Source organism: Sphaerisporangium melleum (genome assembly GCF_014646695.1).
Taxonomy (GTDB): domain Bacteria; phylum Actinomycetota; class Actinomycetes; order Streptosporangiales; family Streptosporangiaceae; genus Sphaerisporangium; species Sphaerisporangium melleum.
In genome coordinates this window covers 294,650-340,272 of record NZ_BMNT01000001.1, presented here as the reverse complement: position 1 = coordinate 340,272, position 45,623 = coordinate 294,650, and the positions used below count along the sequence as shown (strand labels likewise).

The following is a 45,623-nucleotide window of genomic DNA, read 5'->3' as shown; positions in this document are numbered from 1 at the left end:
GGCGGCGGAGGCGGGCCAGGCTCGGCCGGAGGTCGGGCAGGTCGGCGGGGTTCAGCCGGGCCCCCGAGGGAGTAGGGAGGGCGAAGGCGACGGCCTTGGCCAGGGAGCCGGTGGTGGTCGTGGTCGTCCAGTACGCCTGGCAGTGGCCCTCGGACAGTTCGTAGGCCAGGAGCAGGCCGCGGCCGTTCTCGGTGAGTGCGGGCAGGTCCGGCTCGGGCAGCGTTGCGAGCCGCTGGAAGGTGTCGCGGATCTTCTCCGGGAACGGGTCGCCGTCCACGACCTCGCACCACGCCGGGACGCCGTCGATCCGGAAGACCCGCAGCTCATGCGGGCGGCGGCCGTGCCGCTCGGCGTTCGCGGCCAGCTCGCCGACGACGATCTCCGCGTCGGTGACCGCGTCGCGGCCCACCCCGGCACGCTGGAGGACCTCGCGGACGACGGCACGCGCCCGCCGAGCCGCAGACCCGAACGGCAGCACCTTCACGAGCACCCGGATGTCCGGCCCCCGCTCCACAGGGCCCGGGTTCTGGGGAGCGGGGGCGGGCGGGGGCGCAGGCGGGCACTGGGGCCCGGGCGTGGTGGTGCCCGGTGCCATGGAGGGGACGCCGGTCAGGGTCTCGTCGGGGGAGGACATGGCGGTGCTCCGTTCGCGGTCGGTGACGGTGCACAGCAGGAAAGTCCGCCCGCCGGGCCCCGTGAACGGCGCGGCATGCGCGTTGATCGTGAGCTTCGGAGCCGGGACGTCGACGGCCGGTCGATCTCTGGTCGTTTGACCGGAACGGCTTGGCGCGCGGGCTCGGGGGGTGTAATCGTCGTCACGTTCAGTGGTCGGTCGATTACCAAGGGGGCTCACCGTGGAGGCACAAGGACTGAAGACCGGGCGTCCTGAGCTGGTCCGGGCTCGGCTGCGCAGGGGCTTGAGCCAGGAGGCCGCGGCGGAGGCGGTGGGGGTGTCGGTGACGACCTGGGCGCGGTGGGAGCGGGGTGAGCAGGGGGTACGGGCCCGGCATCGGGCGCAGCTGGCGGCGGTGTTCCGGGTCGAGGCCGCCGACGTGGAACGGTGGGTAGACGGGTGGTCCTTCCCGGAGACATCTTCCTGGCCGCTCGCGGAGTGTGGTGATGGGTCGGTGGCGGCTACGGTGAGGTCGGCCGACCTGCTGTGGAGGTTCGAGATGGACGCGTCCCGCCGTCACCTGCTGGCCTCGCTGCCGTTCGTCCCGGCGGCGCTGGGGGAGTGGCTGACCTCCTGGACGTACGACATTCCGGCCGCGTCGGCCGCGCACGCGGGGTCCGGCCGCGCGGTGGGCATGGCGGACGTGCGGCGCATCAACGAGGCGCGGCAGGCGTTCGGCCAGATGGACCACCAGTTCGGCGCCGGCCTGGTCCGCCCGGTGGTGCTGCGCTACCTCAACGGCAACGTCGCCCCGCTGCTGCAAGGCCGCTATGACGACAAGGTCGGCTCGGAGCTGATGAGCGCGGCGGCGGGCATGAGCTGGATGGCGGGCTGGACGGCCTTCGACCTCACCCGCCACGGCCAGGCCCAGCAACACTTCGGCCAGGCCCTCAAGTTCGCCAAAGCAGGCAACGACCCTCTGACAGGGCTTTGGGTGCTCGCCGCACTCACCCGGCAGGCCATCCACATCGACCAGCCGGCCTGGGCGCTGAGGCTGTCACGGGCCGCGTCCGACAACGCGCGCCGTGTGGAAGCCCCGCCACGGGTGATGGCGGTGCTGCTGGTCAGGGAGGCGTGGGCGACAGCTCTGCAGGCCAATCCCGCTGAGTCGGGGGACAGGTACGCCGCCAAGCAGGTGGAGCAGTTGCTGGGGGAGGCTGAGCGGGCGTACGCGCACGGCGCCACGGACGCCGATCCGGCGTGGACGGCGAGGTACGACGAGGCGGAGATCGGCGCGGAAGCCGGCAACTGCTGGCGGCTCCTTGGCGACCACCAGCGAGCACTCGCCAACGCGGAAGCGGCCGTGGCAGAGTTCCAGGACCGTCTTCCTCGATCCGCCCAGATCAACCGAGTCCACGCCGCCGACGCGCATCTCAAGCTGGGCGATCTGGAACAGGCCCTGGAAGTGGCTCGTCCGGCCATCCTCGCGACCAAGGCCCTCACCTCTCCCCGCACGGTCGACTTCCTCAAGAGCTTCGACCGCAACCTCGACCCGTACGCCGACACCGTCGCCGTCCGCGAGTTCCGCGACCACCTCCGCACCGAACTGGCCGCCTGAGGCCTCTACCGCCTAAGCGATGGGACCCTCGCAGAAGGCCTGGTGGACCGGCTAAGTTCCTGACCATGACGTCGGCGGCGTTGGGAGGCCGCGCGCAGCGCAAGATCCTGCTTGATCTGTTCAGCGAGCAGTTCGAGTGCGCGGACATCCCGCGTTCCTCGGTCGCCGCGACGATGCTATTGCAGGTCGTCGACGGGATGCGTACAGGTTGCCCGCTCTTCGGCCCGGACGCTGTCCAGGTCGATGCAATTCTCGACCACCTCCTCCTGCGTTCATGACGCCCACGCCACGCCGTCTTCGGATTCACCCTCGTTCACCGGGATGCCGCATGAGAAGTGCCGAGTTCAGCACCACGACCACCCTGCCCGCCGCTGCCGAGGAGGTGTTCGAGCACCTGGCCGACCCGAACAACCACGTCGGCCTGTCCCCGCTGGTCGTCGAGGTCCGCGACATCCGCCACGGGCCGGACGCGGTGCGCTTCACGGCGGTCGAGCGATTCACCTTGGGGCCGTTGCGTCACGACAACGTCATCGAGGTCACCCTGCGTCTGGGGGAGGGCACCATCACCGGGGACGTGGTCAGCCCCGGCGGCGTCCGGGTGGCTTACGGCTACCGCGTCGACCCGGTGCCCGGAGGCACCCAGGTGATCGACCACTACCGGCTGTCAGCGCCCTTCGGGCTGCTGCGGTTCGCGATGGGCCAGGCGAAGAAAGTGCAGGCGGCACGGGGCCGGGAACTGGCACGTCGATTCACGGCCAAGCGCTCTCAGGCGTGACGAGTTCGCGGTTCACATGGGTGGCCACAGGGCGAGCATGGCGCGCCTGTCGAGATCCGGTCCGTGTCGGGGACAGCGAGTATCAGACCGTCGAAGACCAGCCGGGCTGCCGGGGCGGAACCGCACAGGCCCGCTCGGAGTCGTGATCACGTGGCTGAGAAAATGGTTGGACGGGATGGTGTTCGGGCTTGTAGTTTGCGGTTGACCGTGACACCGCCTGAGGAGGTGAGACCCATGAACGCTGTATCGACATGGGTGCTCCCCATTCCCGTCACGGCCGGCGATTGACGTAGGTGTCGCCGGGAGCGCCTCGCCAACAGGCACTCCCGAAAGGCAACACCTATGGAATCTCTGCAGGTCCCCGCCGAGTCGCCGTCGAACGGTACGGTCGAGCGCGACGTCTCTGGACTCCGGTCGGCGGCGTCTGGCGCCGACCACGCGCCCGTGTTCGATGTGATCATCGCCGGGTGCGGGCCGACCGGTGCGATGCTGGCAGCCGAACTGCGGCTGCACGACGTGCGGGTACTCGTCCTGGAGCAGGAGACCGAGCCCAAGTCGTTCGTCCGTATCGTCGGTCTGCACATGCGCAGTCTCGAACTGATGGCCATGCGCGGCCTGCTGGAGCGCGTTCTCCCGCAGGGAAGACGGCGTCCGGCCGGTGGTTTCTTCGCCGCCATTCCCAAGCCCGCGCCCGAGGGCCTGGATTCCGCGCACGCCTACCTGCTGGGGATCCCGCAGCCGGTCATCGAGCGCCTGCTCGAAGAGCATGCGCTCGAACTGGGCGCGCAGGTCCGGCGCGGTTGCGCGGTCGCCGGCCTGGAACAGGACGACGAGGGGGTGACCGTCGAGCTGGCCGGCGGGGAACGGCTGCGTTCGCGCTATCTCGTCGGTTGTGACGGCGCGCGCAGCACGGTGCGCAAACTGCTCGGCGTCGGCTTCCCCGGTGAGCCCTCACGGAACGACACGCTGATGGGCGAGATGGAAGCAGGCGTTCCGCAGGAGGAGATCGCCGCCAAGGTGGCCGAAATCCGGGAAACCCATCAGCGATTCTGGCTCCGGCCCTTCGGCGGAGGCGTCTACAGCGTCCTGGTCCCCGCCGCGGGAGTCGGCGACCGCGCGCAACCGCCCACCCTCGAAGATTTCCGGCAACAGTTGCGCGCCATCGCCGGAACCGATTTCGGCGTGCACTCCCCGCGCTGGATGTCCCGATTCGGGGATGCCACCCGGCTGGCCGAACGTTATCGCGTCGGCCGGGTGCTGCTGGCGGGCGATGCGGCGCACATCCATCCGCCCATCGGTGGCCAGGGCCTCAACCTGGGCGTTCAGGACGCGTTCAATCTCGGCTGGAAACTGGCCGCACAGATCCGCGGCTGGGCGCCGGAAACACTGCTGGACACCTACCAGGCCGAACGGCATCCGGTCGCCGAGGACGTGCTGGACAACACCCGCGCCCAGATGGAACTGCTGTCCACCGAACCGGGCCCGCAGGCCGTGCGCAGGCTGCTCACCGAGCTGATGGACTTCGACGAGGTGAACCGCCATCTGATCGAGAAGATCGCCGCGATCGGCATCCGCTACGACTTCGGCGAAGGGCCCGACCTGCTCGGCCGCCGCCTGCGCGACATCGACGTCAAATCGGGCCGCCTCTATGATCGGCTGCATCGCGGCCGTGGCCTGCTGCTGGACCGCACCGAACGCCTGACCGTCGGCGGCTGGTCGGACCGGGTCGATCACCTCGCCGACTCCAGCGCGGCACTGGACGTTCCGTGCGTCCTGCTCCGCCCCGACGGTCACGTCGCCTGGATCGGCGACGATCAGCAGGACCTGGACGACCACCTCTCCCGATGGTTCGGCGAGCCCACCGGCTGAGTTCGCTCGGCTGCTCGCCATCCGTCCGGCACGACCCACGAGCCCTGCTCGGACGTGAGCGGCAAAAGGACCCGTGACAGGCACAACGCCCGTCACGGGTTCCCTGCCGCACGACCCCTCGTCGCAACGCCGATCACTGACTGGAGCTGGGTGGCTGTAGCGTCATCGGAAACGTCGCGAGAGATGGCGTTGGAACATGCGTTATCAAGATCGGGCGCAGTGGCGAGGCGTTGTCGTACCCATTGGCTACACCGCTCAGGCGGCGGCGCGGCGGCGCAATTTGGCGGCGACACGGCGGCGATTGAGAATCAGGTGGCCGATCACCAGCGGTAGGAAGACCATTCCGGACGCCGCATGGACGCGCTCGACGAGGCCGCCCGCACCCGCCAGCCATACCGGGAAACCCGACACCATGGCGATGACGAAGGTCGAGGCCAGCACGGCGTTGTAGATCACGAGCTTGCGCTCGGGATGCCTCGTGCGCTTTCTGGCCGCGGACGTCACCCAGTGCCGCTGCGAGTACACGTGCCACGCGATGACACCGAGCGTGCCGATCCCGACGATCGAGTGCCACGTCGCCCCCCATTCATGCGACGCGAACGCGATGAATGCCGTGAACAGCAGGCCGACAGTGACCACGATCGTCTGCATCCGGCGGCTGCCGGCCCGCCGGCCGGGTACGGATCTGCCGGCGGGCTGAGCAACAGGTGCCGCGCGTTCCACGGGAAGGGACGAGTTCCTCGGTTCACCCGGGAATGACATGATCCACTTCTTTCTTCGAAGAGTGCCGGGCCGCGCAGGGGCGTGAGCTCTAAGGCTCACCGGCGTCAAAGGAGAAAACATCCGTCCTGAGAATGGTCTGGGCCTACCGCGGTCGCAGCAGGCGTCCGGACTACCGCATCTGCGGACAGGCCGGGCGCGGACACGACGAAGTCGCCGCGCGAAAACGCGCGTAGCAGCCCGGGCGAGTTCGGCCGGCGTCATCTACGCGACGTCGGGCCGGGTCATCAGCGGCGACCGCACGTGCAACGCCAGATCAGGGCCGGTCAGGGGCACGATGTGCCACGTCGCCACCGCCGTTCTGGTCTTCCCCTGGACGGACATGAGCTGCATACGGTCGGAGGGCCGGTATTGGGGCGGTCAGACGCGCCTCCTGTGTCGGGCTCAGCCGCCTGCTGCCGCTTCGATCGCCTGCTTCATCTCCACTGCGCCGCGTTCGATGCGAATCCGGATCTCGGCCGCGAGCGCGTGCGGCAGGACGTCAGTGGTCCAGATCAGCCGGCCCGCCCGGTCACCCTCCGAGCGGACTTCGAACGAGGCATGGTGGTACTCGATCGCAGGTCGCGCGCCCTCGACGACGGAGTAGGCCAGGCGGCGGGCGTCGTCATCCACCGCGACGATCAGCTCACGGATCACGTGCCCGTCGGGAAAGGTCAGCAACCGCTGGTCGCCCTCGAGCCGGGTGCCGGTGACGCGGCCGGGCAGCAGGCGCTCGTGGACGGCGCCGACGTCGCGCAGCACGTCCCAGATGTGCTCGGGGGAGGAGTCGATCACAATCTCGTGGCGGATGGAAGCCATGGCGCCTGGGGGTTCCTCTCAGGGCGAGACAGGTCGTGAGCACCCTAGCCGGAGCACGTCCGAGCAGGGCTTCGAGGATCTCGCCGCTGACCTCCCGCGGCGCTTCCGGTCCGGCAGCGGTCCGGGGTCACCTTGCCACCGGACGACCCCCGTCCTCACCGTGTGGCCGACCAGCAGGAACATGGCCTGGCGCGCAACGGGGTCGACTCAGAAACCGCTGCGGCGGGAGACTCCGGACCGGCGGTCACCTCGCGACGCGGAATCGCAGGTGTGTCACGTTCGGCGACTCCAGCGACCTGTCTCGCTCCAGCTCGATGTGATCGGTGCCGAGGTGGTCGAAGAGCCGGGCGCCTGAACCGAGCAGCACGGGCACCAGGTGAATCTGAATCTCGTCCACGAGCCCGGCCTTCACGAACTGCTGTGCGGTGCTCGCCCCACCCATGATGAGGACGCATCCGTCGCCCGCCGCCGCCCGGGCCTGCCGGAGCGCGCTTTCGATGCCGCCGGTGACGAAGGTGAACGCCGCGCTTTTCATCACCAGCCGTTCGCGGGCCTGATGACTGAGCACGAAGCAGGGCACAGGAAACGGCGTGTCCCCCCACAGCTCCACTCCCACGTCGAACGTGCGCCTGCCCAGCACAACGGCTCCGGTCGACGCGAGAATCTCCTGTGCGACCCGGGCGTCCACTCCATTCGGTGATGTGCCGCCGGCGGCCACGGCCCGATCCGAGCCGCTGGTGAACAGCCACTCGTGGAGCCGCTCGCCGCCCACTCCCATGGGGTGTTCGATGCTCACATCGGGCCCGGCGCTGAAGCCGTCCACCGACATACTCATGTTCAGCACGACGCTTTTCATGAGGTTCTCCTTTTCTCACGTTCCTTGCGATATCAACAGGGGCGCGGCCCAATCGGCCGTCAGGTGATGTCGCCTTTGGACGCGACCTTGGGGGCGAGCCACGCGGGGACCAGCGCGGTGCACAGCACGAGGGCGGTGACGGCGAATGCCACGGGGTAGCCCAGCGGCACGCTCAGGAGGCCGAACGCGACCGCCCCGACACCCATCCCGCCGTCGTAGGCGAGGTTCCACAGCGCACTCACCCGGCCGAAGTCGGACTCGGAGGCGCGGGCGAACATCTGGGCCAGCGTCACGTTCTGCGCCAGCCCGAAGCCGAGCCCGAACAGCCCCATGCCGGCCATCACGGCGACCGGGCTGCCGGTCCAGACGAGCACGGCCGTGCCGACGGCGGCCGCGAGCACCGCGGGGACGAGGAGGCGGGCAGTGCCATGCCGGTCGCCGTACCAGCCCGCGCCCCAGCGGGCGAGCGGAGCGGCGCAGGACTGCACGAGCAGAGCCCACGCGGCCACGTGATGTGACCCGGCAGGTACGGCCATGGGGAGGAAGGTCAGCAGAGCCCCGGCCGCCAGTGTCACGGTGGCGAAGACGACCGCCGGCCCGGCGAGCCCACGGATCCGAAGGACGCCGAGCACGCCGGCGCGCTCGATCCGAGCCGGGCGAGCCGGCCGGGCCGGCAGGCCGGGTACGGCGGCCAGCGCGAGCAACGACAGCGCCGCCCCGATGACGAACACCGGCCCGTACCCGACGTTCCCGGCCAGCCACAGCCCCAGCGGCAGGCACACGATGGACGGGACCGCGACGGCCACGCCGTACAACCCGAGCCCCTCGCCGCGGCGATCGGCCGGTACGAGCTCGGCGACGAGGGCTGAGCCGGCCACGACGACGATGCCGAGCCCCGCGCCGCGCACCACGCAGACCACGAGCACCAACGGCAGTGCGGAGGACGCCACCAGTGCCAGCGCGGGCGCCCCGAGCAGAAGCGGGCCCGCGGCCATCACGAGGCGGTACCCGTACCTGCGCAGCAGGCCCGGCACCGCGAACTCCATCAGCACGGTGCCCAGCATCAGTGCACCGGTGGACATGCCCGCGCCGACGCCGCCGAGCCCGGCGGTGGCCAGGTACAGGGGGACGACCGGCATCAGCAGATAGAAGCTCGCGGGAGAACACACCGAGGCGATCAGCAACAGGACCATCGGCCGGGTCAGGATCGGCCGCCGATCAACGACGTCCCCGAGACGAACCTCGACCCTGTCCACCGAGGCTTCCCTACCGGTGGCGACTCCCTGCTGATTCATGAGCCGACCGTAGGACGGGATCCGGTTCACCAGTAAGGTCCGGTTTCATGCTGATCGACTGGACCGGTTCCGGACCGCAGCTCCTGGTGCAGGTCGACCGAAACCGGCCCGAACCCCTGCGCGAGCAACTCGAACGCGCATTTCGGGAGGCCATCCGCGCCGGTCGGCTCGCTGCCGGGGAGCGGCTCCCCTCATCCCGCGCCCTGTCGCGCGACCTCGGCATCTCGCGCGGCCTGGTGACCGAGTGCTACGCGCAACTGCAGGCGGAGGGCTATCTGGTCACCCGCGGCGGCTCGGCCACCCGGGTCGCCGCCACCGCGCGTCCGTACCCGGCCGCGCCTCCGCAGCCCACGGCCGTCGAGCCGGCGCGAATCGACTTCCGGCCCGGGGTACCCGACCTGTCGAGCTTCCCGCGTGATGCCTGGAGCGGGGCCCTGCGCCGGGCCTGCCGCGATGCGCCCAGCGACCTGCTCGGCCGCCTCGACCCGCACGGTGATCCGACATTGCGGGAGGTGCTCGCCGCCTATCTGCGGCGCGTCCGCGGCGCCGGCACCGACCCGGGGCACATCGTCATCTGCGCGGGCTACGCCCAAGGGCTGCAGCTCGTCCTGCGGTCCCTGGCGGGCCAGGGCGTACGCGTCGTGGCCTTCGAGGACCCCGGCGACCCCGACCACCGCGCCATCGCCGCGATGCTGGGCCTCGACGTCATCGGCGTTCCGGTCGACGAGCGCGGCATCGACACCGACGCGCTGGCCGCCACCGACGCGCGCGCCGTCGTGCTCACCCCCGCCCACCAGTCACCCACCGGCGTCGTCCTCGCCCCGGACAGGCGGCAGGCCCTGATCGACTGGGCCACGACCCGGACCGCGACGATCATCGAGGACGACTACGACGCCGAGTTCCGGTACGACCGCGAACCCGTCGGCGCGCTCCAGGGCCTCGCCCCGGACCGGGTCGCGCTCCTCGGCTCGGTCAGCAAGTCACTCGCGCCGGCCCTGCGACTCGGCTGGATCGTCAGCCCACCGCACCTGACGCCTGATATCGCCCGCTACAAGCGGCTCGCCGACCGCGGCTCACCGGTCCTCGACCAGCTCGCGCTCGCCGACCTGCTGAAATCCGGCCGTTACGACCGGCACCTGCGCCACATGCGGCAGCGCTACGCCGCCCGCCGCGCCGCCCTCCTCGAAGCGGTCCAGCGACACGCACCCGGCATCGAACTGCACGGGCTGGCCGCAGGGTTCCACACCGTCGCCCGGCTACCGGCCGATGCCGACGAGCGTGCCATCGTCGCGGACGCGCGCCGCCGGTCCGTCGGACTGTACGGAATGAGTACGTACCGCATGGACCGGCACCCACGGCCTCCGCAGCTCGTCCTCGGATTCGGCAACCTGACCACGACCGCCATCTCCGAAGGCATCGAAACCATCGCCGACCTCCTCCACCCACACTGAGCAAGCCGGCAACCCGCCTCAGCCCCTTGAGCGGATGCGGGAAAGACCAGATTTGGGAAATCGTGTGCTGACACCGACACCGATGAAGTCATGCTGTCGCTCAGCGCGCTTGCCTCATCACGTTCGGTGAGTCATACTGGGGGCAGCCGCACCTCTGGGAGTGCGGAAGTGAGGCCGGGACTACCGAGGGATATCGGGTGCCCGGCCTTCGCGCTGTCAGGTCACTCCAGGCAGATCACGCGAATCTGATCGGCGAGGGCATTAAAGTATCGTGGCTCTCCATCCAGCCACCAGGTCGTGGCCCCAACAACGGCATCCGCCGCCCAGAGCAACGGCTCGTCGTTGGGTGACTCCCAGCTCACCTTCATGGTCAGCGAAACGCGACGCGACCGCCGCAGGCTGGTGAGGAGGCTCCGGTCGAACCGGTCGTCGGTGTAGCGACTCTCCAGGACGACCATTGCGACGCCTGCCGCGTCGAGTTCGTAGAGCAGACGTTCCATACAGAGTAGCCTCGCGCGCTCGTGCCGGACATTCTTGTCGTGGATGCGTACGGTCACGATGCTGTGCAAGGGGAGCTTGGCCACGGTCTCGGCGATATGAAGCCGGTGCGGCGGGGACTCGTCGCGCCAGTGCAGACGGTGGTTTGCTCAGACGGAGGGATTCGAGGGTCATCCGGATGTCGTCATGGTCGGCAGAGTCCATGATCACGGCAGCCATCGCATAGATGCTGTCGTCGTCCGGATGACGCCGCAGACTCTCGTCTACATAGGCGGTAAGCACTGCGTAAATATATCGTTGCTAAGAGTAATGGAAGCCGGGTTGTCCTATCGAGGAGATGAGCGCGATCAGGGGCGAGTGCAGGCCAGGCCCCGTCTATCGCTGGGTGGCGGTGTTGGAGTGGCGGAGGGCGGTCATGATGGGGGTGCGGAGGGCGGGGGAGAGGGCGATGGTGGCGGCCGAGGTGGCGGTGTGCGGGGTGTCGTCCTGGTCGAGGACCAGGCCGCCGGCCTCGCGGACCAGGAGGACGCCGGCCATCGTGTCCCAGGGCTGGTTGGCCAGGATGATGGACGCGTCGAGTCTGCCCTGCGCCACCCAGGCCAGGTCGATCGCCGCGGTGCCGATCATCCGGATGCGCTGCGCCTGGCCGCCGAGCCGGGCCAGCAGGGCCATCCGGACGCGGTTCTTCGGCTCGGCGTCCGGGCCGACCGCGAAGTCGCCGATCGAGATCATCGCCTCGGACAGATCCTGAGTTCGCGAGGCGCGGATGCGCTCGCCTCCCATGAACGCTCCGTGCCCGGCGGCGGCGGTGTAGTGGACGCCGAGGAACGGCAGGTCGATGGCCGCCAGCACGCTGTTGTCGCCTTTGACGAGGGCGAGCGACACCGCGCACAGCGGGATGCCACGGGCGAAGTTCGCCGTGCCGTCCACCGGGTCGAGGGCCCACCACAGCGCGTCGCCGCCAGCGCCGGTACGGCCGCGTTCCTCGCCGAGAATCCCGATCTCCGGGGTCTCGCGGGCCAGGAAGCCGCGCACGGCGTCCTCGACGGCGAGGTCGACGTCGGTCACCATGTCGCGGTCGCCCTTCGCCGCGACCGACTGCGGCGCCCGCGCTCGGATGATCCGGTGCGCCGTCGCGACGGCTTCCCTGGCGATGGGCAGCAGTTCGAGGTGGTCGGTCACCTCAGGCACCGGCGCTGTCGAGCCGGCCGTGGGTGAAGGTGTCGAGGTGTGGCAGGTGGTGCCCGAGCCGGTCGCGTTTCGCCACCAGGTAGCGCAGGTTGTGGTCGTTCGCCGGTACGAGGAGCGGGACCCGGGCCGCCACCGTGATCCCGTGTGATTCGAGGGCGTGGATCTTGTCGGAGTTGTTGGACATCAACCGGATCGACCGGACCCGCAGGTACTTCAGCACCCGGGCGGCCGGGCCGAAGTCCCGGGTGTCCACCGGCAGATCCAGCGCGGTGGCTGAGTCGACGGTGTCCAGGCCGTCGTGGTCCTGCAGCACGTGGGTGCGCACCTTGGCGACCAGGCCGATGCCGCGGCCCTCGTGCCCGCGCAGGTACACCAGGACCCCGCTTCCGGCCTGGACGATCGCGTCGAGCGCGGCGTTGAGCTGGTCGCCGCACTCGCAGCGCATCGCGTCGAAGATGTCGCCCGTCACGCACTCGGAGTGCACCCGGACCAGGACGTTCTCCCGCATCGTCGTCTCGCCGTAGACCAGGGCGAGGTGTTCGTGCCCGTCGAGTGGGTCGCGGAAGGCGACCGAGCGGAAGGTGCCGCGGCGCGTCACCAGATCGGCCTCGGCGACGTCGTCGCCCGAGATGCTGAGGTCACACATCTATCTCTCCTCGTTTCCCGACGTCCGGCGGCTGTCGGATGTTGCGAGATGGCGGGTGGTGCCCCAGGCTGGCGGCCTATGAACGACTCCGCCTACCTGCTGCCGCTGGCCACCACGACCGAAGTACGGGATCGGCGCGCCGAGGTCGCGCTGCTGCCCATCGGCAGTTTCGAGCAGCATGGGCCTTTTCTGCCGCTGGCCACCGACACGATCGTCGCCTGCACGATCGCGGGCGCGCTCGCGGACGCCCATCCCGTGCTGCTCCTGCCGCCGGTCACCGTCTCGTGTTCGCACGAGCACGAGACCCCGGCCTGGCCGGGGACGGTCAGCATCTCCGCCGCGACGCTGTACGCCGTGGTCCGCGACATCGCGGCCTCGCTCCAGCGGTCCGGTATCACCAGAATAGTGCTGGTCAACGGCCATGGCGGAAACTACGTGCTGGGCAACGTCGTCCAGGAGGCCGCCGGGTCCGGGCAGCGGATGGCGATCTTCCCCGGGAGCGCCGACTGGGAGGCGGCGTGGGCCGCGGCGGGCCTCGCGACCTCCGCGTGGAGCGACATGCACGCGGGCGAGCTGGAGACGTCCATCCTGCTGCACGCGCATCCCCGGCTGGTCCGGCCCGGTTACGAGTCGGGCGACCGGTTGTCGGACGATCGTCAGCATCTGCTCACCCTCGGCATGGCGGCGTACACGGAGTCGGGGATCATCGGCAGGCCGTCACTGGCTTCGGCGGGCAAGGGAAAGGCCGTTCTCGACAGCCTGGTCAGGTCGTTCGGCGACTATCTCGCGGTCCTCGGCGGGTAGTGCGTGGCCGGCGGGCCGGGTGCCGCGACGCAGCAGCAGGACGACGGCGCCCGGCAGGCTCGCCACGAAGGCGAGCACCCCGTACACCACCGCGGTGGTGAGCCCCTGCTGGGCGCCGAGCCCCACGGCGCCGAACGCCAGCGCCGAGAAGGCCTCGCGCGGCCCGAAGCCGCCGACGTTCACCGGCAGGGCCATCACGAGCAGCGCCAGCAGCGCCAGCGGAAGGAGCCGCCCGACCGGCGCGGCCGAGCCCGCGGTGCGCGCGGCGACGACGAACATCGCGACGTACCCGAGCAGCACCAGAGCGGACAGTCCGAGCACCCCGGGCCAGGCGTCCCGGGCCAGCAGGCCGCGACGCGCGTCCGCCACGGCGGCCGAGACCGCGCGGCGCCATCGCGGCACGTCTCTTCTGCGCCAGGCCCAGGCCGCGAGCGCGGCGGCGGCGGCGAGCCCGCCGAGCAGGACGATCGTGATCCCCAGGCCCGGCAGGACGGCGTGCGCCATCGTCGCGGCCAGCGAGGGCTCGATCAGCAGCGCGATCACTCCGGCGCCGATCAGGACCACCTGACCGGCGGTGCGTTCCAGCACCACGGCGCGGACGCCGCGGCCGACGTCACCGGCCGACCGGCCATGACGGAGCGCGCGGTGCGCGTCGCCGAGTACGCCGGCCGGCAGTACCGCGTTGAGGAACAGCGCCCGGTAGTAGTCCGCGACCGCGGTGAGCACCGGCAGCGGCAGGCCGAGCCGGCGGGCCAGCAGGCGCCACCGCCAGACGCCGAACACGGTGGTCAGCAGGCCGATCGCCAGCGCGGCCAGCACCGCCGGGCCGTCGACCAGCCGGAACCCGTCGACGAACGCGCCGGTGCCGAGCCGCCACACCAGCACCACCAGGATGACCACCGCGACGAGAACGCGCAGCCAGGGCCACATCCGGCTCATCAACGGCGTTCACCGTCGGGTGGGCCGCTCTGGTCCGCTTCTCGCACTGGGACCGGCTCGACGGGGCCGGCGGCGGGGAGGGCGAGCAGGTCGTCGTGGCCGACCACGACCCGCAGCGTGCCGGCCGCGCACGCGTCGAGCCTGCGCGTGAGATAGGCCTGGCCTGCCGCCGCGAGGTCGGGACGCTGCTCGCACGCGGCGCCGACCCAGCCGCGCAACCACTCCGCGGTCAGCTCGCGCCGGTCGGCGCCGAGCCGCCAGGGGCTGGGCCGGACGAGCACCGTGGCGCCCCGTCGCGTGAAGGCCGCCGTGGCCACGGCGGAGGCGTCCGGTCCGAGCAGGCGGCGGCCGCCGGTGACCCGGCGCTGGTGGGCGTTGAAGGCGGTGGCGAGCTCGGCGTCGAGCGGGTCGGCCGGGTCCAGCTCGACCCGGCCCACCACGGAAAGGCTCAGCAACGCGGGACACCGGGCCCGCGCGCAGGCGCCGGCGAGGGCGTCCACCTCGTCGGCGGTGAGCAGGTCCAGCAGCGCGGAGGCGGTCACCAGCGAGGTGCCGGCGAGGTCCTCGGGGCTGAGCCGGGTGATGTCACCCCGCGTCGTCTCCACCGTGACCGGGCTGCCGTCGCCGGCCGGGCCGCGGACGCCGGAGGCGGCGAGGGCGAGCAGGTCGGGGTCCCGGTCGTGCAGGATCCAGTGCTGCGGGCCGGGCAGCCGGGCGGCCAGCCAGCGGCCCATGGCGCCGGTGCCGCAGCCGAGATCACGGATGACCAGCCGGCCGGTGCGTGCGACCTCGCTAGCCAGATGGGCGCGCAGCGGGTCGAGCAGGCCGGTCGCGCGGGCCGCGGCGTCGGCGTCTTCGCGCAGCGCCAGCCATCGCGGGCTGTAGCGGGGCGCGGTCACGTCGCCGGCCAGGGCTGCCGCCGGACCCGTTCCAGCACCTCCGCCATGCGCCGTGATGTCACGTCCCATCCGTCCAGCATGTCACGTCTGTCACAGGCCGACCTCTTGATCCGTTGTCTTAGGCCGGGCTCGGCGAGCCAGCGGCGCAGCGCGTCCGCGAGCGCCACCGGGTCCTCCGGAGGCGTCAGCAACCCCGGGACGCCGCCGTCGCGGGCACGCCCCAGGGTCTCCGGCACCGCGTCCACGGCCGTCGCCAGCACCGGAATCCCGCGGGCCAGCGCCTCGGTCACCACCATGCCGTACGTCTCACCGCGTGAGGCCAGCACCACCAGGTCGGCGGCGGCATAGCTCGCCGCGAGCGCCTCGCCGGTGCGCGGACCGGCCAGCCGTACCCGATCCGCGAGACCGAGCGCGGCGATCAGCTCGCGCAGCCGCGTGACGTACCCGGGCTCGCGGCTCAGGCTTCCGACGAGGTCGCAGGTCCACGGCAGGCCGGTCAGTGTTCCGAGAGCCCGGACGAGCAGGTCCTGCCCCTTGCGGGGGGTGAGCGCGGCCACGCAGAGCAGCCGGGACGCGCCGTCGGTGCCGGGGGCGAGCGGCGCGGGGTCGGTGCCGGGGGCGACGACGTGCACCCGATCGGGGTCCAGGCCGTGGTGGGCGATCAACCGGCGCCCGGCCCACGGGCTGGTCACCACCACCGCGGCGGCCGCGTGCAGCGTCGCCCGCTCGGCGGCGTCCAGTTCCCCGGCCAGTGCGGGCGCGATGCCGGTCTCGGCGGCCAGCGGCAGGTGGACCAGCACCGCTAGGCGCAACCGGCGTGCCTGAGGGAGGACGACCTCGGGGACGCCGCAGGCCACCAGCCCGTCCATCAGCACCACGGCGCCGTCGGGGGCCGAGGCGAGCGCCCGCGCCAGCTCCGCCCGGGCATGCGCCTCGGGTGCCGGCCAGGCGCCCGGGACGGCGACCTCGCGGACCGGCCGGCCCGCCGCGGCCAGGCCCTGGCACACGCGCCGGTCATAGACGTTGCCGCCGCTCGGCACGGACGCGTCGTCCACGTCACCGGGCAGGACGAAGTACGCCGGAGGTGAGCTCAAAGGGCGCGCTCGTAGCTCGCCCAGGCGACGTGCGACTCGTGCAGGGTGACGGTGATCCCGGCCAGCCCGTGTGCCCCCTCGCCCAGCCGGCCCTCGCGTACCCGGTCGGCGAGCCGATCGGCGATGACCTTGGCGAGGAACTCGGTCGTGGTGTTGATCCCGGCGAAGGCCGGCTCCTCGTCCAGGTTGCGGAAGGTCAGCTCGCCGAGCACGGCCTTGAGCTCCTCGGTGGCCAGGGCGATGTCGACCACGATGTTGTCGCCGTCGAGCTCGGCCCGGCGGAACGTCGCGTCCACGACGAACGTCGCGCCGTGCAACCGCCGCGCCGGGCCGAAGACCTCACCCTGGAAGCTGTGCGCGACCATCATGTGATCGCGAACGGTGACGCTGAACAATGAGTTCATCCTCCGAGAGGTCGGCTGCCGATTCAGTCCTCCGCGGGACCATACACGACTCGGTGGCACAATCCGGGCAGGTCGCCGCCGGCGATGCGGGCCATCACCTCGGGAAGCTCGGCGAACGCGCACTCACCGGTGATCAACGCGTCGAACGCGGGATCGGTCAGGAAGCGCAGGGCGAGCGACAGCCGATCGGCGTACGAGCGCCGGGCACGCCGGGCCGGCGACACCGCGCCCACCTGGCTGGCGCGCAGCGTCAGGCGCCCGGAGTGGAAGGCTTCGCCGAGCGGCACGCTCACCCGCCGGTCGCCGTACCAGCTCAGTTCGATCACCGTGCCCTCGGCAGCCACGAGCTGCAACGACCGCGCCAGACCCGCCTCGGTGGCACTGGCGTGCACCACGATGTCGCAGTCGCCGGCGGCCTGTTCCGGGGTCACGAAGGCGACGCCGAGCGCCTCGGCCACGGCCGCCCGCGCCGGATCCACATCGACCAGCTCCACCCGCACCCCAGGGAAGGCGGCGAGCAGCCTGGCCACGGAGCAGCCCACCATCCCCGCCCCGACCACGGCGACCCGGTCACCGATGAGCGGCGCCGCGTCCCACAGCGCGTTCACCGCGGTCTCCACCGTGCCGGCCAGCACCGCCCGCGCCGCGGGCACCTCGTCCGGCACCAGGGTCACCGCGTCGACCGGGACCACGTAGCGGGTCTGGTGCGGATACAGGCAGAAGACCGTACGCCCCTGCCAGGCCGGCGGCCCCTCCTCGACCACTCCCACGTTGAGGTAGCCGTACTTGACCGGCCCGGGGAAGTCGCCCTCCTGGAACGGCGCCCGCATCAGCCGGTGCTGGCTCTCCGGCACTTCGCCACGGAACACCAGGCTCTCGGTGCCCCGGCTCACCCCCGAGTAGAGCGTGCGGACCAGCACCTCATCGGCACCGGGAGGCGGCACCGGCACCGGCCGGATCTCTCCCTCACCAGGAGATTTGAGCCAGAACGCATCTGAATTGAGCCGCATCGCCCTCCTCGTCGTACATCTTGCCAGGGGAGTCATTCCTACCCGGAGCGGGTCGGCTTGCATGCTATTGGACGCGCCGAATCCGGGGTTATGGAGCTGGAGGAGTAGTGACCACACTGGATCGACGCGTTACGGAGGTACCGGTCCTGGGACCGGCCGCCGGGATAGGGATGCAGGTCGTCCTGCTCGCCGTGCTCTGGGCCGACGCGGGCCTGAACCCCGCGGGCCTGCTGGCCGGCATCACCTGTGCCGTGATCCTCTCGGCCCTCCTCACCCGCTCCATGCGCCGATCCGGGATCCACGCGCTGGGACCGGCGGGCCTGGTCACCCTGGCCCGGGCCGAGCTGGCCGGAGGCGTCACGGCGCTGGTCACGACCGGCCTGACCGGTGGAGACGTCCCGGTTTCCTACCTTGTCGCGCTCGCCGCGGTCGGGCTGATCCTCGACGGGGTCGACGGTCACGTGGCGCGGCGCACCGGGACGGTCTCCGACCTCGGGGCGCGGTTCGACATGGAGACCGACGCCTTCCTGATCCTGGTGCTCAGCGTGCACGTGGCCGCGTCGACCGGCGCGTGGGTGCTCGCGATCGGCGCCATGCGGTACGTCTTCGTCGCGGCGGCCTGGGCGGCGCCCTGGCTGCGGGCGCCGCTGCGGCCGAGCTTCGCCCGCAAGACCGTGGCCGCGCTGCAGGGCGTCATCCTGGTGATCGTGAGCGCAGGCGTCGCTCCGCCTCCCGTCGCGACCGGCCTGGCCGGGCTGGCGCTGGCGTCGCTCGTGTGGTCGTTCGGCCGGGACATCGCATCGCTGTGGCGCGACCGGCAGCCCGCCCGGCCGCGGTCACACCGCGAGGTCCGGCCGACCATGCCGATGGCGGACGTGGACCAGCGCGCAGGCACCGGGGGAGAGCCGGCGGGTACCGGCTCGGCGGAGGTGGACCAGCGCGTGCGCGCTACGGTTACCGGCTCGGTGCCCGCCTGGGACCGTTCCGGGGCCCTCGACGAGCCGTGGCTGGTCCGTTCCGGCTGAACCGCCGGCGCCCGCCCGCCGTATCCGTACCCGGTGCCGCCCGGCCAGGCCGCGGTAACCGGTGTGACCAGGCTTGACAGGGAAGGACCTTCGGATTGTCGTCCATCACGCGCTCTCGCCCGCCGTCCCCTCCGGGAGAGACGACCGGGAAGGACGTCCCGGGCGATGCCGGCGCGCCCGGACGCCCGCGATGGCGCGTCGTCGCCGCGCGGGTGGCCACCGGCTTCGCCTGCCTGCTGGTGCTGTTCGCGCTCAACGCGCCGAACCAGATCGGTCACCTCACGCCCTGGGCGTTCGCCCGCGTCCCCCTCGAAGGGCTGCTCGGCGTCGCCCTCGTGCTCGTCCTGCCGCCCAGGCCGAGACGGGTGGTGGCGGCGCTCGCCGGAGCGGTCCTCGCCCTGCTGACCCTCGTGAAGATCGCCGACCTGGGCTTCGACGCGGTCCTGCGACGGCCCTTCGACGTGCTGCTCGACTGGGCCTTCCTCGGCAACGCCGTGGACTTCCTCACCGCGTCGTTCGGCCGGGCCGGCGGGATCGGCGCCATCGTCGCGTTCGCCGGCCTCGTCGCCGGTTTTCTCGTCCTCATCACGCTGTCGGTCACCCGCCTGGCCCGCGTCGCCGCCCGGCACCGCGCCCCGGCGACCGGCGCTCTCGGGACGCTCGGCACCGCCTGGGTCGCCTGCGTCCTGCTCGGCGTACAGATCGGCCCGGACGTGCCCGCCGCCGCCCTCGTCCACGACCACGCGCGGCAGGTGGCCGCCGGCCTGCGGGATCAGCGGGCCTTCGCCGCGCAGATCCGCGTCGACGCCTTCCGCGACACCCCCGGCCAGGACCTGCTCACCGCGCTGCGCGGCAAGGACGTCATCGTCTCCTTCATCGAGAGCTACGGCCGCGACGCCGTCGAGGACCCGGAGTTCGCGCCGCAGGTCGACGCGGTGCTCGACGCGGGCACCCGCCGGCTGCGCGCGGCCGGGTTCGGCTCGCGCAGCGCGTTCCTCACCTCACCGACGTACGGCGGCGGCAGCTGGCTCGCCCACGCCACGCTGCTGTCCGGCCTGTGGGTGAACAACCAGCAGCGGCACGGCACCCTGATCGAAAGCGACCGCCCGACCCTCCCCGGCCTGTTCCGGCGCGCGGGCTGGCAGACCGTCGCCGTCATGCCCGGCAACACCAAGGCCTGGCCGGAAGGGGCGTTCTACGGCTACGACCGGGTGTACGACTCCCACAACCTGGGATATCGCGGCCCCGGTTTCAACTGGGGCACCATGCCCGACCAGTACACCCTCTCGGCCTTCCAGCGGCTCGAACGCGGCAAGCCCGGCCACGCCCCGATGATGGCGGAGATCCCGCTCGTCTCCAGCCACGCGCCCTGGGCCCCCATCCCCAGCCTCACCGACTGGAAGACCATCGGCGACGGCACGGTCTTCGGCCCCATCGCCGCCGCCGGCGAATCACCGGACGCCGTGTGGCGCGACGCGTCGCGGGTGCGCACCGAGTACCGGCGGTCCATTGAGTACACGCTGAGCACCCTCATCTCCTACGTGGAGACCTACGGCGACGACGACCTCGTGCTCGTCTTCCTCGGCGACCACCAGCCCGCCCCGATCGTCACCGGCGAGGGCGCGAGCCGCGACGTGCCGATCACGATCATCGCCCGTGACCCGGCCGTACTGGACCGCATCTCCGGCTGGGGCTGGCAGGACGGCCTCAAGCCCGGCCCGAAGGCCCCCGTCTGGCGCATGGACACCTTCCGCGACCGCTTCCTCACCGCCTTCGGCCCCCACCCCGCGGAACCATCTCGGCCATGAAACAAGCCGGGGCCCGCACCTCGAAGGTGCGGGCCCCGGCCGTGTGGCGTGACGCGTCAGGCGGGAACGATGTTCTCGGCCTGCGGGCCCTTCTGGCCCTGGGTGACGTCGAAGGAGACCTTCTGGCCTTCCTGCAGCTCGCGGAAGCCCTGGGCGGCGATGTTCGAGTAGTGCGCGAAGACGTCAGCGCCGCCGCCGTCCTGCTCGATGAAGCCGAAGCCCTTTTCCGCGTTGAACCACTTCACGGTTCCAGTAGCCATGTCGATCTCCTTTGGTCAGAGAGGCTGAGCCGGAATCGGCACCGTGCCGATTCCGCGTTCGCCGTGATAAGCCCGTCCGGAGATGACCGGTACAACAAAAAAGCACCCAACGCTACAATTCTCGTTAGGTGCGTAAAAAGTTTACGGATACCACAACTGCAACTGCTGACCAGCCTAGCACACTTCCGCCGCCCTATCGAGCCGGGCCGTTGACGCGCGTCCTGACGCGGGCTCCGGCGGCGATGATGCCGCCGGGCGTGCCCGGTCAGGTACGCGTCTCCGCGGAGCGACGTAGGGGATCGAGAGAGCCTGGTGACCAGGCCGAGTACGCCGGCTCGGCCGGGATCAGAGGTGGACGAACAGGTGGCCGTCGGGGTCGATGTGCAGGGCGTAGGTCCGCAGTGGCGGCCGGCCGGTGGTCGAGCAACCGGTGGCCAGCTCGAACATGTGCTGGTGCAACGGGCAGATGACGATGTCGCCGTCGATCTGCCCGTCGGCCAGCGGGCCGCCGGCGTGCGTGCACAGGGCGGAGACGGCGCGCGCGTTCCCGTCCCGCAGCCGGAACACGGCGATCTGCTCGCCGCCCACCGTGTACGCCCGGCCCTCGCCGACCGGGATCTCGTCGAGCCGCCCGAGCAGGTGCGGTTCGGCGGTCATGGCTTCGGTACCACGAGCAGCGGCAGGGCCGGCCGGAACTGGCCGGGGGTGACGGGTTCTCTGCCCTCCTGCCAGGGGTCGCGGTAGGCGTCCACCGAGGCCTGGACCGCCTCGTCCAGGCGGGCGGCGATGCCGTCGGCGTCGTCGACCACGATCTCCCGGATCCGCTCGATGCCGACGCGCGGCACGAACGCGTAGGTGCGTTCCAGCCAGTTGGCGTTCTCCCGGTAGTACTGCAGGAAGCGCCCGGTCAGGGTGATGACCTCCTCGGCGGTGCCGACCGTGGCCAGCAGGTCGCCCTTGCGGATGTGCGCCCCCGCCGCGCCGCCCACGTAGATCTCCCAGCGGCCGCCCTCCACGGCCACCACGCCGAGGTCCTTGACGTAGGCCTCGGCGCAGTTGCGCGGGCAGCCGGTGACCGCCAGCTTCATCTTCGCGGGCGATTCGAGACCCTGGAACCTGGTCTCCAGGGCGATGCCCAGCGCGGTGGAGTCACCCAGGCCGTACCTGCAGAAGTCCAGGCCCACGCAGGTCTTGACCGTCCGGAAGCTCTTGCCGTACGCGTGGCCGGACGGCATGCCGAGGTCCGCCCACACCGCGGGCAGGTCCTCCTTGCGGATGCCGAGCAGGTCGATGCGCTGGCCCCCGGTGACCTTGACCAGCGGAACCTGGTACTTGTCGGCGACGTCGGCGATCCGGCGGAGCTGGTCGGGGGTGGTGCAGCCGCCCTTCATCTGCGGTACGACGGAGAACGTGCCGTCCTTCTGGATGTTGGCGTGCACCCGGTCGTTGATGAACCGTGCGTCGCGCTCGTCGACGTACTCGCCGGCCCACATCATGCGCAGCAGCGACGCCAGCCCCATCTTGCTCTTGGCGTCCTCCCTGCCCTCGGGAGCGAGCTCGGCGAAGACCGCGGACACCGACTTGAGGCCGCGTGCCCGGATCTCGGCCATGAGCTCCGGTTTGCCGAGCGGGATGCCCGGCACGTACCAGCCGGCCGAGGGGTCCTCCTCGGTCTCCCCGCCGGCCGCCCATTCGACGATCTGCGCGACGAGCGACCGGCAGGAGCCGCATCCCTTGCCGGCCCGGGTGGTGTCCATCACCCCGGTGACGGACCTGGTGCCGTCCTTGACCGCCGCGACGAGGTCGGCCTTGCTGACGCCGTTGCAGTTGCACACCTGCGCGTCGTCGGACAGCTCCGCGGCGCTGGTCTCGGCGGACGGCGCGCCCAGGTCGAACAGCAGCCGCACCCGCTCCTCGGGCAGCGGCAGCCCGCGGTCGAACGCCTGCATCAGGAAGGCCACCTTGCTCAGGTCGTCCACCAGGGTCGCCCCGACCAGCCGGCCGTCGCGGACCACGACGCATCTGTACATCCCCCGCGACGGCTCGGCCACCACCACGAACTCGTCGTCCTCCCGCTCGGGCCCCTTCAGGCCCATGGACGCCACGTTCACCCCGGCCACCTTGAGCTTGGTCGCGATGCGCGATCCGTGGTAGGCGGCGGTGGGATCGGCTCCGGTGATGTGGTCGGCCAGGACCTTGGCCTGCTCCCACAGCGGCGCCACCACGCCGTACACCTGGCCGCGGTGCTGGGCGCACTCGCCTACCGCGTAGATGCCGGGCTCGCCGACCGCCCGCATCTGGTCGTCGACGACGACGCCGCGCTCCACGACCAGGCCGCCCGCCTGCGCCACCTCGGTGTTCGGGCGGATCCCCGCCGCGATCACCACCATGTCGCAGCCGATGACCCGCCCGTCGGACAGCGCGATGCCGGTCACCTTCTCGGTGCCCCGGATCTCGGTGGTCCGGGCGTTCAGCTCGACGGTGATGCCCAGCCGCTCCACGCTGCGTTTCAGCACCGCGCCCGCCTGCGGGTCCAGCTGCTGGTTCATCAGGTGACCGCCCGCGTGGACCACGGTGGCATCGAGGCCGTGGCTCTGCAGCCCGCGCGCCGCCTCCAGCCCGAGAAGGCCGCCGCCGATCACCACCGCGCTGTGGTGGCCACGGGCGTACCGCAGCATGTTGCGGGTGTCGTCGATCGTCCGGAAGGTGAACACGCCCTGGTGGAAGCCCCGCTTGGCGTCCCGCACCCCGGGGATGTCCGGCACGAACGGCCGGCTGCCGGTGGCGATGATCAGCCGGTCGTACGACGTGGTCGTCCCGTCGTCCGCGTACACCTTCCGGGCGAAACGGTCGATGCGCCTGACCCGGGTGCCCGCGTGCAGCGTGATGCCGTTGGCCGTGTACCAGGACAGGCCGTTCAGGAAGATCTCGGCCTCGTCGTCGGTGCCGGCCAGGACGTTCGACAGCATGATCCGGTTGTAGTTGCCGTACGGCTCGTCGCCGAACATCGTGATGGAGAACTTCTCGCCTCCTCCCCGGGCGAGGATCTCCTCCACCGTGCGCGCCCCCGCCATCCCGTTGCCGATCACGACCAGTCGCTGCCGCATGGCGTTCCTCCTCACACCTCGACCAGACCGAGATCGACCACGACCGATCCGGCCACGCCGTCCGGGGCCGCCACGTACACCTCGATCGTGGTCCCCGCCATCAGGTCCTCCACGACGCGCAGGGAGACGTGCACGCCGTCCTTGGCGCCGATCGGCAGGTACCGCATGGGAACCCCGTCGCGCATCAGGATCAGGCACACCATTTCATCGCAGGAGTTGCCACCCCGCAGGTAGACGGGCTGGGTGACATATCCGTCCGGGACGACGTAGCGCAGCTCCGACGCCAGCAGGTAGGGGGCGTCCAGGCCTTTCCCGGTGAAGGGGAAGATCCCCTGCAGGAACCGGGGTGTCGAGTCCATATGCGTCCTTCCGCCGAGCTGTGGCTGTGGGCCTTCGACCTTCCTGACGGCGACCGCGCAGGCCTTGAACGCGGGCATGCGGGAGAGAGGATCCAGCGACGGATCGGTGAGGGCGTTCGCGCCGGACTCGCCGCCCCAGTGGAACGGAACGAAGATGGTGTCGGGACGGATGCCGTCGGCCGGCTCCGCCACGAAGAGGGCGCTGCCCCGGCGGGTGCGCAACTCGACCGCGTCCCCCGCGCGGATGCCGTGCCGTCTGGCCAGGTCAGGGTGCATCTCCGCGCGCGGGACCGTCTCGCCCCGGGTCAGCGCCGCGATCCGGCGCGTCTGGGTGCCGCTCTGGTACTGGCGCATGAGCCGCCCTGTGGTGAGGACGTACGGGAACTCCGCGTCGAGCCGTTCGGTGGCGTCCCGGTGCTCCACCCGGACGAACCGCGCCCGGCCGTCCGCGGTGGCGAACCGTTCGGTGAACATCCGCGCCGCCCCCGTCCCGCCCTCCGGGCACGGCCAGAACACCCCCTGCTCGGCCTCGATCCGCTCGTAGGTGACCCCGCCGTAGTCGGCGACCCCACCGGAACTGGCCCGCCGCAGCTCCTGGAACACCTCGCGCGCGTCGTCGGTGAAGTACGCGCCGCGCCCGAGCCGCCGGGCCAGCGCGGTGATGATCCGCAGATCGTCGCGCGCCTCGCCGGGCGGCACCCGCACCGGCCGCCGCCGCAGCACCCGGCCCTCCAGGTTGGTCATGGTGCCCTCCTCCTCCGCCCACTGGGCGGTGGGGAACACCACGTCGGCCTCCATCGCGGTCTCCGACAGGAACATGTCCGACACCGCGAGGAAGTCCAGCGCGCACAGGCGGTCGAGCACCCGGTCGCGATCAGGGGCGGACACCACCACGTTCGAGGCGAACACCAGCAGGGCGCGCACCCCGCCGTCCCGGCCCAGACCGCTGAGCATCTCCTGCGCCGACAACCCCGCACCGGGCAACTCCTCCGGGTCGACCCCCCAGACCGCGGCCACGTGAGCCCGGGCGGCCGGGTCGTCGATCCGCCGATACCCGGGGAGCTGGTCGGCCTTCTGGCCGTGCTCCCGGCCGCCCTGGCCGTTGCCCTGCCCGGTGATCGAGCCGTACCCACTGCCCGGCCGGCCGGGCAGCCCGAGCGCCAGCGCCAGATTGATGAACGCCTGCGCGGTGTCGCTGCCCTGGCTGTGCTGCTCGGCTCCCCGCGCCGTCAGGATCATCGCGGAGGCGGCGGTGCCGAGCATCCCGGCCACGCGTTGCAGGTCCTCCACCGGAACCCCGGTGATCCGCTCGACCCGGTCGGGCCAGTACGCCGCCAGGCCCGCGCGTACCTCGTCGAACCCCGTGGTGCGCGCGGCGATGTACTCAAGGTCGGCGTGCCCGGCACGCAGCACCAGATGGAGCAGGCCGTTGGCCAGCACGAGATCGGTCCCGGGCACCGGGCGCAGGTGCACCGTCGCCGTTTTGGCGGTCGCCGACGTGCGCGGATCGACCACGACCAGGCCGCCGCCGCGGTCGCGCGCCTCGTTCAGGTACTGCATCGCCGGCGGCATCGTGTCGGCGAGATTGCTGCCGACCAGGAGCAACGCCTGGGCCCTCGCCACATCGGCCAGCGGAAACGGCAGACCCCGGTCCACGCCGAACGCCCGGTTGGCCGCGGCCGCCGCCGACGACATGCAGAACCGGCCGTTGTAGTCGATCGAGGCCGTACGCAGCGCGACCCGCGCGAACTTGCCCAGCAGATACGCCTTCTCGTTGGTGAGGCCGCCACCCCCGAAACACCCGACGCTGTTCCTGCCGTACCGCTCCTGGGCGGCGGTGATCGCCGCCACGGTGCGATCGAGGGCCTCGTCCCAGCCCGCCGCGCGAAACGGGCTGCCGCGGTCGCCGGGGACCGTCCTGACCAGCGGCGTGAGCAGCCGGTCCGGATGGTCCAGCAGCTCGGCCGCGGTCCACCCCTTCACACAGAGGCCACCGCGATTGGTCGGGAAATCGGCAGGTGACAGGGAGACCTCGCCGCCCCTGACCTGCAGCGAGATCCCGCACTGCAGCGAGCAGTACGGGCAATGGGTCGTCGCGTTCGGCATCCCCACGGCAACAAGGCTCGGTCTCGGCGATTACACCGGCATTCGTACGACATGTAGCCGCCGTTAACCCCTCCTCACCGGCGATCCCCTCAGGGCGCGAGTGGCCACGCGTCTACCCAGCCAGAAGGCGATGCCGAGCGGTTCGCCCAGACCCGCCCGTCCCGCCGGTCGGACGGCCGCGGCCGGTGATCGCTCGCACGCGGGCATGGTGGCGAGCGTTCAGCGAACGAGGCGGCCAGGCGCAGGCAGGCTGGTCCGAGGCGGGACGGGGCGCCGCCCTGTCCGACCTCGCCACTTCAACGGTGAGCCTGGCGGCTGTGCGTCGACGCGTCCGTCCTGCCTTCGGCCAACAGCAGGGCGGCGACCGCCTCCGGGGCCTCGTGCATCGCGTCGTGGCCGGTCGGGAGGTCGTGCACCTGCCAGCCGGGGTCGGCTTGGAGCCGGGTACGGAGTGCGGCGAACGGCGTCCGGTCCTCCCACCCCGAGCAGTAGACGAACTCTTTTCGGGGAACCTGCGCGACCGCGCCGGTGAGCCGGATCGCCTGCAGGAACGAGGCCAGGGGATGGGGACGGCGGCGCGGATCACCGCCGTCCGGCGGCCGGACGGCGTACCCGGTGGCCGCGGCGCCGGCGGCGAACACCTCCCGGAAGCCCTCGCTCGTCGACGACCAGCACGACTCGCCATCGCGCGGTACGTAGGCGTCGAGATGCACCAGCCGCGAGATCCGGCCGCCGGCCCGATCGGCGGCGGCGGCGATCACCATCCCGCCGTAACTGTGGCCGACCAGCGTCGCGCCGGTGATGCGCGCGCGATCGAGCAATCGCAGCACGTCGCCGGCGTGCGTGTCGAGGTCGGCGCTCGCGACCGTCGCATCATCGTCGTCCGGCCGCAGACCGGTCAGGGTCAGGGCGTGCACGGCATGACCGGCACGCTCCAGCAGCGGAACCACCGCCTCGTACGCCCACCCGCCCTTCCAACCACCGGGCACCAGAATGAACGTCGCCATGCCTACTCCTTCTCTACCACGCCGCGTCATCGAGGGTTGGCCGCCTGGACGACACGTGATTCGGTCGGGCGCTCCGCGCGGCCGAAGGCCGCTACGTATGCAAGGAGTGTCACCAGAACAAGGCGTGGCCGACCACCGATAAACTGCCAACCGATGCCCGTTCGCCGCCAACCTGGCCCGACCGCCGGCCCGACATCCCACGTGTGGCCGTCCGGCGGGCGTCACCTGTGGCCGTCCGGCGGGACGAGCGCGGTGCAGTCACACGAACGGGGACACCTGGTGTACGCGGCCGGCGGCGTCCTGGCCGTGCACACCGAGCGCGGCACGTCGATCGTCCCCGCCAACCGGGCCGCCTGGACCCCCGCCGGGTTCACCCACCACCACCGCGCCCACGGCGACACCGACATGCGGATCGTCTTCCTCGCGCCATCCCTCGCCCGGCTACTCCCAGACCACCCCGCCGTGTTCCTGGCCTCCGGCCTCGCCCGCGAGGTCCTGCTCGCCCTGACCGGCCCCCGCGACCACGACGGCGCCGCCCCCGCCTACAGCCGCTCCGCGCGCTCGCGCCTGCTCCGCGTCCTCGTCGACGAACTCCGCGAAGCCCCCGAACAGCCACTCCACCTGCCGGAGCCACGAGACGACCGGCTGCGGGCCATCGCCCGGATGCTCCAGGAGAACCCAGCGAACAACACCCCGCTGGCCGAGCTCGGCACGACGATCGGAGCGAGCACCCGCACCCTCAGCCGGCTGTTCCGCAACGAGCTCGGCATGACCTTCTACGAGTGGCGCACGCAGCTCCGCGTCTACCACGCGCTCGTGCTCCTCGCCGACGGCCACGACACCACCCAGACCGCCTACGCCTGCGGCTGGTCCAACCCCAGCGGCTTCATCGCGGCCTTCACCGCCCTCATCGGCACAACCCCCGGCCGCCACCGCACCGGCCGCACTGGTTTCGATCTATCTGCCGGCGGGCGGGCATGGGGGAGGGCCGTGCCTCAGGGGTGAGCGTAGATCGAATGATCCCCGACTCGACGCCATTGCAGTATTGGCTCACCGTCGTCAGCGGTTTCGAAGCGGAAGGTGGCTCGGCCGTCTGGAGAGGCGAAGTTCCAGGTCAGAGAGTAGATGTCGGTGTCAGTGAGCTTGTGGACGCGCAGCCGTACCGGCCAAGGGACGCGGCCGGTGTGTGCCCCCTGCTCGATCGCAGGAAGAAGGTATTTGTAGACGGCGTCCTTAAACATGACGTAGTGCTCAGGAGGCAGCCGTGACGCGTCCCGGAGAAACGACGCCGAACGTTCGTACCTCACCTGGTGTCTTCACCGCGGACGGTGTCGATCTCGGCGAACATGTCGTCCATGCTGTCGAAGGTCCGGGTGCGGCCCTCACGGTAATCCGCGTCGGCCTCGCTTTCGGCGGACTGCCAGCCGGGAGCCCAGTACCAGGCCTCGTCGGCGGGCACGATGGCCGCGACGCGGCGGCCGTGGTCGGTGAGGTAGGCAATGGTGTTGCGCTCGGCTGCCGCGCTGATGACATCCGGCAGGTGGCCGTCTGCCTCGTCCAACGGAATTTCGAACGCGTCCTCGCCCATGTCGCGAGTGTAGGCGGTCGCCTGTGCGGGGGTCACTTAGCCGAGGGTAGCGAAACGACTGCTCTTGGTGATGTGTTTTCGCGGAGGATAGAGAGGGCGTCATGCTCTCGTCAGGCGTAGGTGAGCCGGACAGCGGGAGCTTCCCACACGGGATGGCCTCAAGTCGGTCAGTGGCGTATCCGGTCAGCCACCGGAGCCGGCCTCATTTTGGGGAGCGCCGTCGCCGCTGGTGGGCAGGTCGCCGCGCTCGACGGGACTGGGCAGTGGCGAGGGCGTACCGGTCCCGGTGGCCGGACGCGCTCCGGCCACGGCCGCTTTCAGGGCACCCCGGTCCACGTCCTCGAGCCCTCCTGCGAGGCGGATGTAGTGGTCGCCGCGGATCGCGGTGTACTCGTGGCGGCCTCCGCCTTGCCGGTACCAGCCGACCTCGTCGTGGTCACACCGTTCGGGGACGGTGAGCGGCTCGACCCCGGCGATGGGGGTGTCGACGCACAGGCCGTCGCTGAACGAGCCGCGGTCGACGCGGAGTTCCACTCGCCTGCCGTCGGGCGAGACGTAGAAGGCGCCGAAGCCCTCCTCACCGATCCCACCGACCGACTGTTCGGCGAGCTCGTAGCCGGGCAGGTCCACGACGTAGATCAGGTCCGGAGCCACACCGTGCGCCCGAGCCTGGTCGATGACCGGCTGACTGAGCACCCCCTCCGAGCCGCAGCCGGACAAAGCGGCGAGCATGACGAGGAACGTCACCAAAATCCGGCCCACCCCCACACCCTAGAAGGAACCGGCATCGCGCGCCGTGAAGCGCCCTGGTAATTCTGGGCCACTCGGACCGGAATGTTCGTCGGTAGGCGAGAGGAGGCGAACCAGCGCTCTTGTTGCGCAAAGTGACTTGACAGCGACGAAGGGGAGCCGGTTGACTCTTGTGAACTGCACCGCCCGTTTCGGCGGGTGGACATAGAGCCCCGTCCATCGTCTTGGAGTCCGCGAACAAGGGAGTGGCCTCCGTCAGCCTGGAGGACGAGCTCAAGATCGCCCATACCAAGATGCTGAGCGGCAAGTACTCACAGCTTGCCGTGATCGATGAGAATGGGACCTTGCGCGGGGCGCTGAGCTGGGAGTCCATCGGAAAAGCGTCCATGCGAGGGCAGAAACTCCGCGTTGTCGCCGATGCGGTGGACCGGACCGCCGGCTTGGTCGACCATCATGAAGACCTGCTCAGCCAAGTGAGTGAGATCTACAACAAAGGCTTCGTCTTCGTCTGTGACTCCGACAAGAGAGTCACCGGCATCATCACCGCAGCCGATCTGACACAACAGTTCGGTAATCTGGCCCGGCCCTTCGTCCTGGTGGAGGAGGCTGAGCGTCGGCTGAGAAGGCGAGCTGACGAGGTCTTCACCGTCGACGAACTCCGGCAGGCCGCGCCCAGGCACTTGGCAGCTCAGGTCAGCTCGGCGAACGACCTGATGCTGGGGGCGTACAAGCATCTGCTCGCCACCTCCGCGCACTGGAACCGCTTGGAATGGCCGCTCGATCACGTGCTCTTCCTCGAGTTGCTGGAACTCATTCGGACGGTTCGCAATGAGCTGATGCACTTTGCCCCCGACCCGTTGGATGAGGAAACCCTTACGAGAGTGGAGGGTTTCATCGAGATGCTCCGCATCGTAGATCCACGGCCCTGACAAGCTGGTTGTTGTATCCAACGGCGCACGGCCTTTCGAAGGTAGTGGTCCGGCCCGCGCGGCCGCGGAGGGTCCTGCGAATGGGTGGATGTCCATGTGAGGAATGCCGTCCTTTCCAGTCCTGGTCAGGGGCGAGAGTGGTCGAACTCTGGTCGTGTGGTGGCAAGGGCTTAAGAATTCGACCTGGATGGTGCCATCGTCGTCACATCATGTAGTCACGCGATAGCGGCCCATGCTGGGGCGGCCTCTTTGACGCCTGGGGCGTAAGCGCGGTCTGCCTCGCCGAGTAGGCGCTCGACCTGCCTTGCAGCGTTCTGGTCCGCAGACTTGAGCCAGGAGAGGGCGGCGGGCCGGATTCGCCGAGTGAAGGGGCGAAAAGACTCTCAGGCAGCAGAACGCTGTCCAGGTGGAGTTGGCCGAGGCCGCTGTCGAGCTCGACCGGGTGGAGGCGGCGGCGGACGAGGTACGTGCTCGGAGTCGAGCCGTCCGGCACCTGCTGGACGACGTGCGTGGAGCCCGCGTGACGAGGCTGCGGCTGCTGCGCCGGCTGCTGGAGGAAGAAGACGATTACGCCCACTTGACGCAGGAGCAGCGTGCCCAGGTGAGAGTCATGGTCTCGCTGGCCGCCACCGTGGTGACGGTGATGGGCACGCGCATCGTCGATGCCGAGGGCCGTGCACGGCTGCGAGAACGTGACTCGGCGTCCAGGTCGCGTTCGGCGTCGTGCGCTGCGAGAGCGGCGCAGAAGGCGTAATAGCGGACATAGCCCGAAATTGTGGAGACTTTCGATACGAGCACTTCTACAGGTCGCAGCACAAAGGATGGATGGGCGCTCGAAATCAGGCGTGATACCCCTGTCCCGCAGGCTTTATGGCAGGATCAGGCGGCGAGATGCGTAGTTTCCCCCGATCGTCGTTCGTGGGTTCATACTGCTTGAACTGGGCCCTCTCGGTCTCTAACGCATCGCCTGCCGGCAACTCCAATGCCGACCATGTCGGTGCCGTCGCGTCCACCGTCGCCTCGCCTAGCACTTCACCTGGCGCGATACCGCGCCGGGCGAGCTCGTCCCACAGGGGAAGCAGAGCGGCGTCAGGATCAAAGGAGAACTCGCTTTCCCGTACGCGCCAGAATCGCCAGCCTGCCCGCTTCAGCTCGCGTTCACGGTCGAGGTCCTGATCCCGCTGCTCCGGCGTTCCGTGCCAGAAGTCGCCGTCACACTCCACCGCGAGCCGGCCCTTGGCGCCGCTCACGACCAGGTCGATGCGGCGGCCGTTCACCTCGAACTGTGGGATCACGTGGTATCCGCGTTCGCGGATCCGCAGGAAGACCCGCTGCTCGAAGAGCGAGTCGAAGTCCGGGTGCCGGTCATCCGGCGTGACGTCGGCCAGTGTCCCCGACATCAGCGGTGCCGGAGGATTGGCCATGTACGTGAGCAGCGAGCGACGAAGGCATGCCGGCGACAGCAGGTCGGGGCTGACCGAATGGAACAGCCACATCTGGTCCTTGGCCCGGGAGGCCGCCACATTGAACCTGCGCCGCCACTCGGTGCTCGTCAGAGCGGACCGCCTCTCGGCGACCACCATCGAGAGGAAGACCACGTCACGCTCGTCCCCCTGGAAGTCCGGGGGCGTTCCCACGCGTAGCCGCCGTCTGCTCCACTCCTTGGTGTCCATCCGGTCGAGCAGCATGTTGTGGATGAGGTTCACCTGGCCCGACCCCTGTAGTACGACGACCCCGAACGTCCTGCCGTCATAGGCGGGATCTCCGGCGCACTCGACGATCCTGGCGACGATGGCCTCGGCTTCGACACGGTTGCGCAGACGGGCGTCCGAGCCTTCGGTGTACGCCTCGTGGACCCGGACGACCTTGAGTGGTGGCAGGCGGTCGGCGCCGAACTGGCGGAGGGGGATCAGTGGTTCATCCGAGTAGAACTGCCGTGACGAGAAGTCGATGATCTCGGGCATGCACCTGAAGTGCTCCTTGAGTGGTAGCACGGAGCCGAAACGAATCGCCAGCAGGTCGAACAGGCTCGAATTGGGAGTGAAGGCGTCTCGCAGATAGGCAGGCATGTCCGGCAGGTAGCTCGAGAGCTTGGCGAAGATCGGATCCAGCTCGCCGTGGGTGATGGCCGAGGGCGCGCACTGTTTGTCGTCGCCGACCACGATGACCCGGGGCGCCAGCCACAGCAGGAAGAGCGCTTCGATTCCCGCCTGGCTGGCCTCGTCCACGATGACCACGTCGAAGGAGTCACGGACCGGCGGGATGGTCTCCAGGACCTGCCGCAGCGGCATGATCCAAGCCGGGACCGCGTCCCGCGCGTCGGCCATGGCGTCGCGGGCGTACCCGAGGTACCTGCCGGCGTGCTTGCCGGTGCCCTTGCCCAGCTTGGCCATGTGGTCCTGGTACGCCTTCAGTGCCGTCGTCTGGCTCGAGTTCATCCTGCCGAGAGCCGCCTCCCAAGCCTGCTCGGCCGCGAGCTCCGCGGTGATGCGCATGCCCTGCGCGGTCGCGGCCTCCAGGTCGGCCTCCAGACGCTGCTCCAACCCGGGGCGGCGCTGTTCGGTGAAGAACGCCTGCGCCTTCGCCCATGCCCACGCACGGTCCCAGGTGGAGAACTCGGGCCGCCAGCCTCCTTGCCGCAACATTTCGAGCAGTGCGGGGTGGGTGGCGCGGAGGAGCCCGGCGAGCTCGTCGCACCGCCGCTGGTCGGCGAGTTCGCGATGCGCGCTGGCCAGCGCGTTGAGGCAGAGCTGGTAGGTCGTCGCATCGCGGGCCGCCAGCGCGCGGGCCGCCTCGGACAGCTCCGGTGCCGCGGGGCCGAGCCCGATCTCGTGACGCAGTCGGGTGTGGAGGGCGTCGAGCTCGGCTGTGGCCCGCTCGGCCTCGACGATCAGCCGGACCGCGCGCAGAGCAGAGGTGTAGTCGGTCCAGGCTCGGGGCGTGCGGAGCGGCAGGTGGACACCGGCCCGGACGAGTTGCGTCGACGTCTCGGCCACGGCCGTACCGAGCTGTCGAATGTGGCCCAGCTTGTCGTACGCGTCGGTGAGCCGGGCTACCGTACGCTGAAGCGGAAGATCGGCGGGGAACTCCACACCCACCAATGCCCAGCCGCGCGAGAGCTCTTCCACCGCGACCCGGCCCTCCAGGTCAGCGATGACCAACGTGAGCAGCTCGGGGTTCGACGGTACGACTCCGTCGACCAGCGTGCCGTTCAGCCATGGTTCGGCCTGTTTCTGCACAGCGGGCCGGAACGGGCCGCGCTTCAGCTGGTGGCCGGCGGCGAGGTGGTCGTGCAGGGCGCGGGCGGAGCGCAGAACGGCGGCGGCACCCCCTGCCACTTGGGGCGAGGGATAGTCGATTCTCCTGAAGCCGAGCGTCTCGACCGCGCGTCGCGCGTCGGCGAGCCGTGCGGCGTGCGCGGCGAGCTGATCCCAGATCGCGGTCTCCCGCCGGGCCAAGATGTCCATGAGCGCGCGGACGGTCCAGTCGTCCAGGTCCCAGGCTTCGGCGTCGTCCGGCAGCCCGAGCTCGCGCAGTAGCCGGGTGCCATCGGACGCCACCCGGTCGAGGTGGGCGAGTAACGAGATGTCGAGATGTTCCAGACGTGCCGAGATTTCCGTCCGGGCCTCACGAGCCGAAGCCTGCGCCGCCTGTTCGGCCGCGATGAGGCCCCGCACGGTCTCGACCGCGGGAAGGGCGGACACGTCAGGGATCCGCTGGGCCTGCCGCGCACGCCGTTGGGGCGTCTCCGTTGTCAGCAGTTCCACAAGTTCGGCCGCTTCGCCCACCGAGAAGGGAGGGACCACAGGCGCCGTGGCGGGCGGTAACGGCATCCACCCGCAGTGCGTCTCCTCCTTGTGGAGGCGCCCGACGATGGCCGTGAGCGTTCCGGAGTAGCCTGGCGCCACCTCTGGGTGCACATAGGTCTCCGACTCGCGCAGCGCGCGCACGCGCTCGGTGAGGTTCGCGATCCTGCGGCGCGCGGAGTCGAGCTGGTGCCGTTTCTCGGTGATGACCCGCGCCTGGTGTTCCGCGTCGAAGCCTGAGAAGCGGGCGGACAGTGCCTTGATCCCGCCTTCCAGTTCCGGGGAGCCGCCCCGCCCGAGGTCGGTCATCGACACGCACAACTTGGCGATCTCTTCGGGGAGCTTGTCCCGGAGCACTCGCAGGGCTTGGGCCTTCTGGCTGGTGACCAGCACACGCTGGCCTTGCGCGAGGAGCGCGGACAGCAGGTTGGCGATGCTGTGCGTCTTGCCCGTGCCTGGCGGCCCCTGGACCACCACGCCGTTGCTTCCACGCAGGCGCTCCATGATCTTGCGCTGTTCCGGGTTGGCCGGCAGGGGGAACAGCGGGTCTTCGCCGATCGCCCCACGGGACGTGGTGGCCCGCTCGCGTAAGAAGGCCATGCGCTCGGCGGGCTCGAGCGCGCTCACCAACTGGGCGAAGCCGAGAGGCGCCTGCGGATCCGGACCGGTCAACGTGTCCATCATGGCGTCGTAGTACGAGATGAGCGAGCCGCGGTCGCGCTTGCGCAACACCAGCGCGGGGGCGAACCGTACTTCCGCCGGACCGGTGGCAGCCGAAGGCGGCTCCCACGCGCTCTGGTAATCGGCGGTCGCTTCCAGTCCACGGTCGCACCAGGACTTCAGCACGTCGACGACTGAGTCCTGTAGTCCAACGCCCTCTCCTTCACGGACACGTTCACGGAGGCGCTCGCTTCGCTGGAAGGTCACTCCCGGGAGATCGGCCAGCAATTCCCGATCCTGGAGCACTGGGGACGTCTCGCCGAGCACCACGTCCATGCGCTCGGTGTCCGGGTCCACACGCAGATGGACACGCGTCCGGATGAGGTGATTCCGGACGCGGGTGCCGTCTGGAGCGATCCACGACAACAAGCCGACCGCGAGAACGAGTTCCATCTCGTCCTCCATCGGGCCGAGCTGGGTGTGGACCGAGTAGAGGTCCCGGTGCCAGTCCTGCCGACGCCGTCGCTCGCGCTCCTGTTCAGCCCACTCCTGCCATCGTGGCAGCCACCTCCTGTACCCCTCGACGACATCGGGCCGATCGTCCTGCCGCTCAGGGCGGAGCCGTAGCTCGCCATCCTCGCCGGTCTCCATTACCTTCTCTGGACCGTTCCCAGCCAAAGGAGGCGCTGTCAGACCGGGATCGGCGACCTCGTTCTGGCGGAGCCACCCGCTCAGCACATCCGGCGCGGCGGGCGGAAGCACGCTGCGCTCGCGCTGAACCGACAGCACCACCTCGCCGTGTCCGGCCGTCCGGTCGGCCTGGATGGCCGTAGGCAGATCGGCCAGCCACAGCACCCGGTCGTGGTCGCGCACATCTCGGAGGGGAGGGCGCCGGGCGGTGGCGAGGTTGCGGAGGAACTCCACCAGTCGCGCCGTGGCGCCGACGAGTTGCGGGTCGCGGGCGCGGGACTTCGCCCCGTTCATGCGGATCCTCCTTCAGGTCGGTGCGGCAGTGCCACCTTGGCCGAGATCACTTGGCAAGAGGGCCTCCGGGCCGGGTGCCAGGTGCAGGTGTCGCGTCCGAAAGCGCGGGAGTCGAGGTCGGGCCGGGATGTCGTGCTCCTGCAGTGGAGGCGGCTGCGGGACATCCCTTGGCATGGAATCTCGCTCACCGTCGGCCACAGGCATGTCACAAGGAGACAGATCGTAGCCCGCGAGCACTTGGTGATCTACTGGAACGGTGTAACGGTTGAATCTCGTAGCAAAGCTTCCTGCTCGGCCAGTGTGAAAAGCGACCACCGTTTCAGTGGATCTTCTCGTCGTGACACTCGAGCCTCAGGTAAACCTCCCGCCGCGAATGGCCGTCCTGCAACGACGGCAGAGCGCCACGAATTCGGTAGCCGCTTCGGTCGCGATGCTGTGACGTCCTGGTCCATGGCGAGGAGCGAAGCCGCATGGGTAGAGGTCTGGAGCGTAAGCTCGTCAAACTCTTGACCAAGGCCTTGTCGCAGGGGCCGGTGCGTCAGGAGGAACTCCTGGCCCTGCTGGAACGCTCCGGGGTGCGCGTCGAACCGGGCGTTTTATGGGAGATATGCAGAAACCACTCGATCGCCGAGCTTCACGGCGATACCTGGATACCTCGGGGGTTCGGTCAACCGGATCGAGAAGTCGTTCTGGATCCTGATCAGGCGGATCGCCGGACCATCGCCGACCACGACGATCGGCGGCCCGCCGAAGAGGTCGCGGCCGAGGCCGAGGTGTTACGGCTGACCACTCGGCTGGGAATTCCAGCGGTCGAGCCGGTGCCCTCATCAAAACCCGTGCCGGCTCTCTGGCCGGAGGTCGCGACGAACGCCGCCCGCGCCTTCGGTGACGAACTCGAAGCGGTTTCCAGACGCCGGACGCAGACGGATGTCCCGCTCACCCTGGGCGCGAAGGTCGGCCGGACGGGGACCCGTACGATCATTCGGTTCGAGGCCCAGGGCGAGCTAGGTGTCACCGAGGGGACGCCCGCCACTCTGGTCGTCAGGGATGCTCATTTCGACGTCGAAGTGGTCTCGATCTTCGGCAACGTCGTGACGTTGTCGATGCCGGCGGACGCGCCGGCCGCGACGGAGGCCACTCTACGGGTGGACCTTTCGTGGCTGCTCATCGCGCAGAGCCGACGGCTGCGGGAGCTCGAACGCGGTGGGCCGGGGTTCGACGCCGGTGCCGCTCTGGAGGTCGTGACGCGAACGCATCAGCACGATGGTGCATCCCGCGTGCAGCCGCACCCTGACATGTCCCGCGGTCTGAACGCAGGACAGCACGGTGCCGTCGAGCTGGCGTCGACGCCGGGCCTCACCTGGCTGTGGGGTCCACCTGGCACCGGTAAGACGACGACCATCTCCGCGTTGGTGACGGAGCTGCGGCGCCAGGGCAAGCGAGTGCTGCTCGCCGCCCCGACCAATGCGGCACTGGACGTGGCGATCGGCGCCGTCCTGCGACGTCTTCCCGATCTCGAGGAGGGCCAGGTGGTACGGCTCGGCCAGCCGGCGGACCTGTCGCTGGTCGACAGGGCGTGCGGTCGCGTTCTCGTCGACGAGATCGCCGCCGCACGCGGGGAGCCCATCGCCCGGCGCCGGGTGGATGTGGGCCGGGAGCTTCGGGAGACCCGGCGAATGCTCACCCCGTTGAAGCGCCCGGTCAAGGAGCTCTCCTCGAAGCAGGAGGCGACCCGTCTGGAGCTGGAGACCAGAATCGCCGAGTTGCAGGCTCTGCAGCGCGAGTTGGACAAAGGACTGCTCCGGGTACGGCGTCAGGTCTGCAGAGAGGCGGCCGTCGTCGCGGCCACGGCCCATCAGGTGGTCCTCGACACCCTCAAGGAGCTGACCTTCGACGTGGTCGTCCTCGACGAGGCCAGCATGACCACGGCGGCGCTGGCGATGCTCGTAGCGGGGGTCGGCAACGGGCACACGGTGATCGCGGGCGACTTCCGCCAGCTTCCCCCGATCGCGGTCGCGGACACTCCCGCCGCACAGGAATGGCTGAAGCGAAGCCCATTCGAGAAGGCGGGCATTTCGGCGGCGGTGGCCGAGGGGCGTCACCCCACTCGTCTGGCCGCTCTCACCGAGCAGTACCGTATGCGGCCGCCCATCGGCGATGTCGTCAGCACGGCCTTCTATCCCGAGAGTCCTCTGGTGACGGCTCCCGCCGTCGTGGGCAGAAGCCTGCGCAGCCGGGCGCCATGGGCGAGCAGCGACCTGGTCGTCATCGACACCTCTGGTCTGCAGGCCCGCACGGCACGCAGGCAGGGCATGTTCTCGCGGTACAACCTCGCGCATGCGCAACTCGCCGCGGCCATGATCGGCGGCGCGAGCAGCGACCTGCACGACCTGGCGCTGATCACTCCCTTCGCGCCGCAGGCACGACTCCTCGAGTCGCTGTTGCCGGAGGAACACACGGAGGACTGGGCGGCGTCCACGGTCCACCGCTTCCAGGGCGCTGAACGCGACATCGTCGTCTACGACACGGTGGACACCGGCCACGGGATCACGTCCCTGCATCCCTGGTTCACCCAAGGAATAGCAGGAAGCGAGGGCGCGAGACTGCTCAACGTCGCGGCGAGCCGTGCCCGCGACAATCTTGTGGTCATCGGTGCCCTCGACGTTCTGCACCGGACGAAGGCCACGCGAGACGCAGTGTGGACCTTCTTCGCTCACCTGCTCGACCGAGCCGAACATCTCCCATGGGAGAAGCTGCTCACCTACTCCGCAGGCCCTACCGAGCTTGTCGAGAGCCGGCTCGTCGATCGTCTCCAGGAGGACCTGGCGGGGGCCGAAACCGTGGAGATGTGGTTGCCGCGAGGGCCGCTCAACCACCTGCCCGCACTTATCCCGGCCCTCCGGTCCATCCGTGCCAAGGACTCGGAGATCGAGGCGGTGACTCTGTGGGTCGAGCCGGAACCGGACGGTTATCTGCCCGCCGAAGCCCTGCGGGCCCGACGGGAGGGAATCAACGTCCGGCCGCTGACGCCGATCCACGAGTCCGGCGCCGTGATCGGAGACGCGGTCTGGTCCTCCTCCTCGGCCCTGCTCAGCACCAGCCCCGGCGTCGTACTGCGCACCGAGCATCCCGCCTTCGCCGACGCCGTCCGACGCGCTCAGCGGCGCCGTCCGGGAGTGGCACCGGGCACGGGGCAATTGGGCGACGACTGCGGCCGGTGCCGCCACATGCTGATCCGCTACGAAGCCGGCGCCCGGGGAGGCGCCGACCTCCGGTACGAATGCCCTGCCTGCGACCGGCTGCCCCGCACCACCCGTGCCCGCCGTTCAGCGAGCTACGTCCGACGATGACCGGCCGATCCACGCCGCCTACCCTGTCGTTCCGCGTGGCCGTGGAAACCGCGGTCGTCGCCCCTCATAGCTTCGGCCCCTGGAGCTACTCCATCCATTCCTTCGGTGTCGGGTGACACTGCTGCCACGGGTGGAGGTGGCGAATCCCGGGCGGGAGTCACGGAAGGCGGAATAGGGCGCGTGCGCGCTCCTGAGGCGGCGGGGAGGGCGAAGCCGGGGGCCTTGCCGCGGAGCCGTTGTTCAGGGACGTGGCATGGCGTAGGCGGGAGGTGGTCGATCTCTGGTCGTTTGGTGGGAAGGGGTTGAGGGTTGGGCACGGGTGATGCCATCGTCATTGCGTTATGTAGTCGCGCGATCACCCAGGGGGTTCACCGTGGAGGCACAGGGAGAGCAGTTCCGCCGTCCAGAGCTGGTTCGGGCGCGGCTGCGGCGCGGGTTGAGCCAGGAGGCGGCGGCGGAGGCGGTGGGGGTGTCGGTGACGACGTGGGCGCGGTGGGAGCGGGGTGAGCAGGGAGTGCGGGCCCGGCACCGGGCGCGGCTGGCGGCGGTGTTCCGAGTCGAGACCGCCGATGTCGAACGGTGGGTAGACGGGTGGAGCCTCCCGGAGACACCTTCCTGGCCGCTCGCGGACTGTGGCGACGGTTCGCTGGTGGCTACCGTGAGGTCGGCCGATCTGCTGTGGAGGTTCGAGATGGATCCGTCCCGCCGTCACCTGCTCGCCACGCTGCCGTTCGTCCCGACCGCCCTGGGGGAGTGGCTGACCTCCTGGACCTACGACAGTCCCGCCGCCTCGACCGCGCAAGCGGGTGCGGGCCGTGCGGTCGGCATGGCCGATGTGCGGCGGATCAACGAGGCGCGCCAGGCGTTCTTCCAGATGGACCACCAGTTCGGTGCCGGCCTGGTCCGTCCGGTGGTACTGCGCTACCTCAACAGCAACGTCACTCCGTTGCTGCACGGGCGCTACGACGACAAGGTCGGCGCGGAGCTGATGACGGCGGCGGCCGGCATGAGCCGGATGGCCGGCTGGACCGCCTTCGACATGAGCATGCACGGCCCGGCCCAGCAGCACTTCGGTCAGGCCCTGCGATTCGCAAAGACGGCCGACGCGCCCTTGACGGCTGCCTGGATTCTCACGGCCATGACCCGGCAGGCCATCCACATCGACCAGCCGCTCTGGGCGCTTCGGCTCTCGCGTACTGCGGTGGACGCCGCCCGGAAGGCGGACGCGTCACCGCGCGTCATGGCGCTGATGACCGTGCGGGAGGCCTGGGCGACGGCGTTGCACACCAATCCGGGGGAGTCGGGCGACAGGCACGCCGCCAAGCAGGTCGAACGGCTGATCGGTGAGGCCGAGCGCGCGTTCGAGCAGGGTCCTAGCGACCGTGATCCGGCCTGGATCACTACGTACGAGTCGGCGGAGCTGACCGCCGAGGCCGGACAGTCCTGGCGGCTGCTCGGGCAGCACCAGCGTGCGGTCGTCTGTGCCGAGGCAGCGGTGCAGGCGTTCCAGGGGCACATGCCGCGCTCCGCGCAGTTCAACCAGGTACATGCGGCCGACGCCTACCTGAGCATGGGCGAGCTCGAACAGTCCCTCGACACCGCCCGCGCCGCCGTCCCCGCGGCCAAGTCGCTGAGCTCCACCCGTTCGATCGAGTTCGTCCAGGCCTTCGCCGCCCGCCTCGAACCGCATAGCACCACCATCGCCGTCCGCGAGTTCCGCGACCACCTACGCAGCGAACTGGCCGCCTGAAGCCGCTATCGGCCTATGCGTCAGGGTTCTTCACGCACTCGGTGTCACCGGAAATGTTGATGCCGACGGGGGAGTCGCCGACCCCTGCGCTGATTCCGCCGAAGCCTTCGCGCTTGGCTCCCGCCACGTACTCCTGCGTGTAGTTGATGGTCCATCCTCGCTGCTTGAGAGTCGCGACCACCTTGGTGAACACCGCGTCTGACGTCAGCGACTTGTCGGTTGCGTCGCTGTGGACGTTGATCATGCTCTCCACGTGGGAGTGGTCGGTGCCAACCGCTCCGCCGCAAGGGGCGTCCTTGGCCTGAACGACCACCAGAGGGTCGGCATCAGGGAAGACGGCCTGAATGATCGCTTTTGCTTCAGCGATCAAAGTCTGCCGTGATTGCTCGGGAGTCATCGTGGTATCCGATCCATTCGTACAGGCGGCGACTCCTGTCAGCAGCAAAAGGGCCAGGAGGGCCCTGCCGTAGAAAGCTCTGATCGTCATCGCGCGTTGGTCCCGATACGTGGTGAGAGACGGACGTGAGGAAGGGCAGCGCCTGACTCGCCAGGTTCCCTGGTCGTTCAGAGTAACCAGCCTTTCTTGATCCCGTCGTCCAGGACGGTGGCGGACTCCTTGGCTACCTCACCGATGGACTTGCCGATGATCTCGGCAACATCCTGAGCGGTGAAGTAACCGTCGAGCCCCGATTTATGCAGCGCGACCATTGTCGCGGCTACGAGAGACTCTTTGCTCAGAGTCGCTGTGGCGGCCAACGTCTTCGCATCCGGGCCACCCGCCTGCAGCCACTTGATGACGGGTTCGAGGGCGGCGCCGAGCTCGCCGGTCTTCCACTGCGGCACTCGGCTTTGCATCTCATGGACCAGCATCCGGGCGAAGCCGGCTCCCCTCTGTTCGTCGTCGAGCTTCGGTGAGCCGGTGAACGTCTGCAGGCGCCCGTCTCCCACGAGAACGGTCTGTAGATTGCTCAGCGCCGTGTTGTCGGCCATGTAGTACTGCGAGTGACCAGCGGACCGGCCCGTGGCGAGCCGTTGGATTCCGGTCATCTCGGCGGGATCCTTTCCGTGCGCCTCGGTGTAGGAGACCCAGTCGCCGGGCGCGCGCATGGCGAAAACCGGGGTACCGGGCGGAAGCTTCAAGCTCGCCACGCTCTTGACGTTCGGGCCGAGACCGGGGCTGCCCATGAAGACCACGGCGCTGAACGGGGTGCCCTGTTGAAGCGCTTTGCTCGACAGCAGGGTGCCGTAGCTGTGCGCGAAGAGGGAGACCTTGGCATCCTTGGCGATCTCCAGACCGGCGCGGAAGGAGTGCAGGTCTGACGCGCCCGCCTCCGCCTTGTTCGGCAAGGGGGCGTCACCGAACTCGGGGGTGTCGTAGCCCAGCCAGGTGATGACCGCCGTTCCGGGCAGATCCTTACCTGTCCGGCGGTCCTTGATGAGTGCCTGCGCGTCCTTGGCGATATCGCCATAGTTGTCCAGGCGGTTGGTGATGCCGGGGACCATGACGGCTACGTGGGTGGCCTTGCCGAGGTCGCCGAAGACCTCGGCTACCCGGCCGTCGTTGGCCGGGTCGAAGAGAAGGAACTGGCGGGGCTTGGACTGGCCGTCGCCGGTGATGCGTGGCTGCTGGAACTCGGTCAGGCGGGCCAGGCGCTTTTCGAGCAGGGGGATCTGGGGGTTCTTGGGGTCGGTGGCCTTGAGGGTGGCGAGTTCACGCTGTTCGTGGGCGAAGTCGCGTTCGATGAGCAGTTTGTTGGCGGCGAAGCGGACGTTGCTGGGGGCGCCGTCGAGGCCGCCGACCAGGGTCGGCTGGTTGGCGGCGAGCCAGGACCGTTCGTCGGCCTTGAGCTTCGCGAAGTGCGCCCGGACGGCGGCGGCCCGCTGCTCGGGGGTGGCGGCCTTGTTCGTGGCGAGAACGGCTTTCAGGTCGCTACTTAATCGTGTGCCCTCTTTGCCCGATATCGAGCCGATGGACGTGGTGAGGCCGAAGGTTTTGAGGGCGCCGAACGGGTCGCCGCCCTTCTCCGCCGTGCGTGCGATGGAGGCCCGGTTCAACAGCTCCGCGGGAGTGTCCGTGGCCCAGCGCAGCACGCTGACCAGCGGACCGGCCTGTGCCTGGCCGATGAGCTGTCCAGCGCGGGCGTAGTACTGCTCGGCGAGTTGCCGTCGGTCGGTGAGGAGTTTGGCGAGTTGTTCCAGTTCCTCCGGGTCGACCAGGCGCTCGGGCTCCACCGGCCGCAATCTACCTGCGCTTCGCCCCTTATGGAAGGATTCTCGGTGATTGCTATGGGCCGCGGGGGCGGGGGTGCGATGTCGCAATATGACGAATTCATACGTTTGGCGCACGAAGCGGATGATTTGGCGGAAGCGGTCGAAGAAGTCCTCAAGCCCGTCCACGACATGCTCGGCCGGATGCGCTGGAACGGTCCGCACCGCGACCGTGTACAGACCGAGATGGGTTCGATGGCCCAGGCGACCGGAACGGTCGCGAGCCGGCTGAGGGAGCGGGCCGAACTCTTTCGCCAGGCGGCCGAGGCGAGCAGGTCCGGCCTGGAACGCCTCCCCGAAGCGGTCCTCGAAGGGCTGCTCGGTCCTGCCGGAGGGCTGCTGCATGACCGCTACCTGCGTTGACAGTGGTGGCCGGTCGGGTAAACCATTTGCCAGGGCCGAGAGTCATCTGTGGTGAACGTGTCGGGATCAGGGGTGTCTCCGGCTTTCAGAGTGGCCGCATCGCGCCAGGCCACTCCTCTTCTGTGAATCGAGTCCACATCGTTGGATGTTCTGTGGACAGTTTCCCATCCCTTGCTCTACAGTGCTGTACACGCCGACAGGTTCACTGTTCGGAGTAAGAATGTTGTTTGTCCAGAAATGCCCCGTCGAGACTTATTCGGGGGATGTCTCGCTCGTGGCGGAAGTGCCGGCTTTCCATGGCCGGGTACTGGACCGTTGGCGAGGAGAAACAGTGACGATTGCGCCGTCGGAGCGGCCGGTGGCCGGCTCCCTGGTGGCGGTCCGCGGACAGCGGTGGGTGGTCGGCGAGTCCGAGCCCGCCGAGGCGAGCACGCTCGTCAGGCTGCAGAGCGTCGAGGACGGCCGGTACGGCGAGACGCTCGAGGTGATCTGGGAGTTAGAGCCCGGTCGCCGCTTATTACCGAGCGGTTCGTTACCGGACGTCACCCCCGACGGTTTCGACTCTCCCGAGAGGCTGGCCGCCTTCCTCGACGCCATCCGCTGGTCGGCGGTCACCAGCGCCGACGTGAAGACCCTGCAGGCCCCGTTCCGGTCGGGCGTGGCCATCGAGGACTACCAGCTCGAACCCGTGGCCCGCGCGCTCGACGCGCCCCGCGTGAACCTCCTCCTGGCCGACGACGTGGGACTCGGCAAGACCATCGAGGCCGGCCTGGTGGCCCAGGAACTGCTCCTGCGCAACAGGGCCCGCCGCATAATGATCGTCTGCCCGGCCGGTCTGGTGCTGAAGTGGCAGGACGAGATGGCCGACAAGTTCGGCCTGGACTTCACCATCGTCGACACCGAGCGCTGCGCCATCGTCCGCCGCACTCACGGCAGCGCCGCCAACCCCTTCTCGGTCTACCCGCTGACCATCGTCAGCCTGCCCTGGCTGCGCGGCCAGAAGGCCCAGCGGCTGCTCGGCGAGGTGCTCGACCCGGCCGGCCTGGAACGCCGTTTCGACCTGCTCATCCTGGACGAGGCCCACCACATCGCGCCCGCCGCGCCCAAGCAGGTGTACGCGGTGGACTCTCAGCAGACCAAGCTGATCCGCGGGCTCGCTCCGCACTTCACCCACCGGCTGTTCCTGTCGGCCACCCCGCACAACGGCTACCAGGCGTCGTTCACCGCCCTGCTGGAGATCCTCGACAACCAGCGGTTCGCCCGTGGCGTCGACCCGGACAGGAGCGCCGTGCGGGAGACAGTGGTCCGCAGGCTCAAGCGGGACATCGTTGACGAGCACGGGAACAAGCGGTTCCTGGAGCGGGAGGCGCACGCCATCCCCGTCGAGTACCCGCAGGACGAGCGGCAGGTGCACGCCCTGCTGACCGAGTTCGCCAAGCTGCGGCGTGCCCGGCTCAACACCAGCCACAGAGGGCGCAGGGCTGCCGACCTGGTCACTCTCCTGCTGAAGAAGCGGCTGTTCTCCAGCCCCGCGGCGTTCGAGCACACCCTCGGCGTGTACCTGGAGACGGCGCGCGGCGCGAAGGCCGTCCCCTACACCGAGGCCGAGGACGACTACGACGACTTCCTCGACGAGCTCTACGAGTCCACGGCAACCTTGGACGACGAGGCCCTGGCGGTCGCCGAGGACGACGCCATCGGCACCGCCGCCCCGCTGCAGGGCGCCGCCACCGAGGCGGAGGTCACGCTGCTCAACCGCATGCGCGGCTGGGCGCAGGACTACCAGGCCGCGCCGGACGCCAAGGCCCGCGAGCTGATCACCTACCTCAAGGCGGTGTGCCGCCCGGGTGGCCAGTGGACGAACGAGCGGGTCGTCGTCTTCACCGAGTACCGCGACACCCAGCGGTGGCTGGTCGAACTGCTCCGCCAGGAGGGCCTCGCCGGGGACGACCGGCTGGAGATC

The 45,623-nt window shown here is 69.9% G+C and carries 38 protein-coding genes (1 of these 38 cut by a window edge); 15 read left to right on the top strand and 23 right to left on the bottom strand.

The window, feature by feature from the left end; genetic code table 11:
* Nucleotides 1-634: ATP-binding protein (locus IEY93_RS01830; protein WP_189161135.1), on the bottom strand; the 634-nt coding region annotated here is incomplete at its 3' end.
* Between the two features lie 220 nt (nt 635-854).
* On the opposite strand from IEY93_RS01830, the gene IEY93_RS01825 reads away from it, so the two are divergent.
* The 4 genes from IEY93_RS01825 (at nt 855) to rox (ending at nt 4,875) form a co-directional block, all read left to right on the top strand.
* Nucleotides 855-2,231, top strand: a complete 1,377-nt coding sequence (locus IEY93_RS01825; RefSeq protein WP_189161134.1) for a helix-turn-helix domain-containing protein — start codon at nt 855-857, stop codon at nt 2,229-2,231.
* Between the two features lie 65 nt (nt 2,232-2,296).
* Nucleotides 2,297-2,509, top strand: coding sequence for a hypothetical protein (locus IEY93_RS01820; protein WP_189161133.1), 213 nt, complete (start codon nt 2,297-2,299; stop codon nt 2,507-2,509).
* A 50-nt stretch (nt 2,510-2,559) separates the two neighbouring features.
* Complete coding sequence (locus IEY93_RS01815; protein ID WP_189161132.1) at nt 2,560-3,006, top strand: SRPBCC family protein; 447 nt, start codon at nt 2,560-2,562, stop codon at nt 3,004-3,006.
* Nucleotides 3,007-3,450: 444 nt separating this feature from the next.
* Entirely contained in the window at nt 3,451-4,875 is a 1,425-nt protein-coding gene (rox, locus tag IEY93_RS01810; RefSeq protein WP_203967915.1) for a rifampin monooxygenase, read from the top strand.
* A 255-nt stretch (nt 4,876-5,130) separates the two neighbouring features.
* Here the strand turns inward: rox and IEY93_RS01805 are convergent, their stop codons facing one another.
* The 4 genes from IEY93_RS01805 to IEY93_RS01790 form a co-directional block, all read right to left on the bottom strand.
* Nucleotides 5,131-5,526, bottom strand: coding sequence for a DUF4405 domain-containing protein (locus IEY93_RS01805; RefSeq protein ID WP_189161130.1), 396 nt, complete (start codon nt 5,524-5,526; stop codon nt 5,131-5,133).
* A gap of 513 nt (nt 5,527-6,039) precedes the next feature.
* Nucleotides 6,040-6,453 (bottom strand): SRPBCC family protein, encoded by a 414-nt coding sequence (locus IEY93_RS01800; protein ID WP_189161129.1) that lies wholly within the window; start codon nt 6,451-6,453, stop codon nt 6,040-6,042.
* Between the two features lie 244 nt (nt 6,454-6,697).
* Entirely contained in the window at nt 6,698-7,309 is a 612-nt protein-coding gene (locus IEY93_RS01795) for a dihydrofolate reductase family protein (protein ID WP_189161128.1), read from the bottom strand.
* Nucleotides 7,310-7,368: 59 nt separating this feature from the next.
* On the bottom strand, nt 7,369-8,604 hold the full coding sequence (locus IEY93_RS01790) for an MFS transporter (RefSeq protein ID WP_189161127.1): 1,236 nt from the start codon (nt 8,602-8,604) through the stop codon (nt 7,369-7,371).
* Between the two features lie 47 nt (nt 8,605-8,651).
* On the opposite strand from IEY93_RS01790, the gene pdxR reads away from it, so the two are divergent.
* Complete coding sequence (gene pdxR / locus IEY93_RS01785; RefSeq protein WP_189161126.1) at nt 8,652-10,055, top strand: MocR-like pyridoxine biosynthesis transcription factor PdxR; 1,404 nt, start codon at nt 8,652-8,654, stop codon at nt 10,053-10,055.
* 221 nt (nt 10,056-10,276) lie between these two features.
* Here pdxR and IEY93_RS01780 read toward each other — a convergent pair whose 3' ends face one another.
* The 3 genes from IEY93_RS01780 to IEY93_RS01770 form a co-directional block, all read right to left on the bottom strand.
* Nucleotides 10,277-10,639 carry a hypothetical protein gene (locus IEY93_RS01780; RefSeq protein ID WP_189161125.1) on the bottom strand — a complete coding sequence of 121 codons (363 nt, stop codon included), beginning with the start codon at nt 10,637-10,639 and terminating at the stop codon, nt 10,277-10,279.
* A gap of 289 nt (nt 10,640-10,928) precedes the next feature.
* A complete protein-coding gene (locus IEY93_RS01775) occupies nt 10,929-11,744 on the bottom strand; it encodes an inositol monophosphatase family protein (protein ID WP_203967902.1) in 816 nt (271 codons plus the stop codon).
* Nucleotides 11,737-12,390: a GTP cyclohydrolase II gene (locus tag IEY93_RS01770; RefSeq protein WP_189161124.1), complete on the bottom strand. Its 654-nt coding sequence runs from the start codon at nt 12,388-12,390 to the stop codon at nt 11,737-11,739. The genes IEY93_RS01775 and IEY93_RS01770 overlap by 8 nt, the downstream gene beginning before the upstream one ends.
* 78 nt (nt 12,391-12,468) lie before the next feature.
* Here IEY93_RS01770 and IEY93_RS01765 point away from each other — a divergent pair, with 78 nt between their 5' ends.
* Nucleotides 12,469-13,194: a creatininase family protein gene (locus IEY93_RS01765; RefSeq protein ID WP_189161123.1), complete on the top strand. Its 726-nt coding sequence runs from the start codon at nt 12,469-12,471 to the stop codon at nt 13,192-13,194.
* On the opposite strand, the gene IEY93_RS01760 is transcribed toward IEY93_RS01765, so the two are convergent.
* Genes IEY93_RS01760 through IEY93_RS01740 form a run of 5 tightly spaced genes read right to left on the bottom strand, consistent with a single transcriptional unit; the run spans nt 13,108 to nt 17,540 of the window.
* Nucleotides 13,108-14,133, bottom strand: a complete 1,026-nt coding sequence (locus IEY93_RS01760) for a lysylphosphatidylglycerol synthase transmembrane domain-containing protein (protein ID WP_189161122.1) — start codon at nt 14,131-14,133, stop codon at nt 13,108-13,110. The two genes, IEY93_RS01765 and IEY93_RS01760, sit on opposite strands and share 87 nt — an antisense overlap.
* A complete protein-coding gene (locus IEY93_RS01755; protein ID WP_189161121.1) occupies nt 14,133-15,101 on the bottom strand; it encodes a class I SAM-dependent methyltransferase in 969 nt (322 codons plus the stop codon). Before IEY93_RS01755 ends, IEY93_RS01760 begins: the two co-directional genes overlap by 1 nt.
* Entirely contained in the window at nt 15,029-16,126 is a 1,098-nt protein-coding gene (locus IEY93_RS01750) for a glycosyltransferase family 4 protein (RefSeq protein WP_203967901.1), read from the bottom strand. The genes IEY93_RS01755 and IEY93_RS01750 overlap by 73 nt, the downstream gene beginning before the upstream one ends.
* Nucleotides 16,123-16,521: a 6-pyruvoyl trahydropterin synthase family protein gene (locus tag IEY93_RS01745; RefSeq protein WP_189161172.1), complete on the bottom strand. Its 399-nt coding sequence runs from the start codon at nt 16,519-16,521 to the stop codon at nt 16,123-16,125. Before IEY93_RS01745 ends, IEY93_RS01750 begins: the two co-directional genes overlap by 4 nt.
* 32 nt (nt 16,522-16,553) lie before the next feature.
* Nucleotides 16,554-17,540, bottom strand: a complete 987-nt coding sequence (locus tag IEY93_RS01740) for a zinc-dependent alcohol dehydrogenase (protein ID WP_189161120.1) — start codon at nt 17,538-17,540, stop codon at nt 16,554-16,556.
* Between the two features lie 170 nt (nt 17,541-17,710).
* On the opposite strand from IEY93_RS01740, the gene IEY93_RS39520 reads away from it, so the two are divergent.
* A complete protein-coding gene (locus IEY93_RS39520; protein ID WP_189161119.1) occupies nt 17,711-18,565 on the top strand; it encodes a CDP-alcohol phosphatidyltransferase family protein in 855 nt (284 codons plus the stop codon).
* 95 nt (nt 18,566-18,660) lie between these two features.
* Nucleotides 18,661-20,373, top strand: coding sequence for a sulfatase-like hydrolase/transferase (locus tag IEY93_RS01730; protein WP_189161118.1), 1,713 nt, complete (start codon nt 18,661-18,663; stop codon nt 20,371-20,373).
* 56 nt (nt 20,374-20,429) lie between these two features.
* On the opposite strand, the gene IEY93_RS01725 is transcribed toward IEY93_RS01730, so the two are convergent.
* The 5 genes from IEY93_RS01725 to IEY93_RS01705 form a co-directional block, all read right to left on the bottom strand.
* A complete protein-coding gene (locus IEY93_RS01725; RefSeq protein ID WP_034275260.1) occupies nt 20,430-20,633 on the bottom strand; it encodes a cold-shock protein in 204 nt (67 codons plus the stop codon).
* A 345-nt stretch (nt 20,634-20,978) separates the two neighbouring features.
* Nucleotides 20,979-21,290 carry a Rieske (2Fe-2S) protein gene (locus tag IEY93_RS01720; protein ID WP_189161117.1) on the bottom strand — a complete coding sequence of 104 codons (312 nt, stop codon included), beginning with the start codon at nt 21,288-21,290 and terminating at the stop codon, nt 20,979-20,981.
* Entirely contained in the window at nt 21,287-23,740 is a 2,454-nt protein-coding gene (gene nirB / locus IEY93_RS01715; RefSeq protein ID WP_189161116.1) for a nitrite reductase large subunit NirB, read from the bottom strand. Before nirB ends, IEY93_RS01720 begins: the two co-directional genes overlap by 4 nt.
* Before the next feature lie 11 nt (nt 23,741-23,751).
* A complete protein-coding gene (locus tag IEY93_RS01710) occupies nt 23,752-26,205 on the bottom strand; it encodes a molybdopterin oxidoreductase family protein (protein WP_189161170.1) in 2,454 nt (817 codons plus the stop codon).
* A 296-nt stretch (nt 26,206-26,501) separates the two neighbouring features.
* On the bottom strand, nt 26,502-27,212 hold the full coding sequence (locus tag IEY93_RS01705; protein WP_189161115.1) for an alpha/beta fold hydrolase: 711 nt from the start codon (nt 27,210-27,212) through the stop codon (nt 26,502-26,504).
* A gap of 252 nt (nt 27,213-27,464) precedes the next feature.
* Between IEY93_RS01705 and IEY93_RS01700 the strand changes: the two genes are divergently transcribed.
* Nucleotides 27,465-28,217: an AraC family transcriptional regulator gene (locus tag IEY93_RS01700; protein ID WP_203967900.1), complete on the top strand. Its 753-nt coding sequence runs from the start codon at nt 27,465-27,467 to the stop codon at nt 28,215-28,217.
* A gap of 298 nt (nt 28,218-28,515) precedes the next feature.
* Here IEY93_RS01700 and IEY93_RS01695 read toward each other — a convergent pair whose 3' ends face one another.
* Nucleotides 28,516-28,800 (bottom strand): hypothetical protein, encoded by a 285-nt coding sequence (locus tag IEY93_RS01695; protein ID WP_189161113.1) that lies wholly within the window; start codon nt 28,798-28,800, stop codon nt 28,516-28,518.
* A 183-nt stretch (nt 28,801-28,983) separates the two neighbouring features.
* A complete protein-coding gene (locus IEY93_RS01690; protein WP_189161112.1) occupies nt 28,984-29,562 on the bottom strand; it encodes a hypothetical protein in 579 nt (192 codons plus the stop codon).
* Nucleotides 29,563-29,795: 233 nt separating this feature from the next.
* On the opposite strand from IEY93_RS01690, the gene IEY93_RS01685 reads away from it, so the two are divergent.
* Both IEY93_RS01685 and IEY93_RS01680 read left to right on the top strand, forming a co-directional pair.
* Complete coding sequence (locus IEY93_RS01685) at nt 29,796-30,479, top strand: CBS domain-containing protein (protein ID WP_229690770.1); 684 nt, start codon at nt 29,796-29,798, stop codon at nt 30,477-30,479.
* 406 nt (nt 30,480-30,885) lie between these two features.
* On the top strand, nt 30,886-31,233 hold the full coding sequence (locus tag IEY93_RS01680) for a hypothetical protein (protein WP_189161110.1): 348 nt from the start codon (nt 30,886-30,888) through the stop codon (nt 31,231-31,233).
* Nucleotides 31,234-31,318: 85 nt separating this feature from the next.
* On the opposite strand, the gene IEY93_RS01675 is transcribed toward IEY93_RS01680, so the two are convergent.
* Complete coding sequence (locus IEY93_RS01675; protein WP_229690769.1) at nt 31,319-35,818, bottom strand: PDDEXK-like endonuclease domain-containing protein; 4,500 nt, start codon at nt 35,816-35,818, stop codon at nt 31,319-31,321.
* A gap of 581 nt (nt 35,819-36,399) precedes the next feature.
* Between IEY93_RS01675 and IEY93_RS01670 the strand changes: the two genes are divergently transcribed.
* Entirely contained in the window at nt 36,400-39,279 is a 2,880-nt protein-coding gene (locus IEY93_RS01670; RefSeq protein ID WP_189161108.1) for a DEAD/DEAH box helicase, read from the top strand.
* Between the two features lie 373 nt (nt 39,280-39,652).
* A complete protein-coding gene (locus tag IEY93_RS01665) occupies nt 39,653-41,029 on the top strand; it encodes a helix-turn-helix transcriptional regulator (RefSeq protein WP_189161107.1) in 1,377 nt (458 codons plus the stop codon).
* Between the two features lie 13 nt (nt 41,030-41,042).
* Here the strand turns inward: IEY93_RS01665 and IEY93_RS01660 are convergent, their stop codons facing one another.
* Both IEY93_RS01660 and IEY93_RS01655 read right to left on the bottom strand, forming a co-directional pair.
* Nucleotides 41,043-41,516 (bottom strand): hypothetical protein, encoded by a 474-nt coding sequence (locus IEY93_RS01660; protein ID WP_189161106.1) that lies wholly within the window; start codon nt 41,514-41,516, stop codon nt 41,043-41,045.
* A 77-nt stretch (nt 41,517-41,593) separates the two neighbouring features.
* Nucleotides 41,594-43,261, bottom strand: coding sequence for an alpha/beta hydrolase (locus IEY93_RS01655; protein ID WP_189161105.1), 1,668 nt, complete (start codon nt 43,259-43,261; stop codon nt 41,594-41,596).
* Nucleotides 43,262-43,339: 78 nt separating this feature from the next.
* Here IEY93_RS01655 and IEY93_RS01650 point away from each other — a divergent pair, with 78 nt between their 5' ends.
* Both IEY93_RS01650 and drmD read left to right on the top strand, forming a co-directional pair.
* On the top strand, nt 43,340-43,660 hold the full coding sequence (locus IEY93_RS01650; RefSeq protein ID WP_189161104.1) for a hypothetical protein: 321 nt from the start codon (nt 43,340-43,342) through the stop codon (nt 43,658-43,660).
* A gap of 331 nt (nt 43,661-43,991) precedes the next feature.
* Nucleotides 43,992-45,623, top strand: partial view of a DISARM system SNF2-like helicase DrmD gene (drmD, locus tag IEY93_RS01645; RefSeq protein ID WP_229690768.1) — the 5' portion only. 1,509 nt of this gene lie beyond the right edge of the window; only the first 1,632 of its 3,141 coding nucleotides appear in the window; the start codon lies at nt 43,992-43,994; its stop codon lies beyond the right edge, outside the window.

Bases quoted from the DNA above. Each gene is read 5' to 3' on its own strand.
- IEY93_RS01705 (WP_189161115.1), bottom strand. From the start codon at position 27,212: ATGGCGACGTTCATTCTGGTGCCCGGTGGTTGGAAGGGCGGGTGGGCG.
- IEY93_RS01765 (WP_189161123.1), top strand. From the start codon at position 12,469: ATGAACGACTCCGCCTACCTGCTGCCGCTGGCCACCACGACCGAAGTA.
- IEY93_RS01770 (WP_189161124.1), bottom strand. From the start codon at position 12,390: ATGTGTGACCTCAGCATCTCGGGCGACGACGTCGCCGAGGCCGATCTG.
- IEY93_RS01820 (WP_189161133.1), top strand. From the start codon at position 2,297: ATGACGTCGGCGGCGTTGGGAGGCCGCGCGCAGCGCAAGATCCTGCTT.
- IEY93_RS01670 (WP_189161108.1), top strand. From the start codon at position 36,400: ATGGGTAGAGGTCTGGAGCGTAAGCTCGTCAAACTCTTGACCAAGGCC.
- IEY93_RS01795 (WP_189161128.1), bottom strand. From the start codon at position 7,309: ATGAAAAGCGTCGTGCTGAACATGAGTATGTCGGTGGACGGCTTCAGC.
- IEY93_RS01720 (WP_189161117.1), bottom strand. From the start codon at position 21,290: ATGACCGCCGAACCGCACCTGCTCGGGCGGCTCGACGAGATCCCGGTC.
- IEY93_RS01805 (WP_189161130.1), bottom strand. From the start codon at position 5,526: ATGCAGACGATCGTGGTCACTGTCGGCCTGCTGTTCACGGCATTCATC.
- IEY93_RS01725 (WP_034275260.1), bottom strand. From the start codon at position 20,633: ATGGCTACTGGAACCGTGAAGTGGTTCAACGCGGAAAAGGGCTTCGGC.
- IEY93_RS01800 (WP_189161129.1), bottom strand. From the start codon at position 6,453: ATGGCTTCCATCCGCCACGAGATTGTGATCGACTCCTCCCCCGAGCAC.
- IEY93_RS01650 (WP_189161104.1), top strand. From the start codon at position 43,340: ATGTCGCAATATGACGAATTCATACGTTTGGCGCACGAAGCGGATGAT.
- IEY93_RS01660 (WP_189161106.1), bottom strand. From the start codon at position 41,516: ATGACGATCAGAGCTTTCTACGGCAGGGCCCTCCTGGCCCTTTTGCTG.
- IEY93_RS01815 (WP_189161132.1), top strand. From the start codon at position 2,560: ATGAGAAGTGCCGAGTTCAGCACCACGACCACCCTGCCCGCCGCTGCC.
- IEY93_RS01695 (WP_189161113.1), bottom strand. From the start codon at position 28,800: ATGGGCGAGGACGCGTTCGAAATTCCGTTGGACGAGGCAGACGGCCAC.
- IEY93_RS01740 (WP_189161120.1), bottom strand. From the start codon at position 17,540: ATGCGGCTCAATTCAGATGCGTTCTGGCTCAAATCTCCTGGTGAGGGA.
- IEY93_RS01760 (WP_189161122.1), bottom strand. From the start codon at position 14,133: ATGAGCCGGATGTGGCCCTGGCTGCGCGTTCTCGTCGCGGTGGTCATC.
- IEY93_RS01755 (WP_189161121.1), bottom strand. From the start codon at position 15,101: ATGGGACGTGACATCACGGCGCATGGCGGAGGTGCTGGAACGGGTCCG.
- nirB (WP_189161116.1), bottom strand. From the start codon at position 23,740: ATGCGGCAGCGACTGGTCGTGATCGGCAACGGGATGGCGGGGGCGCGC.
- IEY93_RS01710 (WP_189161170.1), bottom strand. From the start codon at position 26,205: ATGCCGAACGCGACGACCCATTGCCCGTACTGCTCGCTGCAGTGCGGG.
- IEY93_RS39520 (WP_189161119.1), top strand. From the start codon at position 17,711: ATGCAGGTCGTCCTGCTCGCCGTGCTCTGGGCCGACGCGGGCCTGAAC.
- pdxR (WP_189161126.1), top strand. From the start codon at position 8,652: ATGCTGATCGACTGGACCGGTTCCGGACCGCAGCTCCTGGTGCAGGTC.
- IEY93_RS01790 (WP_189161127.1), bottom strand. From the start codon at position 8,604: ATGAATCAGCAGGGAGTCGCCACCGGTAGGGAAGCCTCGGTGGACAGG.